The 57,671-nt window shown below is 39.8% G+C and carries 43 protein-coding genes (2 of these 43 cut by a window edge); 23 read left to right on the plus strand and 20 right to left on the minus strand.

Annotated elements, in window-relative coordinates; genetic code table 11:
* Together H4J41_RS09315 and H4J41_RS09320 are read left to right on the plus strand one after the other, a co-directional pair.
* Positions 1 to 432 carry the end of a PAS domain-containing methyl-accepting chemotaxis protein gene (locus H4J41_RS09315; RefSeq protein ID WP_182135902.1) on the plus strand. Its footprint begins 1,107 nt before the window's first position, so 432 of the gene's 1,539 nt are visible here — the last part of the coding sequence; its start codon lies off the left edge, out of view; it ends in the stop codon at positions 430 to 432.
* A gap of 15 nt (positions 433 to 447) precedes the next feature.
* Positions 448 to 1,998, plus strand: a complete 1,551-nt coding sequence (locus tag H4J41_RS09320) for a LytS/YhcK type 5TM receptor domain-containing protein (RefSeq protein ID WP_182135849.1) — start codon at positions 448 to 450, stop codon at positions 1,996 to 1,998.
* 620 nt (positions 1,999 to 2,618) lie between these two features.
* On the opposite strand, the gene H4J41_RS09325 is transcribed toward H4J41_RS09320, so the two are convergent.
* The gene (locus H4J41_RS09325; protein ID WP_182135850.1) at positions 2,619 to 3,080 is read right to left on the minus strand and encodes a nuclear transport factor 2 family protein; all 462 of its coding nucleotides are present in this window, start codon (positions 3,078 to 3,080) and stop codon (positions 2,619 to 2,621) included.
* A 288-nt stretch (positions 3,081 to 3,368) separates the two neighbouring features.
* Here H4J41_RS09325 and msrB point away from each other — a divergent pair, with 288 nt between their 5' ends.
* Positions 3,369 to 3,812 carry a peptide-methionine (R)-S-oxide reductase MsrB gene (msrB, locus tag H4J41_RS09330; RefSeq protein WP_182135851.1) on the plus strand — a complete coding sequence of 148 codons (444 nt, stop codon included), beginning with the start codon at positions 3,369 to 3,371 and terminating at the stop codon, positions 3,810 to 3,812.
* A 3-nt stretch (positions 3,813 to 3,815) separates the two neighbouring features.
* Positions 3,816 to 4,313 (plus strand): peptide-methionine (S)-S-oxide reductase MsrA, encoded by a 498-nt coding sequence (gene msrA / locus H4J41_RS09335; RefSeq protein WP_182135852.1) that lies wholly within the window; start codon positions 3,816 to 3,818, stop codon positions 4,311 to 4,313.
* Positions 4,314 to 4,626: 313 nt separating this feature from the next.
* Here the strand turns inward: msrA and yihA are convergent, their stop codons facing one another.
* Entirely contained in the window at positions 4,627 to 5,283 is a 657-nt protein-coding gene (gene yihA, locus H4J41_RS09340; RefSeq protein ID WP_220460980.1) for a ribosome biogenesis GTP-binding protein YihA/YsxC, read from the minus strand.
* A gap of 196 nt (positions 5,284 to 5,479) precedes the next feature.
* Between yihA and H4J41_RS09345 the strand changes: the two genes are divergently transcribed.
* On the plus strand, positions 5,480 to 6,712 hold the full coding sequence (locus H4J41_RS09345; protein ID WP_182135853.1) for a cytochrome c: 1,233 nt from the start codon (positions 5,480 to 5,482) through the stop codon (positions 6,710 to 6,712).
* A 244-nt stretch (positions 6,713 to 6,956) separates the two neighbouring features.
* Positions 6,957 to 7,577 carry a cytochrome c gene (locus tag H4J41_RS09350; protein WP_182135854.1) on the plus strand — a complete coding sequence of 207 codons (621 nt, stop codon included), beginning with the start codon at positions 6,957 to 6,959 and terminating at the stop codon, positions 7,575 to 7,577.
* Between the two features lie 172 nt (positions 7,578 to 7,749).
* Here the strand turns inward: H4J41_RS09350 and H4J41_RS09355 are convergent, their stop codons facing one another.
* Positions 7,750 to 8,256, minus strand: a complete 507-nt coding sequence (locus H4J41_RS09355) for an outer membrane beta-barrel protein (protein WP_182135855.1) — start codon at positions 8,254 to 8,256, stop codon at positions 7,750 to 7,752.
* 251 nt (positions 8,257 to 8,507) lie between these two features.
* Between H4J41_RS09355 and H4J41_RS09360 the strand changes: the two genes are divergently transcribed.
* Together H4J41_RS09360 and H4J41_RS09365 are read left to right on the plus strand one after the other, a co-directional pair.
* Entirely contained in the window at positions 8,508 to 9,086 is a 579-nt protein-coding gene (locus H4J41_RS09360) for a HutD family protein (protein ID WP_182135856.1), read from the plus strand.
* Positions 9,087 to 9,545: 459 nt separating this feature from the next.
* A complete protein-coding gene (locus H4J41_RS09365; protein ID WP_182135857.1) occupies positions 9,546 to 11,069 on the plus strand; it encodes a S10 family peptidase in 1,524 nt (507 codons plus the stop codon).
* A gap of 533 nt (positions 11,070 to 11,602) precedes the next feature.
* Here H4J41_RS09365 and H4J41_RS09370 read toward each other — a convergent pair.
* From H4J41_RS09370 to gorA, 4 genes are all read right to left on the minus strand, one after another.
* Entirely contained in the window at positions 11,603 to 14,452 is a 2,850-nt protein-coding gene (locus H4J41_RS09370) for a pitrilysin family protein (protein ID WP_220460981.1), read from the minus strand.
* Between the two features lie 402 nt (positions 14,453 to 14,854).
* Positions 14,855 to 17,599, minus strand: coding sequence for a DNA polymerase I (gene polA, locus H4J41_RS09375; protein ID WP_182135858.1), 2,745 nt, complete (start codon positions 17,597 to 17,599; stop codon positions 14,855 to 14,857).
* Positions 17,600 to 18,140: 541 nt separating this feature from the next.
* Positions 18,141 to 19,052 (minus strand): 1,4-dihydroxy-2-naphthoate octaprenyltransferase, encoded by a 912-nt coding sequence (gene menA, locus H4J41_RS09380; RefSeq protein ID WP_182135859.1) that lies wholly within the window; start codon positions 19,050 to 19,052, stop codon positions 18,141 to 18,143.
* Positions 19,053 to 19,248: 196 nt separating this feature from the next.
* Positions 19,249 to 20,601, minus strand: coding sequence for a glutathione-disulfide reductase (gene gorA / locus H4J41_RS09385; RefSeq protein WP_182135860.1), 1,353 nt, complete (start codon positions 20,599 to 20,601; stop codon positions 19,249 to 19,251).
* Positions 20,602 to 20,859: 258 nt separating this feature from the next.
* Between gorA and prlC the strand changes: the two genes are divergently transcribed.
* From prlC to H4J41_RS09400, 3 genes are read left to right on the plus strand one after another with little or no spacing between them, the layout of a single operon-like run.
* A complete protein-coding gene (prlC, locus tag H4J41_RS09390; RefSeq protein ID WP_182135861.1) occupies positions 20,860 to 22,902 on the plus strand; it encodes an oligopeptidase A in 2,043 nt (680 codons plus the stop codon).
* A gap of 5 nt (positions 22,903 to 22,907) precedes the next feature.
* Positions 22,908 to 23,621 (plus strand): DNA-3-methyladenine glycosylase I, encoded by a 714-nt coding sequence (locus H4J41_RS09395; RefSeq protein ID WP_182135862.1) that lies wholly within the window; start codon positions 22,908 to 22,910, stop codon positions 23,619 to 23,621.
* On the plus strand, positions 23,611 to 24,402 hold the full coding sequence (locus H4J41_RS09400; RefSeq protein WP_182135863.1) for a class I SAM-dependent methyltransferase: 792 nt from the start codon (positions 23,611 to 23,613) through the stop codon (positions 24,400 to 24,402). Before H4J41_RS09395 ends, H4J41_RS09400 begins: the two co-directional genes overlap by 11 nt.
* A gap of 150 nt (positions 24,403 to 24,552) precedes the next feature.
* Here H4J41_RS09400 and H4J41_RS09405 read toward each other — a convergent pair whose 3' ends face one another.
* Entirely contained in the window at positions 24,553 to 25,911 is a 1,359-nt protein-coding gene (locus H4J41_RS09405) for a dicarboxylate/amino acid:cation symporter (protein ID WP_182135864.1), read from the minus strand.
* A gap of 516 nt (positions 25,912 to 26,427) precedes the next feature.
* Between H4J41_RS09405 and H4J41_RS09410 the strand changes: the two genes are divergently transcribed.
* Positions 26,428 to 26,901 (plus strand): peroxiredoxin, encoded by a 474-nt coding sequence (locus H4J41_RS09410; protein WP_182135865.1) that lies wholly within the window; start codon positions 26,428 to 26,430, stop codon positions 26,899 to 26,901.
* Positions 26,902 to 27,262: 361 nt separating this feature from the next.
* Here the strand turns inward: H4J41_RS09410 and H4J41_RS09415 are convergent, their stop codons facing one another.
* A complete protein-coding gene (locus tag H4J41_RS09415; protein ID WP_182135866.1) occupies positions 27,263 to 28,786 on the minus strand; it encodes a hypothetical protein in 1,524 nt (507 codons plus the stop codon).
* A 284-nt stretch (positions 28,787 to 29,070) separates the two neighbouring features.
* On the opposite strand from H4J41_RS09415, the gene H4J41_RS09420 reads away from it, so the two are divergent.
* Positions 29,071 to 30,255: an NAD(P)/FAD-dependent oxidoreductase gene (locus H4J41_RS09420; protein ID WP_182135867.1), complete on the plus strand. Its 1,185-nt coding sequence runs from the start codon at positions 29,071 to 29,073 to the stop codon at positions 30,253 to 30,255.
* Positions 30,256 to 30,498: 243 nt separating this feature from the next.
* On the opposite strand, the gene H4J41_RS09425 is transcribed toward H4J41_RS09420, so the two are convergent.
* A complete protein-coding gene (locus H4J41_RS09425) occupies positions 30,499 to 31,314 on the minus strand; it encodes an ABC transporter substrate-binding protein (RefSeq protein ID WP_182135868.1) in 816 nt (271 codons plus the stop codon).
* A 410-nt stretch (positions 31,315 to 31,724) separates the two neighbouring features.
* On the opposite strand from H4J41_RS09425, the gene H4J41_RS09430 reads away from it, so the two are divergent.
* Positions 31,725 to 32,642 carry an ABC transporter ATP-binding protein gene (locus H4J41_RS09430; protein ID WP_259364532.1) on the plus strand — a complete coding sequence of 306 codons (918 nt, stop codon included), beginning with the start codon at positions 31,725 to 31,727 and terminating at the stop codon, positions 32,640 to 32,642.
* Positions 32,639 to 33,400 carry an ABC transporter permease gene (locus H4J41_RS09435; protein WP_182135870.1) on the plus strand — a complete coding sequence of 254 codons (762 nt, stop codon included), beginning with the start codon at positions 32,639 to 32,641 and terminating at the stop codon, positions 33,398 to 33,400. Before H4J41_RS09430 ends, H4J41_RS09435 begins: the two co-directional genes overlap by 4 nt.
* Positions 33,401 to 33,741: 341 nt before the next feature.
* On the opposite strand, the gene H4J41_RS09440 is transcribed toward H4J41_RS09435, so the two are convergent.
* The gene (locus H4J41_RS09440) at positions 33,742 to 34,167 is read right to left on the minus strand and encodes a hypothetical protein (RefSeq protein WP_220460982.1); all 426 of its coding nucleotides are present in this window, start codon (positions 34,165 to 34,167) and stop codon (positions 33,742 to 33,744) included.
* A 476-nt stretch (positions 34,168 to 34,643) separates the two neighbouring features.
* On the opposite strand from H4J41_RS09440, the gene H4J41_RS09445 reads away from it, so the two are divergent.
* The 5 genes from H4J41_RS09445 (at position 34,644) to H4J41_RS09465 (ending at position 42,428) form a co-directional block, all read left to right on the plus strand.
* Positions 34,644 to 36,398, plus strand: a complete 1,755-nt coding sequence (locus H4J41_RS09445) for a S9 family peptidase (protein WP_182135871.1) — start codon at positions 34,644 to 34,646, stop codon at positions 36,396 to 36,398.
* A gap of 147 nt (positions 36,399 to 36,545) precedes the next feature.
* The gene (locus tag H4J41_RS09450; protein ID WP_404842462.1) at positions 36,546 to 38,186 is read left to right on the plus strand and encodes an acetolactate synthase large subunit; all 1,641 of its coding nucleotides are present in this window, start codon (positions 36,546 to 36,548) and stop codon (positions 38,184 to 38,186) included.
* Between the two features lie 60 nt (positions 38,187 to 38,246).
* Positions 38,247 to 39,656 carry an aldehyde dehydrogenase family protein gene (locus H4J41_RS09455; RefSeq protein ID WP_182135873.1) on the plus strand — a complete coding sequence of 470 codons (1,410 nt, stop codon included), beginning with the start codon at positions 38,247 to 38,249 and terminating at the stop codon, positions 39,654 to 39,656.
* Positions 39,657 to 40,071: 415 nt separating this feature from the next.
* Positions 40,072 to 41,841: a DUF5666 domain-containing protein gene (locus H4J41_RS09460; protein ID WP_182135874.1), complete on the plus strand. Its 1,770-nt coding sequence runs from the start codon at positions 40,072 to 40,074 to the stop codon at positions 41,839 to 41,841.
* A gap of 80 nt (positions 41,842 to 41,921) precedes the next feature.
* Complete coding sequence (locus tag H4J41_RS09465; protein WP_182135875.1) at positions 41,922 to 42,428, plus strand: LuxR C-terminal-related transcriptional regulator; 507 nt, start codon at positions 41,922 to 41,924, stop codon at positions 42,426 to 42,428.
* Between the two features lie 302 nt (positions 42,429 to 42,730).
* Here the strand turns inward: H4J41_RS09465 and H4J41_RS09470 are convergent, their stop codons facing one another.
* From H4J41_RS09470 to H4J41_RS09500, 7 genes are all read right to left on the minus strand, one after another.
* Positions 42,731 to 44,089, minus strand: coding sequence for a sigma-54 dependent transcriptional regulator (locus H4J41_RS09470; protein WP_182135876.1), 1,359 nt, complete (start codon positions 44,087 to 44,089; stop codon positions 42,731 to 42,733).
* A gap of 11 nt (positions 44,090 to 44,100) precedes the next feature.
* Complete coding sequence (locus tag H4J41_RS09475) at positions 44,101 to 45,939, minus strand: ATP-binding protein (protein WP_182135877.1); 1,839 nt, start codon at positions 45,937 to 45,939, stop codon at positions 44,101 to 44,103.
* A gap of 182 nt (positions 45,940 to 46,121) precedes the next feature.
* Positions 46,122 to 47,519: a TRAP transporter large permease gene (locus tag H4J41_RS09480; protein ID WP_182135878.1), complete on the minus strand. Its 1,398-nt coding sequence runs from the start codon at positions 47,517 to 47,519 to the stop codon at positions 46,122 to 46,124.
* Positions 47,516 to 48,154 (minus strand): TRAP transporter small permease, encoded by a 639-nt coding sequence (locus H4J41_RS09485; RefSeq protein WP_182135879.1) that lies wholly within the window; start codon positions 48,152 to 48,154, stop codon positions 47,516 to 47,518. The genes H4J41_RS09480 and H4J41_RS09485 overlap by 4 nt, the downstream gene beginning before the upstream one ends.
* Positions 48,155 to 48,251: 97 nt before the next feature.
* On the minus strand, positions 48,252 to 49,238 hold the full coding sequence (locus tag H4J41_RS09490) for a TRAP transporter substrate-binding protein (protein ID WP_182135880.1): 987 nt from the start codon (positions 49,236 to 49,238) through the stop codon (positions 48,252 to 48,254).
* A gap of 221 nt (positions 49,239 to 49,459) precedes the next feature.
* A complete protein-coding gene (locus H4J41_RS09495; protein ID WP_182135881.1) occupies positions 49,460 to 50,512 on the minus strand; it encodes a porin in 1,053 nt (350 codons plus the stop codon).
* A gap of 604 nt (positions 50,513 to 51,116) precedes the next feature.
* A complete protein-coding gene (locus tag H4J41_RS09500; RefSeq protein ID WP_182135882.1) occupies positions 51,117 to 51,365 on the minus strand; it encodes a DUF3297 family protein in 249 nt (82 codons plus the stop codon).
* Positions 51,366 to 51,824: 459 nt separating this feature from the next.
* Between H4J41_RS09500 and H4J41_RS09505 the strand changes: the two genes are divergently transcribed.
* Positions 51,825 to 52,454, plus strand: coding sequence for a GNAT family N-acetyltransferase (locus tag H4J41_RS09505; RefSeq protein WP_182135883.1), 630 nt, complete (start codon positions 51,825 to 51,827; stop codon positions 52,452 to 52,454).
* A 294-nt stretch (positions 52,455 to 52,748) separates the two neighbouring features.
* Here H4J41_RS09505 and H4J41_RS09510 read toward each other — a convergent pair whose 3' ends face one another.
* Positions 52,749 to 54,695 (minus strand): DNA topoisomerase III, encoded by a 1,947-nt coding sequence (locus tag H4J41_RS09510; protein ID WP_182135884.1) that lies wholly within the window; start codon positions 54,693 to 54,695, stop codon positions 52,749 to 52,751.
* A gap of 278 nt (positions 54,696 to 54,973) precedes the next feature.
* Here H4J41_RS09510 and H4J41_RS17820 point away from each other — a divergent pair, with 278 nt between their 5' ends.
* Together H4J41_RS17820 and H4J41_RS09520 are read left to right on the plus strand one after the other, a co-directional pair.
* Complete coding sequence (locus tag H4J41_RS17820; protein ID WP_182135885.1) at positions 54,974 to 55,180, plus strand: cysteine-rich CWC family protein; 207 nt, start codon at positions 54,974 to 54,976, stop codon at positions 55,178 to 55,180.
* 605 nt (positions 55,181 to 55,785) lie between these two features.
* Complete coding sequence (locus H4J41_RS09520) at positions 55,786 to 56,901, plus strand: alpha/beta hydrolase (RefSeq protein ID WP_182135886.1); 1,116 nt, start codon at positions 55,786 to 55,788, stop codon at positions 56,899 to 56,901.
* A 150-nt stretch (positions 56,902 to 57,051) separates the two neighbouring features.
* On the opposite strand, the gene H4J41_RS09525 is transcribed toward H4J41_RS09520, so the two are convergent.
* Positions 57,052 to 57,671 carry the final stretch of a DEAD/DEAH box helicase gene (locus H4J41_RS09525; protein ID WP_182135887.1) on the minus strand. 637 nt of this gene lie beyond the right edge of the window, so only the last 620 of its 1,257 coding nucleotides appear in the window; the start codon falls outside the window, past its right edge; the stop codon is at positions 57,052 to 57,054.

Raw genomic sequence — 57,671 nt, forward strand, 5'->3', positions numbered from 1 at the left:
AGAGCGGGTGAACAGGGTCGAGGTTTTGCTGTTGTTGCCGATGAAGTAAGAACTCTTGCGAGTAGGACTCAGGGAGCAACCGTTCAGATCCAAAGCTCAGTAACGGAATTACAAAAAACGTTAGAAAATTGGAGTCAGGTGATGCTTGCTAGTAAAGCTAATGCCGAAGAATGCTCTGAAGATAGCACTAAAATAAAACAAGCCATGGAAAATATTATTGGCAATGTTAATGATGTTAGCGATATGACAGCTCAAATTGCAACGGCGGCTGAAGAGCAAAGTGTTGTTGCCAATCAAATAACACATAGTGTTCATACCATAGATGATCTTTCTAAGAAAAACACCATACTTGCTTCGCAAGTGAATAACTATGGAATAGCCGTAAATAAAAGTGCTGAAGATATAGGAAAATTAAGTACAACCTTTAAATAAGAAACCTTTACACTTATGATAATTGAACTCATCAAGGCTGCGGCTCTACTAATGTCACTTTGTTTATTACAAAGCTTTTCCGTTCGTTTTATAAAAAAAAATGGACTGATAAAACAAGTAGTGTCAGGGGGGGTTTTTGGAGGGATTTGCATTATAGGCATGATGCTGCCGATTGAAATTATCCCAGGAGTCATTTTCGACCCCCGTACGGTAGTCCTGAGTATGGCGGGCTTATTCGGTGGCCCCGTCGTTTCAGTTATTGCTGCTGCCCTTACAGGAGGGTATCGGTTATTTCTTGGTGGTGGGGGCGTTTATGTTGGTGTTGCAGTCGTTATCGCATCTACCTGCCTTGGTTTAGGCTATCGTTATTGTGTTCATAAAGGCTTGATGAAAGTTAACATCATACAGCTCCTGTTATTCGGCCTTTTGGTGCACGTTGTCGAAATACTATTTATTACTCAGCTACCAGCAGATGTTGTTGTGGGGTTAGTGTCATTGATTGCTTTTCCGCTCATTCTTGTTTTTACACCCGCTACAGCATTCCTAGGCATGCTTTTAAAAGACGTTGAAGACCGTATTAATACAGAGCAGGCATTGAGTAAAACACTCGATGATTTTGATAGGAATGTTATTTTTTCAAAAACAGATTTAACAGGAAAAATAACGCATGCTAGCAAAGCATTTTGTGACATAAGTGGTTTCGAATTGAATGAGTTGGTGGGACAGTCACATAGTATCGTAAGGCATCCAGATACGCCTTCATCAGTATTTGAAAACTTATGGAAAACAATACAGCAAAAAAAGAGTTTCCACATTACATTGAAAAATAAAAAGAAATGTGGGGGGCATTATTGGGTAGAGTCACAATTAGAACCTGAATTCGATTCTGATGGAAAGCATATTGGATATATAGGCACAAGATTCGATATTACAGATAGAAAAGAAATCGAACAACTCCACGAAGAAATAGAAGAAACGCAGCGTGAAGTTATTTTCAGGATGGGGGAAATTGGTGAAACTCGTAGCAAAGAGACAGGCAATCACGTAAGAAGGGTTGCTGAGTATTCAAAGTTGTTGGCTCTTCATTCTGGTTTAGGTGAAGATGAAGCAGAGCTTATCAAGCAGGCAAGTCCAATGCATGATATTGGAAAAGTAGGCATACCCGATGCGATCTTAAATAAGCCAGGTAAACTTGATGCTGAAGAATGGATAATCATGCAGACACATGCGCAGATCGGTCGTGATATGCTAATGGACTCATCAAGACCACTTCTAAAAACGGCAGCTATCGTAGCTTATGAACATCATGAGAAATATGATGGTAGTGGCTACCCGCAAGGTCTTAGTGGCGAAAATATACATATATACGGGCGTATAACGGCATTGGCCGATGTGTTTGATGCTCTTGGTAGCGAACGTTGCTATAAAAAAGCATGGGATGAAGAAAAAATATTCAACCTATTTAAAGATGAGAAAGGAAAGCACTTCGATCCCAAGTTAATTGATATATTTTTTGACAATTTAGATGAGTTTTTAGCTATTAGGGATAAATTTAATGATATCTAACGACTAAGTAGTTCCCAGCTGTGGCTAATGACACTAAACGGCCTGACAGTGTTTGCAATGCAAGCAATAATTAACGTCTTCCTGAAAACTAATTATGTAACCTCCGAACGATTGCAATGGTGGCATTTTTGCTAGTCAGGTTATTCGATTAATTGGTAATATTTATAGTCAAAGAATTCATATTTATATCTGCGGGGAACGTCCGTATCTAAGTGAACATAAACTTGCCTAATTTTCAGGACTAATTTAGGTCAGCAAAGTGGCCATAGTGAATATTGCATAAAACGTCTCAATCTCATTTTCTGTCGCAGATCTCATTATTTTCTGCGATCCACACAGCTAGAACTGTCTTTTTTTTGATCTAAATAAACTATTTTAGAGTAAAGGCTTTACTTTTGTAGAGTTGTTGCTCTATAATAACGTTGTTCTCGTTTGAACCTGTTGTATTAATTTTGAATTCTAGCTTCCCCAAGCTTACATACCGATGACCCCTTTGGTCATCGGTTTTTTTATGTCTAAAATTTAGCTTTTGTTCTCACCCTGAAAAATTAACAAAAAAAACCTAGCTCAACATCAGCTAGGAGTTAATTTCAAACAAAGTTAATTCCAAACAAAGTTAATTAATATTTTTTCGCTTCATCAGCACAATGCCAAGCGACAAATTTCCACGCTTTATCATCTTTAACTAACACATCACTACAACGGCCATGAGTAACCTTTTGCTCTCCTTTTTTAGCTGTAGTGCCATTAGAATAGTAATAATGTGCAACGGCGGTATCACCATGAACAACAATGGCTGTTGGGCTATATTCAGCAACATTGTTAGTTGAGCCATCTTCAAAACTGAATTTTTCCCATCGTTTTACTGCACTTCGGTCACGCGGCATTGGGGTACTATTCCCCCACACCATGGCGTCTTCGGTTACCCATTTATCTGTCCAATTATTATCGCGTTTCTCGATATCTTCATATGAAGCTAAAACTATATTCCATACTTGTGTTTGCTGTTCATTCCAACGTTCAGCATAGCTGCTAAAAGCGGTAACCGTGACGATTAGTGCTATGGTTAATTTGAAGTTCATTTTATCTTCCTTGTTAATATTTCGACAAGGCCTACTAAACAACGCACTTCTCAGTAAACTCGAATTTGCGATTCTCGCCCCTTAAATATAGCAGGTTTACATTAGTCGGCTGGTTTACCTTAGGTAAGCCTTGTTATATCGAATTTTTGCTCAATATAGTTTCAATACTATGGTGAATTAATCATGACATTTCCGGTCTATTGTTAAACAGTAATGAGCAAAGTCATATTTCATTAATTTATTGCTGCAATAAATCATTAATCGCCATCAAATCCCTAAGGAGATCTTATGTCACAATATACCAAATCAAGCGATGCTATTGCTGCGTTATCCGCTGAGCAATATCGTGTTACACAAGAAAGCGGTACTGAACGCCCTTGGACTGGCGAGTTATTGGAAAATACCTCACCAGGTATTTATGTTGATGTGGTTTCAGGTGAGCCTTTGTTTGCCTCAGCTGATAAGTTTGACGCTGGTTGTGGTTGGCCTAGTTTTACTAAACCCATTGAAAGTAAAAATGTCAGTGAACTTAGTGATGAAAATCATGGCATGGTGCGCACAGAAGTCCGCTCAGCACATGGTGATAGTCATTTAGGCCATGTATTTACTGACGGTCCGACAGCACAAGGTGGCTTACGATATTGCATTAACTCAGCTTCACTGAAATTTATTCACCGTGACGATATGACCGCTGAAGGTTATGAAGCCTATTTAACCCAAGTAGAAGGATAGAATATGACCATTGAACGAGCCGTATTAGCCGGCGGTTGCTTTTGGGGTATGCAAGATTTAATTCGCAAATTACCCGGCATCACAAAAACCTCTGCCGGTTATACCGGTGGCGATGTTAAAAATGCGACTTACCGAAACCACGGTACTCATGCAGAAGGCCTTGAGGTTTACTTTGACAATACTGTGATCGGGTATCGAAAAATTTTAGAATTATTTTTTCAAATACATGATCCTACTACAGAAAATAGGCAGGGCAATGATCTAGGCACTGGCTATCGTTCGGCAATTTATTACACTTGCGCAGCGCAAAAAGCCATGGCGGAAAAAACCATTGCTGATGTTGATGCCTCTGGCTTATGGCCAGGTAAAGTGGTTACTGAAGTTGAGCCTGTGAGTGATTTTTGGCAAGCCGAGGTAGAACATCAAGACTATTTACAGCGGATGCCTAATGGCTACACTTGCCATTTTCCAAGACCTGATTGGGTGCTACCTGAACAATAAGGCTAGGTAACTGGCCTAAAAGGCTTTGCATAAGAGTGGTTTATTTCAACTGATAGGCGAGCAATGATGTCGTGGCGTGGGAGCAATGATGTCGTGGCGTGGGAGCCATAAATGGCTAAGAGCGGCCTGTACATGGTCACTCTTTCAGAACCATGTGGTCACGACATTGCTGACAAGGAGGTCGGTACTTAGTTTTTGTCTGGAACAAAAAACTGACCCTACTTAAAGTACAACGTGACTTATTAGGTTGTCATGTCAATATAATCAGTTGAGTACTGTATTGCTCAACTGGCTATTTTTATTCTTCTGACTTTTATTCTTCTATTAAAGGCGCTTCACCTAATTCACTTAAGGCTTGCAGATTTTCATCTTGAAACCAATCGCAAATTACTTTGTCTGCTTGCTCTGAGCCAGTACGTTTTAATGACGAAAATGCCTGCACTTTAATATCAGCATTTAATGCTGCTAGCTCTTTTCTAACCGCAAGTACTTGCCCGCTGACTTTGCCTTGAGAAAGTTTGTCGCTTTTAGTTAATAAGGCTAAAACCGGTAATTCTCCGTCTACAGCCCATTGAATTAGGTCCATATCAAGGTCTTTTAATGGATGTCTGATATCCATCAGTATCACTAAACCTTTCAAACATTCGCGTTTTTCTAGGTATTCGCCTAAAGCTTTTTGCCACTTCTTCTTCATTTCCATAGGCACTTTAGCGAAACCATAGCCAGGTAAATCAACTAGGCGCTTGTTTTCGGCAATTTCAAAGATGTTAATCAACTGAGTTCTGCCCGGTGTTTTACTGGTACGTGCAAGGCCTCTTTGATTTGTTAGGGTATTTAACGCGCTTGACTTACCTGCGTTAGAGCGACCTGCAAATGCCACTTCAATACCACTATCGGCTGGTAAACGACGGATATCAGGTGCGCTAAGGGTAAAAGTCGCTTTGCTTAGATGAATGGCTGTAGATGACAAGATTAGATCCAACGATATAAATTAAAACCGCATTATATCGTTTTTTTATACTAAAGATGCAATAGTATTAGAATTTAGGTAATTTTTTTTATTAAACAAGCCGCGCAATAGCCTTAATGGTGTATGATATCCCCGATTTTTCTGGCTTATTGAATGTATTCAATAAAAAACACCAAAGCATGTTGAGAATTTTCCTATGAAACATATTTTAACTTCATTAATTATAACCTTACTAAGTATTAATATTGCTGTTGCCGCCACTGGTGACGCAGAGGCAGGTAAAGCTAAATCCGCTACTTGTGCTGGCTGTCATGGTGCAAATGGTATTGGCATTAGTGATACCTTTCCTAATTTAGCGGGACAACATGCTGATTATATTGTAGTACAACTGAAAGCATTCAAATCAGGTGAGCGTGAAAACTCATTAATGTATTCAATGGCGGCAGGTTTATCTGAGCAAGATATGGCTGATCTGGCGGCTTACTTTGAAGCATTACCGCGTAATGGCGCAAGCCAAGATGCTAGCGCTACTGAAGCAAGTACAAGCGCAGCGACAATTAAAGCACCTACTGCTTACGTACCTGACCCTGCAGCGGGTAAGAGCTTATTTGAATTAGGCGATCCTTCTCGCAATATTGCCTCATGTATTGGTTGTCATGGTAGCGAAGGTAACAGCAAGGTATTAATTTATCCGAACCTGGCCAATCAACATCCTGAATACATTGCAACACAGTTAATGAATTTTAAAAACAAAGATCGCATTAACTACGCCATGAACCAATTTGCCGGTAACATGACTAACAATGAGATTGCTGACATGGCAGCTTACTTTGCTGACACTGCTGCCGTTGCTAACGTGGTTTCACGTAGAGTAACGCCATCAGCTCCGGTAACTGCTGAAGTTATTGCCGGTAAAGCCAAAGCCGCAACTTGTACTGCATGTCACGGCGCCGAGGGTAACAGCCTTGTTGCTATCTACCCGAAACTTGCAGGACAACATGCAGATTACATTGTAAAACAGTTACAAGAGTTTAAATCGGGTGCGCGTGAAAATGCGGTGATGGGGCCTATGGCGTCAGCATTAAGTGAGCAAGACATGGTAGAGATTGCCAGCTATTTTGCCGCTCAAAAAATTATTGTTGCTGATTTGGAAGGCTCTAAGATTGGTAAGAAACTTTATCTAGGTGGCGATGCAAAACGTAAAATCACCGCTTGTGTTGCTTGTCACGGTGTTAACGGTAAGGGTTCCGGTAAGGCTGGCTTCCCAGTTATTGCTGGCCAAAACGAAGCGTACCTAAAAGCACAATTAATGCAATTCAAAAATGGTGAGCGTTATAACGATTACAACTCCATGATGCGCAGTGTTGCTTCTAAGCTTTCAGCTAGCGACATGGATGAGTTAGCGAAATACATGGCGTCAATGAAGTAACATTAGTCAAGATGGGCTAACGTCAGCTATTTAATCTCAATATAAGCAGCGTTTATCGCTGCTTTTTATTGCCGTGATTTTATACTGCCAGTGCAGCAAAAAAATTTACTGTACTGGTATTCGCTAGTTTTTTTAATGACATTATTTCACAGCCATTAAATTCGTGTAGAATGCCAAAACAACATTTTAGCAAATTTTATAAGTAAACCCTTTATTGTGTTTACGACAAGCAGAGACTAAATCAATGAAAAAATTTATCATTACTGTTTTATTAGGATTAAGTGCAGTCACTACTGCCAATGCAGCGCAAGGCGATGCCGAAGCAGGTAAAGGCAAAGCAGCCATGTGTGCTGCTTGTCACGGTGCTGACGGTAATAGTCTTGTGCCTATGTACCCTAAGTTAGCGGGGCAGAGTGCTAACTACTTAGTTAAGCAACTTACTGAATTTAAATTAGGCATGACCTCTGGTGGTAAATCAGGTCGTGTAAACGCCATCATGGGTGGTATGGCAATGGCACTTAGTGAGCAAGACATGGCTGATATCTCAGCATTTTATGCCAATCAAAAAGTCACTGATGGCAACGGTACCGCTAATGCGAAAGGTAAAAAACTTTATTTAGGTGGTAATGCCGAAATGGAAATTACCGCCTGTGCGGCCTGTCATGGTGTTGATGGTAAAGGCATGGCAAATGCTGGTTTTCCTGCTCTTGCTGGCCAAAATGCTGAATACTTAAAGATTCAGTTAGACGCATTTCGTAATGGCTCACGTTATAATGACATGAATGGCATGATGCGAGGTGTTGCTGCGAATTTAACTGATGAAGACATTACCGCACTGGCACAGTACGCATCATCATTAAAATAAGTCCTAAGCCATTTAATTAGCTTTTTAAAAGTTAATATTTATAAAAAGCAGCGTTAATCGCTGCTTTTTATATTAAGTCACGCTTTCGCATGTGATCGTGACATCGTTCTTTATGAACATAAAAGGGCAGCACTATGGCTGCCCTTTTAAATAATAAAGTTTATTTAAGCGCTTAAAAAGCGTATTTAAAACCAACAGTTATCACATCAGTGTCAGTGTCAGTGGTGTCATAATTTTCAAAAGACGCTTCAATGCTAACTTTTTCGTTCAGTTTTTTACCCACACCCACACCAAAACCAAATTCCCATTCATCATCGCTGACAGACGTGCCACGGAAACTGGCTTTCAGATCTAAGTTGGCATATGACGGCATCACATAAACATAAAAACCATTATCATAATTGTATTGGCCACGAACAGAAAGTACCGTGAAGCGTTCGACTTCTACTTTAACACTATGACTTTTATCATCAGATATACCGGTGCCAAGACGCAATTCAGGTATTAGTGAGAATTTACTACCCTCTTCGACAAATTCATAAGCAACAGCGCCATAAATAGCGCCTAAAGAAAGGTTTTCAAGTGATAAGTCTGCATAGCCTGCGCCAGCTGACCAGTTAGCCGAAGCCGTTAAAGGTAATACCAATAAAGAAAGTGCAATTAAAGATTTTTTAAACACAATAATATCCTTTTATTAATTTAAATAGTGAGTTTAAATAGTGAGTTAAGGGAGATAATAAAGCGCGCATGCTAACAATGCGCCTTTCGTTATGCAATTATTTTGTCCGGGTTAAATCAGAAAAATAAGTAACAACTTATGTATTTAGCCTGAGAGCTAAATAAACCTCATTTGCCAAAGACATTGGGTTCAGTTTCACGCTATGATCTAAACAATGAGCAGAATATGCCGGTTTAATCAGGATACATAAGATGATAGAAATTATTCAACCCAGACAATTTAAAACCGTACCATGGAAAAATGGTCAGGGAGAAACCATTGAAATGGCGATAAACCCAGGCGGCAGCTTAGACAAGTTCGACTGGCGATTAAGTATGGCAAGTGTGGTTGAAGATGGCGTTTTCTCTAATTTTACTGGCTATACCCGCAACCTCATTTTAGTTGACGGAGACGGCATCAACTTACAACACAATGATAATAAAATTGACCGTTTAACCCAGCTATTAGACCTGGCTACTTTTGATGGTGGCAATAAAACCGTTGGCAACTTACATACTAATGAAATAACCGACTTTAATGTTATCACCCAAACATCGGCCTTTAACAGCAAGGTAAGCTGCCAAAAAAGTGCGAAGAATTATTTACTTGAAACAAGCGCCCTGTGCTTTATTTATAGCTTATTCAAAGACGCCACACTGACCTTAAACCAGAGCCAAGAAGTCATCACTTTACCTGCTCAACACTTAGTAAAAATAACCGACTTACCCAACAACTTCGCCAGCCTAAGCGGTGAGCACCTTATTGTTGTTTATCTAACGAATTGCACCTGACTTTTTAGGCCGGTGTAATTGACACAGTTTACTCACTTAAGTAAAAATTTAAGTGGTCGCACTAACAGTTGACGGACTAAAGTCCGACCTACAAAAAAACAACCTAAAACCGCAGCACCATACATAGTCACTTTGTAAGCTCAATACAGACTGAATGCAAGCCCAATCTAGGTTCAATGTGGGTCCAATGTAGAGTGGACTTTAGTCCATTAAGTTAAATGAAATTTAACCGTCTTTAAAATGAATACCGACCTACAGGTGATAACTAAGCTTTTAAACTGACTTACTCATTCAAATACATAAACAAACCCTATTTTAGTACGCCGAGTTTTAATCAGTCGTTAAGGTTACTAATCGCTAGAAATACTCGTTCTAACTTTTAATTATGACTTTTTCTTAATGCTGACGTAGGCTCAAGAGACAAAATAAAAACTACGCCTTAACCCTAAGGACAATATTATGACCATTAAGTATTTTATAAGGTTAACTAGCCTACTATTACTCTTATCACCCTTGGCCAATGCAGAGTTTGAACGCAAAATTGCCATTGATGAAAGTAATACCAGCACTCATAGTACAAAAGTGAATGGCAAGAAATTTGATTACACCGCCACGACCGGTACTCAACCGGTTTGGGACGAAGAGGGTAAGCCTACTGCCAGCCTTTTTTATACCTATTATCAACGCGCAAATGTAAAAGACAAAGCCGCTCGGCCGTTACTTATCTCATTCAATGGTGGCCCAGGTTCTGCCTCTGTTTGGATGCATGTCGCTTATACCGGCCCTAAAGTACTTAATGTCAACAACGAAGGTTTTCCATTACAGCCATACGGCGTAAAAACCAATGACTTCTCCATTTTAAACAGCGCTGATATTGTCTTTGTTAACCCAGTCAATACCGGCTATTCACGAGTTTTACCGAATAAAGAAGGTAAAATGCCGTCAAAAGAAGAGCAAAAGAAAATGTTCTTTGGCGTAAATGCTGACATTAAATACTTGGCAGAGTGGATTAACACCTTTGTTACCCGCCATAACCGTTGGCAGTCACCCAAATACCTTATTGGCGAAAGTTATGGCACTACCCGTGTTGCAGGCTTAGCGTTAGAACTACAATCGCGCCAGTGGATGTACCTTAATGGCGTTATTTTAGTGTCACCCACGGATATTGGTATCAAACGTGACGGCCCGGTAAAAGCAGCCAATCGTTTACCTTATTTTGCTGCAACCGCTTGGTACCACAAAGCACTTGCTGACGATTTGCAAAATAAAGATCTATTAGACATTTTACCTGAAATTGAAAAATTCACCCTTGAGCAGTACTTGCCCGCGCTCGCCAAAGGTGGCTTTATTGCTCAAGATGAAAAGCAGCGCATCGCCGAACAAGTCGCTCTATATTCTGGTTTATCGGTACAAGAAGTCTTGCGTAATAACTTAGATATTGAAGCGTCTTATTTTTGGAAGGAAATACTGCGTAATCGCGAGCAAACCGTGGGTCGTTTAGATTCTCGCTATTTAGGTATCGATGAAAAAGTTACCGGTAGCAGCCCTGATTACAACGCTGAATTAACCTCTTGGTTGCACAGCTTTACGCCAGCAATAAATTATTATTTACGTGAAGAGCTCAATTATAAAACCGACCTTAAATATAATATGTTCGGTAATGTGCATCCTTGGGATAGAAGCAACAATAAAACCGGTGAAAACTTACGTTTAGCGATGGCGCAAAATCCGTACTTAAATGTGATGATACAGTCAGGTTACTATGATGGTGCCACCAACTATTTTGATGCTAAATATACCTTATCCCAAATTGACCCAAGTGGTAAAATGCAAGACAGATTATCATTTAAGGGTTATAAAAGTGGTCATATGATGTATTTACGTTATCAAGATTTAGAAGCGTCTAACCAAGATCTTCGTGAGTTTATGCAAGCCACCTTACCGAATAAAACTACACCAGCAAAATATCCCAGCAAACGCTAATGTAGCCAGTATTTTACTGCGTTAATCAAGGTTGTCAGTGCCTAGGCACTGGCAACCTTATTTCTAGCTATGCCTATCAACCCAACCTATCCTATCTCTAAACTTTTTACCTGCAAAAAACTACCAACACCAAGTACTGTTACTTTGAAAGCAAAGCTCAGCACCTTGAATTTCTTAAGTGCCCTACTCATTGCTTACTCTCTGTAAAAACATCTCACAGGGAGAGAAACAGGAGGAAAAGCACAGCAAAACCAAGCTAAAAACTTGTCATTAAACTTCCCTTAATCCCTTCTCATTCCCTTCTCATTCTTTCCTCCCTGTAAAAAAAATAACATAATTCACAGGGAGACAAGCAGGAGGTAAAGCACAGCAAAATAGATCTTAAAACTTCCTGTAACTTACTGACAGCTGACAGCTAAAAACTTATCTTTAAACTTCCTTTAATCCCTTCTCATTCTTTCCTCCCTGTAAAAAATAATTCACAGAAAGTAAAAAGGCCACCCATTGGCAGCCTTGAGTAGCATTACGTTCGTTTAAATTTCGTAATTAATCACTTGGTAACCTAAGGCCTCAAGCTGAGGTTTTAAGGTCTTAGCGTCGCCCACTACCACCATTAGCATTTCGCTTAAAACTAAATGCTTTTTCGCTAACGCGTTAATGTCTGCTTTAGTGATATTAGCCACAATGTCATTGCGCTCTTTGACAAAATCAGCCGTGAGATCATGCTCTAAAATTTGTGCTAAAAATCCGAGTTTACGACCTGGTGTTTCATATTTTAACGCATCTTTTTGGTTGATGGCGTTGCGCATGAAAGCTAACTCTTCATCGCTAATTCCTTGCTGCGCATAGTGGGTAATTTCTTTCACAAACTCAACAATTGACTTGTCTGTTACATCAGCCCGTACCTCTGCGCTCGCGGTAAAGGTGCCAGAGAATTTATCACCATAAAAATACGAACGCGCACCGTAGGTGTAGCCCTTATCTTCACGTAAATTTAGATTAATACGGCTATTAAATGCCCCGCCTAAGGCAAAGTTCATTAAGTAAGCTCGATAGTATTCACCGGTAATATCTTCAGTAAGTGAACGTTTACCCATACGAATAGCAGCCTGCGTGGCATTGTCTTTATTTACTAAATAAATAACGCCGCGCTTAGCATTTGAGTCGGGTAAGGTTAATAACAGCTCTTTGCCTTCGCCCGTCTGTGCTTTGAAGATACTCAACGACTGCAAAATATCGCGTTGGTTTAAATCTGACACCAATATTATTTCACTGCCATTTGGCTGAACTTGCGCTTGATAAAGTACTTTAATATCGGCTAGTTCAATATTAGCTAATGAGGCTTCTGAACCGGTACTAGAAGTTGCCGCAATATTATCGCCATGCAGTAACTGGCGATAAGCATTTGACGCTAAATATCCGGCATCTTTTTTACCATTAATAGCACCTTGAATGGCGTTACTTTTATTACGCTCAAATTCACTTGGCAAAAAAGCCGGCATGGTTAATTTTTCATAAACTAAGGCAAGCGTGGCGTCTATATGCTTAGTTAAGGTGTTTATATTGACTGATAAATAGTTATTACCCGCTGAGATACTAACCGAAGCACCCAATTTTTGCAGGGCTTTGCTCATGTCTTCAGCGCTACGTTTGGTGGTAGACTCATTTAACATGGCGGCTAAAAGTGCTGCTGTGCCAGCCTTTTCTTTACTTTCATAATAATGACCCGCAGGGATTTTGATCAACATGGAGGTAGTTGGTGTCTCGCTGCTTTGTGTTGCCAGTATTTTCATACCATTAGCAAAAGTTTCGCGCCACATTTTGGGTACTTCAACGGCTTTATTTGCCCCAGCAACCGGCATAAGGCTACGGTCAAAATTGTCTTGTGCTTTACGCACTTGTAAGTCGGTATCTGAAGTCATCGCACGTTCAGGGATAACCCGTGCTGATGGTGTGAAGTTATCTGGCGCAGCAACTAATAATTTTTGCCCTTTTGGTACTATGCTCATGATCACGCCATGTTTATTTTTGATATATTTTTCATAAACACGCATTACATCAGCTTTGGTGACCTTGGCATAACGGGCAATGTCTTGCTCAATATAATTTGGATTGCCTTTAAAGGTTTCATTCGCTGCCAACTGGCTGACCTTACCGGCTACACTTTGCAAACCAAAGACAAAGCTAGCTTCCATTTCGGCTTTTGCTTTGATTAAATCGTCATCTTCAACACCACGACTTTCAAATTCAAGCAAGCTAGCACGAATCACTTTTTCCATATCTGCCAAGGTGTTACCTGACGCTGGATGTGGAAGTGCTAACATATTAAAAGTACAGGCGAGCTCCGCACAAGGATGACTTGCCGAGGCTTGCACAGCCAACTGATTTTTAACTAAGTTTTTATAAAGTAATGAGGTTTTGCCCCCACCTAAAATACTCGAGAGTAAATCTAGTGCGGCTTCGTCTTTATGCCTAACACTCACCGTTGGATACGACATATACACTAAAGGTAAATGCACATTGTCTTCCATAGAAATATAGCGATCAGCCTCGAGTGTAAAGCTAGATTTTTCAGGCATTTTTACCGCTGGGCCACGAGGAATAGTGCCAAAATATTTGCTCACCATTGCCAAAGTGTCAGCAACATTAAGATCACCGCCTATGGTTAATGTGGCATTATTAGGGCCATACCAACGCAAGAAAAAGGCTTTTAAGTCATTCACATTAACGCGATTTAAATCGTCAATATAACCTATGGTTTGCCATGAATAAGGATGACCTACAGGATACATAGCTTCTGCAACACGTTCTCGCAACAGTCCATAAGGACGATTTTCATAACTTTGGCCACGTTCGTTTTTTACGGTTTCACGTTGTATTTCAAATTTCTCTTGTGTCACGGCATCCACTAAAAATCCCATGCGGTCAGCTTCAAGCCACAACATTTTTTCTAGTTGATTCGCTGGTACGGTTTGAAAGTAATTCGTGCGATCGCTGTTGGTGGTGCCATTCATGGTGCCGCCAGATTCAGTGACTATTTTAAAGTGCTCGTCGTCAGCAACATTTTCTGAGCCTTGAAACATCATATGTTCGAAAAAATGCGCAAAACCTGACTTACCAATTTCTTCGCGGCCAGAACCCACGTGATAGGTCATATCAACATGAACCAAAGGGTCTGAACTGTCTTGATGCAAAATCAAAGTTAACCCGTTATCTAAAACATATTTTTGATATGGGATCACCGTTTTTTTCGCTGCTGTACGCACTTGCTCAACAAAAGTGATGCCATCAACAATGCGATCAGGTGTTTGGGTTTGCAACTTATCAGTATTTTCACAGGCGACTAAACAAGTCAGTAACAGCGGTAACGTCCATTTCTTCAAAATATTTTCCTCGATTCAATCATGATATAAATTTAGTAGAGCGGCTATGATTTTATCGCCATTGTGCATAAGTACAATAGCTAAGTGATATTATTCCACTGTTGACCTTTAGCTTAATGTAAAGTTCACCTGTGCCTATGCCTGAGCTTGCTCGTCTAAGGTAATTTAGTCGCCATAGACCGAAGGCAGATAAACATCACAAGTACAGTTGCTTCATTCAACACATGCCTTAGAGCTTGAATGAGTGAATATTGAATAAGAGAAAAATGGTGTAAAAAAAGGCCTCTGAATAGAGGCCTGAATAACAACACACCATGAAGGGATCACTCGGCGTTATTTAATAAGAACGTGCAGCAAGGATATTAATTTCAACCAATCAATAGTAATACCCCTTTGATATCACTAATGCGCTTGTTCCCAGTTATCACCAATGCCGGCTTCGGCAATTAATGGCACACTCATGGTGATGGCATTATTCATAATTTCAACCAAGGTTGCTGTAGTTTTCTCAACGATATCTTGGTGAATTTCAAAAATTAATTCATCGTGTACTTGCATGGTCATTTTGATTCTAGGATCGTTTTGCGCTTGTATCCAAGCATCAACCGCCAACATGGCTTTTTTGATAATATCAGCCGCAGTACCTTGCATAGGTGCGTTAATCGCTGCACGTTCAGCGGCTTTTTTGCGCATGGCATTTTTTGCTTTAATGTCCGGTAAATACAGTCGACGACCAAATAAGGTTTCTACATAACCTGTTTCAGTGGCTTGTTGACGAGTATCTTCCATATACTGAGAAACATTAGGATAACGCTCAAAGTATTTATCAATATAGGCTTGTGCAGTATGGCGAGGCACATTAAGTTGTTTTGCTAAGCCAAATGCCGACATACCATAAATCAAACCAAAGTTAACCGCTTTCGCGCTGCGGCGTTGATCTATAGTGACTTCATCAAGCGGTACGGCAAATATCTCAGCTGCCGTTGCTTTATGCACGTCTTTGCCTTCAGAAAACGCTTTAACTAAGCCCGGGTCGTCTGATAAATGCGCCATAATGCGTAATTCAATTTGAGAATAATCTATCGCAACAATTTTATGCTCAGGCGGAGCAATAAAAGCCAAACGTATTTTACGTCCTTCTTCACTACGAATAGGAATGTTTTGCAGATTTGGATCGGTCGAAGATAAACGCCCTGTTGCGGTAACCGCTTGTTGATAAGAGGTATGAACACGGTTAGTGGTTGCCCCAACTAGTAAGGGTAACTTGTCGGTATAAGTTGACTTTAACTTACTTAAACCACGGTTTTCTAAAATCACTTTCGGTAATGGATAGTCTAAGGCTAATTCTTGTAACACTTCTTCTGCCGTTGAAGGCGCACCTTTAGGGGTCTTCTTAATAACCGGTATTTTTAGCTCTTCAAACAAAATTACCTGCAATTGCTTAGGCGAGCTTAAGTTAAAGCTTTTACCTGCGAGGTTATGCGCTTCAATCTCTAATTCAGCTAAACGTGTACCAATGGACTGGCTTTGTTGAGCCAACATATCGCAGTCAATTAATACCCCATGTTGCTCCATGCGAGCAAGTACAGGCAGTAATGGCATTTCAATATCGGTAAAAACAGATAACTGCGAGCTCACTTTGGCTAATTGTGGGTAAATGGCTTGATGCAAACGCATGGTAATATCAGCATCTTCAGCAGCATAATGACCAGCCTTTTCAATTTCAATTTGATTAAAGGTCAGCTGCTTTGCGCCCTTACCAGCGATATCTTCAAAATGTACGGTTTTATAGCCTAAATATTTTTCTGCTAGCGCGTCCATGTTATGGCGCGTTGCCACACTGTTCAAACAATAAGACTCAAGCATGGTGTCAAAAGCAATACCTTTCATGGCAATATTATAATGCGAGAGCACATTGGCATCGTATTTTAAATTTTGCCCCACTTTACAGCAGGTTTCACTCTCTAATAATGGCTTAAGTTGCTCAAGCACCCAGTCGAGTGCTAGCTGCTCTGGCGCATCAATATAATCATGCGTTAGTGGCACATAAGCCGCTTTACCGGCTTCAATACAAAATGATAAACCGACCAGTTTAGCTTTCATATAGTTAACGCTGGTGGTTTCAGTATCAAAAGCAAACAGCTCAGCAGCGCTTAATTTTTCAAGCCAAACATTAAAGCTGGCTTTATCAAGAATAATGTCATATTCAGTGTCAACGTCAGCAGGCAAGTCGGCAACCGCTTCGCTACTTGGTTTAACTGCAGTATCCGCTTTGCTATCGCCAGCGTCTAAATCAGTTAATAGACGTTTTAATTCAAATTTTTGGTAAAGCGTTCTTAATGTTTCAGTATCTGGTGCTTTAGGTTGCAGTTCAGCAACGCTTTGCTCAAGGTCAACGTCTAGCTTAATAGTGGCAAGTTCATAAGAAAGCGGCAGGTGTGCTAAAGCGCTACGTAAGTTTTCACCGACTTTGCCTTTAACGTCGTCGGCATGTGCCATAACTTCTTTTAAGCTAGGGTGTGCGGTTAACCATTTTACCGCTGTTTTAGGTCCACACTTTTCTACGCCAGGAATGTTATCCACTTTATCACCCATCAAAGCAAGGTAGTCGATGATTTGATCAGGGCGCACACCAAATTTTTCAATAACGCCTGCTTCATCCATTTCTACATTGGTCATGGTGTTAATTAAACGCACATGCGGGTTAACTAACTGAGCCATATCTTTATCACCGGTTGAGATCACGGTTTCAATGCCTAAAGCGGTGGCTTGATGCGATAAAGTGCCAATAACATCATCAGCCTCTACGCCATCAATAACTAACAGCGGTAAACCCATGGCAACAATAATTTCATGTATTGGCGCAATTTGCGTGCGTAAATCATCCGGCATGGGCGGGCGATTAGCTTTATATTCAGCATACATATCATTACGAAAGGTTTTCCCTTTGGCATCAAATATCGCCACGATGTTGCCATTGGGATAGTCTTTTTTTAGACTTCTGAACATGTTCAAAACGCCAGTAATAGCACCGGTAGGTTGGCCGTCTAAAGTGGATAAAGCTTGCAAATATGGCACGTGATAAGCACGAAATAAATAAGATGAACCATCGACTAAAATAAGCGGTGATTGGTCAGAAGTTGGCATGATAATTTTATAACTGGGAGAAAGATTGGCTAAGCATGCCATAATCGGCAAATTGTCTCTAGCTATTCATTATATTTAGGCGCATCAATTAGCAATAATTGTGGATAAGTATGTTGAAAACCACAATGAAAAACCTTAAAGCTCTGGCGAACTTTACGGCAACTATTATTTAACTACTTGTATTAGATGAAAAAAGGTAAGTCTGAAATCCTTTTCAAATATTTATTATTATTTTTTTATTATGTGGATAAATAAATCTCTCAGCTTAAATTTAGCTGTTTAATTAACGAACAACATAAATAAGCGAGCTAAGAGGTTACCAGAAAACAACCTCATTACCAGACAATTGTTAAACTATTTTTACCGTTTTATGACACCTTTAAATAACAAAAAAACATAAGCTATATTTGACAAGGGCTAGCTTAATTATATAAATTTAATTGTTGTAAAAATTTAAATAATCTTGGTCTTCACTATGACAAAACATGACAAAATATGACAAAATCGTACATCTATTTTTCCATTCACTGTCACCCCGTTATTACAAAAATATCATCACGCTCAAAGCGACACTAAAGCAATATAAAAAACCTACTTGAGCAACATTAGCTAATAATGAATTAAGTGCCGATCCTTGCAAGGTAAAGCCTTTTTTGATCACATAATAACTTGGCGCCACAAGTAAAATAGTAGTGAGCCAAAGTATAAACGATACCTGTATGGCAAATATTGCATGAATAATTAACGCAGCTGTAATGAGCATAGCGAGTAACATTCTGGCCTTGTGTTCACCTAAAATAACCGCCAAGGTATATTTTTTTACCGCTTGATCCGTAGCAATGTCTCTAATATTGTTCACCAGCATAATGGCGCTGCTATACAATCCTGCACTGGTGGCTAAGCCAAAGGCGAGTAATGAAAGGCTGCCCGTTTGCAAATAATAACTGCCAAGCACTGCCACCCAGCCAAAGAAAATTAACACGGTAACTTCACCCAAAGCATTTGACGCCAATGGAAAGGGTCCAGCACTGTAAGCAAACACGCCTAACAATGACAACACGCCAAGCGCCAATATCCACCAACCCCCTTCAACCACAAGATAAAGCCCTGAAAGCATGGCAACAGTGCATATTAGTGCTAAGCCAAGCTTTATCGCTGATAATGAGATTAAGCCCGCTTGCACCACTCTTACCGGCCCCACTCTTTGTTCGTTATCTACCCCAGATAAACTATCAAAAAGGTCATTCGCTAAATTAACCGCAATTTGCAGTGACATAGCACAGACTAAGGCCGAGAAAAATATAGCCATGTTAATGTCAACCTCACGGGTCGCCAATGCTGTGCCTAATAAAATAGGACCCATGGAGGCGAGTAAAGTGCGAGGCCGAATGGCTAGCCACCAATATTTGATCTGAGATTTGAGCTGAGACTTGAGTGGAGACTTTATTAACATTAGCTTGGCTGTTGAAGTATTAGGGTTATTGACCTTATCTTATATGTAGACAATGACTAGCCAATATTTAGACATAAAAGAAGCTAGATCAACTTAAACTTTGAAAAATAAAAAAACGCTGTACCCTATGATGAATACAGCGTTTACATTAACGCAAAAACACGCTTAATGTCCTAATTAGCTACAGCCTAATGAATTACATAGTGACAAATTCTTCTGCTGAGGTTGGGTGAATAGCCACAGTATTATCAAAGTCAGCCTTAGTTGCGCCCATTTTCATGGCAACCGCAAAGCCTTGTAATAATTCATCGCTACCAAAACCTATGCTATGAATACCCACTATTTTTTCTTCTTTACCTACACAGACTAATTTCATGCGAGTAGGGTCACGATAATCTTCAGTAATCGCTTGATATAAAGCGGTAAATTGAGAGCTGTAAACCTTAACTTGCGCTTCGCCATGCTCTTCTATCGCTTCTTTTTCTGATAAACCCACCGTACCAATAACCGGATGACTAAACACCACTGTAGCTATATTGGAATAGTCTAAATACGAATCTGGCTTATTATTAAACAAACGCTCACATAAGCGGCGTCCAGCAGCGACGGCAACCGGCGTTAACTGGGCTCGGCCAGTATTATCACCAACGGCATAAATACCATCAACATCCGTATTTTGATATTTATCTGTGGGAATAAAACCCCGTTCATCAAGCTCAATACCTGCTGAGGCAATATTAATATTATCGGTTGCTGGCTCACGACCAATCGCCCAAATTAAGCTGTCTACTGGGCCGACACTATGGCCATTTTCTAAATGAATGGTTAATTTGCCATCCTGATGTTTCTCAACCCGCGTTGGCACACTCATGGTGTGTAGTGTTGGACCATGCTTGGCCATTTGCTCTACTAACGTATCGCTTAGCATGTCATCAAAATTACGTAATGGCTTTTCTTTACGCACTAATAAATGAGCTTCGCTGCCTAGCGCATGCAACACACCGGCAAGCTCAACAGCAATATAACCCGCCCCCACCACGGCAACTTTTTCAGGTTGTTCGGTTAAAGCAAAAAAGCCATCTGAGTCAATACCATGCTCAGCCCCTTCAATATCTGGACGACTTGGGCGTCCACCTGTTGCAATGGTAATATGGTCAGCGGTATATAAAACCCCGTCAACGTCTAAGGTGTTTTTATCAACAAACTTAGCAAAGCCTTTGATCACGGTAACGTCATTACTGGCAAAACCACGCGCATAAGCCGCATGAATGCGTTCAATATAAGCTTCTCTGTTTTTTACTAACTTTGACCAGTCAAAGCTTTGTAATGGCGCTTTAAAACCGTAGTCATTCGCGTAGTGTAATGCATCGGCAATTTGTCCGGCATACCACATCGCCTTTTTTGGTACACAACCGACATTCACACAGGTGCCACCAATATGCTTAGCTTCAATAACGGCGGCTTTTTTGCCTAAACGTGCAGCTCGGTTTGCAGAAGCGATACCGCCACTGCCGGCGCCAATCGAAATGTAGTCAAAATGTTGTGTCATATTATTATTCCTATGTGATTATATTGCGCTTAAAGCATCAAGTGATTATATTGCACTTAAAGCATCAAAATTCAAGCATCGCAGCCAATGCCGGTCATTATTGCCTCTTTATGACAGCAAATGACATAATATTTAACGATTAAATTTCAAATTTTTCTCTCAATTGCCTCTCTAGTGTTAAATAGTGAAAGCTACACCTTGATTATCGACTGATCTGCCATTACATCTACAGCATCATCTAGCAAACATGCGAATTTTATGACCAATCCATTATTACAAAAGACATCACTGCCGCAATTTTCTAAAATCAAGCCAGAACATGTTAAACCTGCGGTTGAACAAGCCATCAAAGAGTGTAAAACAGTGATTGCGGATGTATTAGCAAACAATACCCAATTCACTTGGGACAATTTAGTTGCCCCTATTGATGAAGTAAATGATGTGTTAGGTAAATTATGGTCACCCATTTCGCATATGAATTCAGTGGTCAATAGCGATAAGCTGCGCGATGCTTATGAGTCATGTTTACCACTTTTATCTGCATACGGTACTTTTGTTGGCCAGCACGCCGGATTATTTGCGGCCTACCAGCAATTAAATGACAGTGCAGCGTTTACAGCACTTAACACAGCGCAACAAAAAGTCATCAGTAACACCTTAAAAGACTTCAAACTCTCAGGCATTGCACTGAACGAGCAAGATAAAAAGCGCTACGGTGAAATATCGACCCGCTTATCAGAACTTAGCTCAACTTTTGGTAATAATATTCTCGACGCCACGCAAGCCTTTAGCGTTAATATTACTGATGAAGCAGACTTAGCCGGTTTACCTGAAAGCGCAAAAGAAGCGGCACAAGCTTTAGCACAAGCACAAGAAAAAACCGGTTGGTTATTTACCTTAGACATTCCAAGCTACTTACCCGTGATGATCTATTGCGACAATCAAGCGCTACGCGAAAAAATGTATCGCGCCTATGTTACCCGCGCCTCTGAAATAGGGCCAAACGGCGGCGAATATGACAACAGCCCTATTATGGCGGAATTACTTTCTTTGCGTCATGAAATTTCCAACTTACTAGGATTTAACAGCTTTGCCGATAAATCATTGGCAACAAAAATGGCCAATAACAGCCATGAAGTATTAGGCTTTTTAGAAGACCTAGCGGTTAAGTCAAAAGCGCAAGGTGAACAAGACTTAGTCGAAGTGACCGCCTTTGCGAAACAAAATTTTGCCCAAAGTGATTTACAAGCATGGGATTTACCCTATTACAGTGAAAAACTAAAACAAGAGCGTTACGCCATTTCTGACGAAGAACTACGACCTTATTTCCCTGAAAGCAAAGTGGTTGCCGGCTTATTTGAAGTGGTGCATCGCTTGTTTGGTTTAAATATCAGCGAACGTAAAGGGGTAGATACTTGGCATAAAGATGTCAAATTTTTCGATGTCTTTGACAGTAAACAGCAACGTCGAGGCAGCTTCTATTTAGACTTATACGCCCGTTCGAAAAAACGTGGCGGCGCTTGGATGGACGATTGTGTCGGCCGTCGTGAATTAGCTAATGGCGACATTCAATACCCAGTTGCTTACCTGACCTGTAATTTTAATGGCCCAGTTGGGAATAAACCGGCATTATTTACCCATGACGAAGTCGTGACCTTATTCCATGAATTTGGCCATGGTATTCATCACATGCTAACGCAAATTAACGCCGCGGGTGTTTCGGGTATCGACGGTGTGCCGTGGGACGCGGTTGAACTACCTAGCCAGTTTTTAGAAAACTGGTGCTGGCAGCCAGAAGCACTTGCCTTTATTTCAGGTCACTACCAAACTGATGAAGCTTTACCGCAAGACATGCTCGACAAAATGTTAGCGGCCAAGAACTTTCAATCCGCAATGCAAATGATCCGCCAACTTGAATTCAGCTTGTTTGATTTTAAAATGCATGCAGAATATTGCCCAGAAAAAGGTGATCAAATTCAGCAAGTGCTAGATAAAGTACGCCAAGACTACGCGGTTATTAAAGCGCCTGAGTTCAACCGTTTTCAACACAGCTTTGGCCATATTTTTGGTGGCGGTTATGCCGCTGGCTATTATAGCTACAAATGGGCCGAGGTATTATCAAGTGACGCTTTTTCTCGCTTTGAAGACGAAGGTATTTTCAACCAAAGCGTGGGTCATGACTTTTTAACCAATATACTGGAAATGGGCGGTTCAAAAGAGCCAAGCGAACTCTTTCAAGCCTTCCGTGGTCGACAGCCCAATATAGATGCCTTACTACGTCATAGTGGCATCACAGGTTAATCACAATGGCATTAGAAAAATTTGACGATATTTATCAACGCGCCGCTGCTCGCAAAGGCGGTGCGGCTAGACTTAATATATTATTAGGCCCAGGTAACCGAGATCATTTATTACCCACAATAACTGACGACAGATTTTTATCTGAGTTCAGTAAAAAGGTTTTTCAATCGGGTTTTGTTTGGCGCGTAGTGGAAAATAAATGGCCCAATTTCGAAGAAAGCTTTTTCAATTTTACTATTGAAAAAGTCTTAATGATGCCGGAAGAAATGATGGAGCGAAAAGCCAGCGATCCTAAAATAATCCGTAACTTTAATAAAGTTAAAACCATTAAAGCTAATGCGCTGATGATCTTTGACCAGCAGCAACAAGGCCATAGCTTTGCTGAATTTATTGCCCAGTGGCCCAGTGCTGACATTATTGGCTTATGGGCTTATTTGAAAAAACAGGGTCAACGCCTAGGCGGAAATACTGGGCCTTATGCGCTGCGCGCGTTAGGTAAAGACACCTTTATTCTGAGCCGAGATGTTGAAGCTTACTTTCGCGCTCACGACATTATTACTGGTGGTATTCAAACAAAATCTAGCTTAAACGCCATTCAAACAAGCTTTAATGACTGGCAAACACAGTGTGACTTGTCACTCGGCCAACTCAGTCGTTTAATTGCTTACGCGACGGGTGATAATCATGTTCATTTAGAAGAGGTTATCGATGCTGAATAACATTGCTGTTGCCTATGTAGATTCTGTCGATGTCGACAAGGCAAAAAAAATCGCCAAAAAATGGCAACTTGATTATATCGGTGATATTGCCGCAATAAAAAATCATCCTCACTTACTGTTTGCCTTACAAGTTAATATGCAACGCTTAGAACTGAGTAAACTTGATGAGCCAAAAATTGGCGCTATTTGCGTTGATTTTGTTGATGGCGCAACCGCCCATCGGCGAAAATTTGGTGGTGGCCGAGGTCAAGATATTGCTAAAGCGGTGGGCTTAAAACATGGTTTTACCCCCAAGGTACTAGATGCCACCGCCGGCTTAGGCCGTGATGCCTTTGTCTTAGCGACCTTAGGTTGTTACGTAACCATGATGGAACGTATGCCGATTGTAGCCGCCTTACTCGAAGACGGTTTAGAGCGTGCAAAACTCAGCACTGAAATTAATGATATTACCGAGCGCATGAGTTTAATTAGCTCGTCATTGATTGCAGATATTCCGTTAGCCCAACAACCGGATGTAATTTACCTTGATCCTATGTATCCGCACCGTGAGAAGTCAGCTGCAGTTAAAAAAGAAATGCGCGTATTTCAATCGCTAGTGGGTGAAGACCTGGATGCAGACAACTTACTAGCACCCGCCATTGCCTTAGCCAAATATCGTGTGGTGGTTAAACGCCCAAGCTATGCACCACCGCTAGCCGGTAAAGCACCGTCAACCAGTATTAATATGAAAAAAAATCGCTTTGATGTTTATGTAAATCAAGCGATCCCGAAAAATAATTAACGAACTATAATTAACGAACTATAATTAACGAAATATGGGCATGCTCTGTACTTTGCATGCCTTATTTTTAATCCTGTCATGTTTTGCCCTTGCTCCCTAGAACGACCAAACTTCACACTGCCATCACTGCAATTAACGCTCTGAATTGAGTTATCCAACAGGGCTATCGAGCTTTGAGATACTTTCGTCTGGCGCCGCGTTGGTCGTCACGTATTGTACGGTTGTGCAGGTAACCACATCGCCAAGCACATTGACTGAGGTTCGGCACATGTCTAATATCCGATCAACCCCAAGAATCAGTGCAATACCGGCAGCGGGTATACCCACACCTTCGAGTACCATGCTTAAAATGATAATCCCTGCTCCTGGCGTTGCGGGTGAGCCAATCGATGCCGCCACCGACATAGTGACAATAAATATATAACTGGTTAAGGTTAAATCGACATGAAAAACCTGCGCAAGAAATACTGTCGCTACGCCTTGATAAAGTGCCGTTCCTGTCATATTAATGGTTGCCCCCAATGGCACTAAGAATCGGGAGATTTCAGGTTTTACTTTTAACTTATCTTCAACAACTTGCAAGGTTAATGGCATTACCGCAGCCGAGCTACTGGTGGAAAACGCCAGTAAAAGTAACTCTCGCACGTTCACAAAAAACTCGCCAAAACGCTGTGCCAAGGTTATTTTGGCGACAATAAAATAAGCAATCGCAATAATCAATAGGCCTAATAATACCGTGGCCATGTAAATAGCCATGCCGGTTAGCACATTCAAACCAAGGTTGGCGACTAAGCGGGTAATTAAGCCAAAAACAGCTAAAGGTGCTAAGAGCATGGCCCATGACACAATACGTAAACTTACCTCTTGTAAAGCACCTAAAAGGTCAAATAATGGTTTAGACTGCTGCGCAGGAATAGACAGTAAAGCCGCGCCTAAAACGGCGGCAAACAATATAACTTGCAACATTTCACCAGACGCCATAGATGCCAGTGGATTTTTAGGTATCAGGGCTGAAACTTTACTAGGGAACTCTGCGGCGGCAGGAAATCCTTTAGCCACGTTATTAACCATAGGTGCCACGTTAGCATCAATTAATGAGGTGGCATCAACAAAATTCCCTGGTTGTATATTAAGCGCTAGCACAATCCCCACTGCGGCGGCAAATGCCGTTGATACCATGATAAATAATAAAGCGATCATGCCATTTTTTTTCATCGCTGCCGGATTATTATTAGCCGCCAGCCCTCTCACAATTGAAGCAACCACCAAGGGCACAACAATCATTTGAATAATCGCTAAAAACACTTGTCCGGGTAAGGCAAGCCAAGCCGTTATAATTTTAACGGTTCCAGCTGAAAGCAAGCCTAAATCAGGCCCCATTAACACGCCAAAAATAACCCCTAGTGCTAAGGCAATGATAACTTTCAGCCATAATTTACCTTCAACCAACTTATCAAATTGGTCAGCTAAGTTTTTTAATGGATTAAAAAATAATTTTGATTGTGTCATTTTTATTCCTGATTATTAATGCTGGTTTTACCCTTACACTACCAGCTCACCCTTGATTAATGGCGTAACCAAAGATTGAGAATTTTCCTGATATAAGCATAATAACTATTAGTGTAATTACCATGACAACGAGCGCTAAAATCAGGAAAGATTAAGATCATTTTGATTAATATCAAGCTTTCACAAGTCCTCACTGTTAGGAAACGAGTGATAACGCTTAAGCAGCAATATTTCAGAGCGCTTAAAACACAGCCATTAAATGATATAATAATTATTCATGCATTTACGTGCGCAGTACCTCGCATTATTCTAAACTAAAAGCAGGTTTATTTAGCTAGTGCGCGCATGGTAAAGTCTTTACGTATACTTAAGAAAAAGAAATGGATATAAGCTTGCTCATATTATCGATAAGCCTAGATTTCTTTGTAGAAACTATACTCGAGCCGCACAATTAAAATTATCTATGTAAATCCGTAAAACGGCTTTTATCTCAATAACCACAACAATGGAAATATTATGATCACATTAAATGCAACTATGCCTGATGGGCAACTTCAAGAATTAAAAGATGGTGAGATGATCACCCACAAAACGTCAGAACTTTTCGCTAACAAAAAAGTGGTGATGTTTGCTGTACCTGGCGCCTTTACCCCAACCTGTTCGGTAACGCATTTACCTGGCTATGTGGTTGCTGCTGACGAGTTAAAAGCAAAAGGCGTTGACGCTATTATTTGCGTCGCGGTTAATGACGCTTTCGTAATGTCAGCTTGGGGTAAAGCACAAAATGCTGAAAACCTGATGATGTTGGCTGATGGCGATGGTAGCTATACCAAAGCACTGGGTCTTGAAATGGACACAGCAGCGTTTGGTGGCTTACGCTCGCAACGCTATTCTATGGTGATCGACAATGGTGTTGTAACAAACTTAAACGTTGAAAAGCCTCAAGAATTTGAAATCAGTAATGCTGAAACTATTCTTAAACAGCTGTAAAAGCAATTTAATCTGCTATTAAAGCAAAAAGGGAGCAATGGCTCCCTTTTTATTGCCCACTGTTTTTTTACCGGTTACAGCAAGACAAATAACCCTCGAAGTAAATAACCTCAAGGCTAGGTAAGCAAGCCAGCGAATATTAGAGAGCAACAAGCGCTTTTTTATCGTATCGCGCTAGTGCCTTATCTCACCTATAACGCTGTTTTTTTAAAACATAAATTAGATTTTTTCGTTGATATCAAAGTAAAATCAACAAAAAAAAAGCCTACCTATTAATTGAGGTAAGCCTTTTGTATTTGCCCAGCTATTGTAAAGTTTTTTGTCAAGCTAGGAGCTTATACTCAATCAACTTAGTCGTTAGTTACTCGTCGTCAGTTTGCTTTATCATTTCGATGCGATAACCGGTTGGCGCATTAATATCAGTTTCAGCGATTAAAAATAGCTCATCTGACTCTGCATCCAGTATCAGTTGAAAACTCGATAAAATAATCTCACTACTATCTACCTCTGCTATTGCAAACACCTGATACGTATTGTTTTGTAGGTAAATTGATTCAGGCTGAGTATACACAGCGCTGCGGTTATACAGGGCGGTTTCTATGGTTTCATTACTACGAACAAAATAGAATTTTACCAGATTAAAATCGTCACTATCGACTAAATCAATCATGGTGATTTTATGATCGTAGATACTTTCACGCGTACTATTAGGGACCACAAGCGAATTAATGGTCACTTCAATTTCATCAACAATACCATCACCATCCTCATCTACGTCACCATCGCCGTCATGATCAACATTTTCTTCATTTAAATAAAAGAAAACGGTTTTATTGCTGTTTTCAGCCAAGCTTAGTAAGTGGTTACTTAAAAGGCGTTCTGAGCTACCTGGAATCAATAAATCTAGGCTGTAATCCCCCTTGTTCTGCACTATTGTCGAACTGAAGTTACCCTGCGCAAGTGCTGTTATTTCAGCTTCATCGTCAACACCATTAATATAAATATCCAAGCTACCGGTATAATTTGGGATTAGTTCATGTGCTTTAATCGCGTTATAGGCTCTAAACTGTGCTTCAGAATCTGTGTCTAAATGCTCGGTTATTGATGAGTTGGACATTCTATCCAAGGCATAAGGGGAAACACCTGAACCGGTATTTTCGCGCACAATCATCACATACTGTGCCGCATAGGCATAATCTATCTCGTCTGAAGTAAACAAAACCTCTTGAGTACCCGACTTAGTGATATAGAAAATATATTCGTCTTGGTCAAATTTTTGATTATCTGATAACTGCTTATAGTTATATTGACCCACTAATATGGCTTCATTAAAGCTTTCATCCGACCCTGACATGTAAAAATCAACACCGACTGACTCTGGGTGTAAATTTAACACTCGTAAGTTAAATAAGTCCTCCTCATCATCCTCGTCATCGTCAAGTACCTCGATACTGTAGCTTTCAACTTGTGGCGACGTAATATCATCAGTTAGCACTAATAGTTGAATAGTATCTGTGGTTACTGCAATTTGTCCTTGCGCAACTATCTCTAAATCGTCTCGGTCGCTGCTGTCTTCATCTTGCCAAGCCATTTCATAAAAATAGTTGTTGGTCTCTATTTCAAATTTACTTAAGGCTTCAGTGTAGGCAACGCCATTAAAGCTTACTTCATAATTATCGGCGTCGTCGTCATCGTCTGATTCGAGGTCTTGATCAAGGGTTAAAATAATATCAGGAGCATTTTTCGAACTATTGTAAAATTTAACATAACCGACATTATCACTATCATCACTGCCGCCACAGCCAGCAAGTACTAATAATGCTGATGAAAATAACACTAGCTTTGCAGACGAAATAGTTGAAAATAGGTTGGATTTTAAGCGCATATATTGTTCCAATAAAGTTAATGGCTATCACTGCGCAGAGGTCGCTGCCAGAGAGTTTATGCTTACAGCTGAAACAGCTAAAAAGCACTTTGTAGAGCTGTATTTTAGGATTAAGTTCGAGAATTCACAGTATCTTTGCACTTCTTTACTTATCTATACCTTTCTTTACAAAACTCACTTACCGCGTTAGCTTTGGATTAAAAAACTTTGCGCTTTATCTTATCGCCCTGCTTCGTCATCTCACGTATAATGCTGGCATTTAAAGCATAAATTAGGGTATTTCGTTGATATTTTCTGATGTAGTTATTATTGGTGCCGGCGCCGCAGGTTTAATGGCAGCAGCAACTGCGGGCTATCGAGGCCGCAGTGTTACTGTGGTTGATATGGGTAAAAAACCGGGCAGAAAAATTTTAATTTCTGGTGGTGGTCGCTGTAATTTCACTAATGAAAATGCCAGTCCAGAAAATTACTTATGCCAAAACCCTCATTTTGCAAAATCTGCCCTTAGCCGTTATAGCGCGCAAGACTTTATTGAGCTTGTTGACCGCCATGGCCTTAATTATCATCATAAAACCATAGGGCAGTTATTTTGTGACAACAGTGCTCAAGACATCGTTGATATTTTGATGACCGAATGTGAATGGGCCGGTGTCAATATTGCCATGCGCAGCGAAGTGATCTCAGTCAACCAAAATGCGACCGGTTATGAAGTCATTACCGCCGATGAAAGCTACCAATGTGAGTCATTAATTATTGCCTCGGGTGGCTTAACCATGCCGAAATTAGGTGCCAGCCCAATTGGCTATAAAGTTGCCGAACAATTTGGCCTGAAGGTATTACCGACAATCGCCGCATTAGTGCCCTTTACCTTGCACGATCACGACAAACAAAAGTTTGATGGGTTATCAGGTATCAGCATAGCGACTGAAGTTTCCAGTGAAGATGGCACAAAATTCAAAGAAAATATTTTATTCACCCACCGTGGTTTATCTGGCCCCGCTATCTTACAAATTTCGTCATTCTGGCGTGCAGGACAAGCGGTAACCATTAACTTACTGCCAGCATCACCTGTCGATGAGTTAATCAATGAATGGCGTGAAACCAGTGGGCAAAAATCATTAAAAAATATGCTCTCAACTGTGCTACCCAAGCGCTTTATTGAAGCTTTAGTGAAACAAAAAGATATTCCTGATAAAGCCATCAACCAAATCAGTAATGACGAAGTTACTTACCTAGGCCAATATCTACATCACTGGAAAATAAAGCCCAATGGCACGGAAGGCTACCGCACGGCTGAAGTGACTTTAGGTGGCGTAGACACTGACGAAATATCATCAAAAACCTTCGAAGCGAAGAAAGCCAAAGGCTTATATTTTATTGGTGAAGCAATAGATGTAACCGGTTGGTTAGGCGGCTATAATTTCCAGTTTGCCTGGAGCAGCGGCGTAGCTTGTGGGCAAGCGGTTTAATAGTTGCTTATGTTTATGATTTGCTAATAGGGTTTTCGCGTATTTAGCTTAATATCACTAGTTCAATAGACATTAAGTTTTCTATTGAACTAATTACTTCAGATCGCCTTAGGTAATCTAAAACAATCGCTTTTCAAAGTCGTACTCGAGCAAAACAGCTTTAAGCCCGCGTGATTTTTAGTGACCGTAGGTAAGATTAACTTGTTTTTCCAGCAAAACGACCCTGGCAGAAAAATCATCTCATTAGTAATCAGCTTGAGATAACTTATAATGCTCTTTAATACTTAATCTTTGCTTGGCAATACTGTCAAAGGCTGTTTGATAAGTTTCTATGACGTTATCTGGTGTATTGATATTAAATGCCAAGTAATTTGCCTTTTTGTTAACCACCCACACCTGTTCATATTCATTAACATCAAACTTAAGTTGTGTCGCTAAATGGGCAAAACCATGAGTAGCCACAACGATCATGTCAACACGGTCTGCTTGCATCATTAGAAAGGCTTGTTTTAATTGAGACGTTGTTGCCATATTCGGCGAGGGAAAACCCACTTGCTGCAGTGATATTTCTGAAATATCACCTTGCACTGTTGCAACGGTATTGTCAAAAACTTGCCCTAAACTGGAAAAGTTAAAGTTTTTTGATTTTTTTGCTATCAAAACATAAGTAGAGGAGAAAAAAGGCCCTACCCATTTAAATAAACCTTCACGCGCTTGAGTTTTAGACACAGTCAATAAAGCGGTATTATTTTTATCCAAGGTAAATCTATAGCCACGTACCCAAGGTACTAAAAATATTTTTTGTTCTGGTAGCTTTAGATGTTTCCATATCGCCTTTAATGTATCGACTGAAATCCCTTTAAGCTTATCATTTTCTATATAATTAGCCGGTGGGTAATTTTCGGTGTAAAAAGTAATATTTTCAATAGATGATGGATATTGAAATGCCTTTAGCTGAGGCAGCAATAAAAAAAACAACCCCATTGATTTTAAAATAAATTTTTTCATTAAAAGATGAATATCAAGCTCTTGGTGAATCATGATAACAAAATTTCGCATATTAATTAAGCTGATCGATACCTATATTACCTTTACTAAAGCACTGCTATATTCTTATATATTAAATTCATCGTCCTATGATTAACTAGCCAGGTTACTGAATTTTTATTGCACAAATACTATATTTTTTTAGCACTTTTTTTCTTATCTGTTGGGAAGAGTTATTTTTAATCGCGTACTTCAAAGGTAAAACTTTTGTTGTCATCAAGCATACTATCGCTGAGCTATGGTCTCTAATTTAGTCTTTGCTGGCATGCTCCTGCTTGATAAAGAGCGACCATTTTTTGCTACGAGTGAGTAGCCTGCAGAAAAATTTAGCCGGTTAGTTTAATGATTTTCCTAGCCATCAATAGGGCATCTCGTATACCTTAGTAGCATTCAAATTTTGACGGAAAATAATCTTGCAGCCAATGATTCAAATCACCGATGTTAATAAGGTTTATGCTAGTGGTTTTCAAGCACTTAATAATATTAACTTATCAATAAAACCTGCTGAAATTTTTGCCTTGTTAGGCCCTAATGGTGCCGGTAAAACCACACTCATTAGTGCTATTTGCGGCATTGTTGATGCAACCTCTGGACAAATCACTGTTGACGGTAAAGATATTGTTAGCGATTACCGACACACCCGTAAACTTATTGGTTTAGTGCCACAAGAGTTGACCACAGATGCCTTTGAAACAGTGTGGACTACTGTGTCATTTAGTCGTGGTTTATTTGGCAAAAAACCCGATCCCGCTTTTATCGAAAAAACACTTAAATCATTGTCACTTTGGAATAAAAAAGATAGCCGTCTCATCGAGTTGTCTGGCGGTATGAAACGCCGAGTGATGATTGCTAAAGCACTGTCTCATGAACCGGCTATTTTATTTTTAGATGAACCCACGGCAGGCGTTGATGTAGAACTGCGCAAAGACATGTGGCAATTGGTACGACAATTACGTGACGATGGCGTCACTATTATTTTAACCACACATTATATTGAAGAAGCGGAAGAGATAGCAGACCGTATTGGCGTGATTAAAAATGGTCAACTTATTTTGGTTGAAGATAAAATAACGTTAATGAATCAATTAGGTACCAAGCAGTTGATCCTAGATTTAAAAGAACCCTTAACTGAAATACCCGCCAATATCGCTGATTTTAATTTACAGCTTAAAAATGATGGACTGCAGTTAATTTATAGTTATGACACCACCGAAGAGCACACGGGAATTTCTGTTTTACTGCAGCATTTGTCAGTTGCCGGTATTGCCTTTAAAGATATCAAAACCGACCAAAGCTCACTAGAAGACATATTTGTCTCATTAGTAAGGGAAACAACATGAATCGTTACGCTGTTGCGGCTATTTATAAATTTGAAATGGCTCGTACTAAACGCACTATTTTTCAAAGTATTATTTCTCCAGTAATTTCTACCTCACTTTATTTCGTGGTTTTTGGCTCGGCGATTGGCTCTCGTATCACTGAAATAGGTGGCGTTAGCTACGGTGCTTTTATTGTACCGGGATTAATAATGCTATCGCTATTAACCCAAAGTATTTCTAACGCGTCATTCGGTATTTATTTTCCAAAATTTACCGGCACTATTTATGAATTACTTTCTGCACCAGTATCTTCTTTTGAAGTGTTACTCGGATATGTTGGTGCGGCAGCGACTAAGTCAACGTTATTAGCCTTGATTATTTTAGCCACCGCGCATTTTTTCGTTCCACTTGAAATAGCCCATCCCTTTTGGATGTTATTCTTTTTAGTGATGACCGCCATTACCTTTAGTTTGTTTGGTTTTATTATTGGTATCTGGGCCGACAATTTTGAGAAGCTACAAGTGATCCCTCTGATTATTATTACCCCACTAGTTTTCTTAGGAGGCACCTTTTATTCTGTCAGTATGTTGCCGCCCTTTTGGCAAACAGTAACGCAGTTTAACCCGGTATTTTATTTAATCAGTGGCTTTCGATGGAGTTTTTATGAAGTGGCTGATGTAAGTTTAATCACAAGTCTTTGTGTGATGGGCGGCTTTTTAGCCTTGTGTTTATTAGCGGTTACTTGGATATTTAAAAGTGGTTATCAGATAAGAAAATAATAAGGTTAAGCTAAAACATTACACAGCATTTTTTACTGTTTAAACATGCTGTGTTTTTCTGAAAATTTATATTTTTTATGCCTGTTAATTTCGGTATTTAAAGCTAATGATTCAACCGCTTGATGGTCAAGTTATTAATGATAGTGACTCATAATTAGGCAAAATACTGCCTGAGCCTGCCAACCAAATTACTCAAGATAAACTATGGTGAATAAGTGTCTCTATGGCACTTATTTGGCTATCACTCGACTCTCATTCAACACTCATTCAATCTCGTCCCACAACATGGTTTTTGAAACAACCAACGCACCCTACTTTCCACAAGTGATAAGTACCAATGTTTACTCTGATAAAACCGGCTCAGTCGGCTTAGCCAGCAAGGTAAAAGTATAGACATAGCCATAAATAGCGGTAATTACTATACTAGGGGCAACAGTTAACCATAAGTTGGGGGTTTGATTAACGAAGTTAACCCCGATAGCAATACTCGATTGGATCGCTATCGGCAACAGTGGTACCAACAAGGTGCCGGGTATCGCGTTGTTACTTAGGTATTTGGCCGAGCTGTTTAAGGCGTTTCTGAAGCTTCTAAAAATAGCGATATTTTGTTTGGTTTTAGCATGTACCGTGCAAATAATAGGCACAATAAAGATTAAAGATAGATAACTTTGGCCAAATTTTGATACCAGCTTTTCCAGTATAAAAGTAAATAAAAGCGTAATAGTGGCACTTAATGTACCTTGTACTAACGCCGATCTTAAGACCAATGCTTGATCATCACTGGCAATACTATTAGCCCAATATGACCAGGCGAAATAGAAAAAAATGAGATAAGGGCAGAAAGAATCAGTCTTACTCTAGATGACATATAAAGTTGCCTTACCTATGTTTTCGTTGTGTTTAGTTACATGAGTTGTGCATTAATGGGTGAAACGTATTGACGCGATAAAGCCGCACTCGCAATAGATATTTAAGCTCAGCACGCTGTTGCCATTTCCCTGATTTTAATAACACTGCCAGCCATTTATGTTTTGTTGTCATTTTAGGGCTTGGTGTTGCTCATAATCGCTCATTACATCATCATTATCTATAAAATTTTGCAGTAACATAGGGTTAATTAACTTACTGCCTATCCTGATACTGTTTAAAATATTGCAATACTTAATTCCGCAATGCAGAATAACATCATAAGATTCAAAAATTTCACGTCTTTCTAAAGACAATAAATACCTTAAGGCTGTAGATGAAATACTATCCCAGAGTGCTGATATTAGCTGTGGCACTGATCCTGTCTGGCGGCTTTCTAGCTAATCAAATACAAACTAATGGCGGTACGGTAAAAGTGAGTCATGTTCGCTTTGCCGGCAACGACGGCATTATTACCCACGCACGGCTTTACGTACCTAATAGCGTTTCAAACGCAAACCCAGCACCTGGCATTGTTGCTACACACGGTTATATCAACTCAAATGAAACCCAAGCAGTTTTTGCCCTCGAGTTTGCGCGACGTGGTTACGTTGTACTAGCGCCGGATCAAACCGGCCATGGTTATTCAGATCCCGCCGCTTTCGCTAATGGCTTTGGCGGTATAGATACACTGGCTTATATCAAGACATTGCCGTTCGTTGATCAAAATAATATTGGCCTTGAAGGTCACTCTATGGGCGGTTGGGCATCACTTGTGGCCGCCGGTGTCTATCCAAACGATTACCAATCATTGGTGATACTGGGTTCATCACCCGGTACTTATGGTGCGCCTGAAGGAACTCCAGATTGGCCGCGTAATATCGCGGTTATTTTTTCCAAATACGATGAGTTTTCATCGCTGATGTGGGGCGTTGATATACCAACAGACATCATAAAAACTGATAAAATTAAAACTCTGTTTGATACCCCTGAAGACGTCATTGCGGGCAAACTTTATGGCAATATTGCAGACGGTAGCGCACGCATTTTTCATCAACCAGCGGTTACTCATCCTGGCGTTCACTTTTCATCGGTAGCAATAGGACATGCTATCGACTGGTTTGATCAAACTTTAGCCGGTGCACATCCCATTCCATCCACCGACCAAATTTGGCTATGGAAAGAAATCGGCACATTACTGGCTTTAATCGGTATGGTCATACTCATCGCGCCTGCCCTAAGCAGGCTAGTTCAAACCTCAACATTCAATTCACTTAAAGCATCAACACCTAAATTGTTCAGTTTAACCGGACGAAGTTGGTGGCTAGGCGCACTGATATTTACCACCTTGCCGGCACTAACACTGTTCCCGTTTAAAGGCATCAGCGAAACGCTAGGATGGCAAGCATCAGCTTTGTTCGCTCAAAACATCAGCACTCAAATTATAGTATGGGCACTGCTGACTGGGCTTATTTCAATGTCACTGTTTCTACTTTGGCATTTTTTGTTGAACCGTAAAACCAGAGCTAGTTTTGCAAGCTATGGCTTAACTTGGCACGGCCGAGTGCAATTATCCTCTATTGCGCACTCATTTTTATTGGCATTTTCTGTTGTTGGCGTACTTTATACATCGCTTGTATTAACCGACTATTTATTTGATGTCGACTATCGTATTTGGGTCTTTGCCATCAAACTGTTAAGCCCGTTGCAAATGGGTATTGCTCTGTTATATCTGCTTCCGTTCAGCCTGTTTTTTATCATTGTGGCTACCGTGTTACATGGCCAACTGCGGCGCGATAACTGGAGCTTTAGTCAGGAGCTAGGGGTGAACTGGCTGTTATTGAACCTTGGTTATCTGCTGTTGTTGATCGCACAATATACGCCGCTGCTAATGGGTAAGACACTGTTAATAGCCAGTGAGCCATTGTGGTCGATTATCGCATTGCAGTTTGTGCCATTAATGACCATAGCGTCAGTCGTTTTTACGATCGCCTACCGTGTTACCGGTCGGGTTTATACCGGCGGCTTTATTAACGCCATGATCATCACTTGGGTGATTGTGGCGAGTCAAGCAACACATTACGCATTTTGATTAATGTTTCACCCGCTAAAATTATTCTGTTATTAATACGCCTGCAGATACTTTTCAGTATTGTTAATGATAATGTGGCTAAGTAAAAATTTTTAACATCATTGTCTGCAGACTGATAAAGGAAAAATTATGAGTGATAATAACAAGATAAAAGCATCTGATTTATTTGTGCAAGCACTGGAAGCTGAAGGGGTAGACCATATATTTGCGGTACCAGGAGAAGAAAACTTGGAGATGGTCGAATCCTTACGAAAATCATCCATTAAATTAGTCTTAACTCGCCATGAACAGGGTGCTGGGTTTATGGCGGCTACTTATGGTCGCCTTACTGGCAAAGCCGGTGTTTGCATGGCTACACTGGGGCCTGGAGCAACAAATTTAGCAACGCCTGCCGCTTATGCTCACTTAGGGGGTATGCCCTTAATTATGATCACGGGACAAAAGCCGATTAAAAAATCAAAGCAAGGCCAGTTCCAGATTATCGACATAGTTGGCTTGTTTGATCCTATTTGTAAAATGTCTAAACAAATTGTCCACGGTGATACTATTCCTTCATTAGTGCGCGAAGCTTTCCGCCTTTGTGAAGAAGAACGCCCAGGCGCGGTGCTTTTAGAGTTACCCGAAGATATTGCCGCTGAAGAATGTACCCCGGGAGTAATGCACCCCCATAAACGGCTTTACGCTAGCCCTAATGATTTGGCCCTAGAAGAAGCAGTAGCCTTAATAAAAAGCGCTAAAATGCCCTTAATACTAATTGGCGCTGGCGCAAATAGGCAAAATGTTCGAGAGGCAATGTGTAGCTTTGTTCACTCAACACGTATTCCGTTCTTTGTTACGCAAATGGGTAAAGGCGTAGTTGATGAACGCTCAAGTCTATTTTTAGGTACTGCAGCGTTATCAGCAGGCGATTATTTACATTGTGCCATTGAACGTGCAGATTTAATTATTAATATTGGCCATGATGTTATTGAAAAGCCGCCATTTTTTATGGAAGAAGGCGCTAAGAAAGTGATTCATGTTAATTATAAATCTGCCCAAGTTGATCAAGTTTATTTTCCACAATTAGAAATTATTGGCGATTTAGCCGCTTCTGTTAATGCCTTAAAAAATAAGTTAGTCGGAGAGGTTGAGTTCGATAGAAGCTATTTTGATAAAATAAAACTCGCCATTGAGCAGCATATTGAAGTGGGAGCAGATGACGAGCGTTTTCCTATTATTCCACAACGCTTTGTAGCTGATATTCGCAAGGTGATGGGCGAAAAAGATATTATCGCTTTAGATAATGGTATGTATAAACTCTGGTTTGCCCGTAACTATAAAGCTTATCAACCCAATACCGTATTACTTGATAATGCCCTTGCCACCATGGGAGCAGGCCTGCCGTCAGGTATGATGGCTGCAATGCTAAATCCTGACCGACGCGTGATGGCAATATGTGGTGATGGCGGTTTTATGATGAATTCACAAGAATTAGAAACCGCTATTCGTTTAGGCTTGAACTTAGTGGTCACCGTGTTAAATGACAATGCTTACGGCATGATCCGTTGGAAGCAAACCAGTTCTGGTTTTGCTGATTGGGGTTTAGAGTTTAACAATCCTGACTTTATTAAATACGCAGAAAGTTATGGCGCAACCGGTCATAGAATCACTTCTGCTGACAATATTATTGCTACTTATGAAAAAGCATTTTCAGCTGGCGGAGTTCACCTGGTAGAACTGCCCGTTGATTACTCTGAAAATCAAAAAGTATTAGTGGATGAATTGGCAGCAAAGGTTTGTTTACTATAGAGCTATTATTTTTTATATGGCTTGTTAACAAGCGACTTTTAACTTATTAAAGAGCATATTATGACCGAATTAGACAAAAGCAAAAGCGCTGAAACGTTCGATATTGTTAACCCTTATGATCAAACTTACTTAGGGTCTTTACCCTTAGTCACCTGGGATGATATTGACAAAGATTTAGCCACTGCTCAGCAACTATTTAAAGACCGCCAGCAATGGCTTCCTGCCTTTGAGCGGATCAATATTCTCAAAAAAACAGCGATATTGATTTCACAAAGAGCAGATGAATTAGCGCTTTTAATCGCCAGTGAAGGCGGAAAGCCGCTAGTTGATGCCCGTGTAGAAGTTACTAGAGCTATTGACGGCGTAGAGCTTTGTGCGAAAGAAATATCAGCATTAACCGGTAAACAAATCCCAATGGATTTAACCCCAGCTGGTGCGGGCAGAATCGCCTTTACGACCAAAGAGCCTATTGGTGTTGTGGTTGCTGTTTCAGCGTTTAATCATCCATTAAATTTAATTGTCCATCAAGTCGCGCCAGCGATAGCTGCCGGTTGTCCTGTGCTAGTTAAACCTGCACGAGATACGCCATTATCTTGTAAAGCATTTGTTGATATCTTACATCAAGCCGGATTACCGGCACAGTGGTGCCGTTTTATTATGTGCGAAACGTCTATCTCTGAAAAAATGATCACCGACCCTCGTGTCGCCTTTTTCAGTTTTATTGGTTCAGCCAAAATAGGCTGGATGTTGCGCTCTAAATTGGCGCCCGGTACACGTTGTGCATTAGAGCATGGCGGAGTTGCCCCAGTTATTATTGAAGAAAGTGCCGATATTGCAGCGATGATCCCAAGTTTACTAAAAGGCGGATTTTATCATTCAGGACAAGTGTGTGTGTCTGTACAACGTATTTTTGCGCCTAGGGAGCAAGCCAGCGCTATCGCACAAATGTTGGCTGACGGCGCAGAAAAAATTATTGTCGGTAACGCAATTGATGAAGCGACCGAATGCGGGCCACTTATTCGTCCTAAAGAAGTTGATCGTGTTGAGGCCTGGGTTGATGAAGCCGTATCGGCAGGCGCAACCCTAGTCACCGGCGGTAAACGTCTGGGTGAAAGCACTTATGCGCCCACCGTGCTACTTGCCCCCCCCGTTGATGCCAAAGTATCTACCATGGAAATTTTTGGCCCTGTGGTTTGTGTCTATGGCTATGACGATATTGACCAAGCCATTGTTCAAGCTAATTCGTTGGAATATGCCTTTCAAGCCTCGGTGTTTACCAAAAACCTTGATATAGCCATGAAAGCGGTACAGGCATTGGACGCTACAGCAGTAATGGTCAATGACCATACGGCTTTTCGTGTTGATTGGATGCCTTTCGCTGGACGTAAACAATCGGGTTATAATACCGGTGGTATCGCTTATACCATGCACGATATGTCTCAGGATAAAATGGCAGTTATTAAGCTCTAACGTTAATAATCTGCGCTATAACTATCCATTAAAAAAAGAGTCTCTAATTATTAGCGACTCTTTTTTTTACACTAGGTAACTTAAAAATTATTGCACCGTGATATTGCACCGCGATAATTCGTTCAACATCTGCGCAGCGTTATTATGCCAACAGATAAAGTGTGACTAAACATAACTTGAAAATAAATCTACCTGTGCTGAAGCGTTAATACAATCACGTAATTATTTCACGTAATTATGTCACGTAATCAACTTTCCACTTTGATAGAGAAATAGTCACTACATATCTTTTTAGTTATTAATTATCAGGCTACAGCGCTTAAAAATAGGCCTATAGGTCATTCAACCTATGTGAATAAAACTTAGTGTTTGGTATCTTGGCATCAATTAGATTAACCAACAGGTAGCAGCACTAATGTCTTACAACAAAAAAAAGATTTACTCACTGAATATAATTACCGCAACACTTCTTTTGGGTTGTGGCGGCTCAGGTGGCTCTGAAACGACTATCACTCCAGCGCCGATCGCTTCACCAAGCCAACCAGCACCTATTGCAAGTTCATCTAGCTTAGTCTCCTCTACCGGTGTTATTACTGGTTTTGGCAGTGTTTATGTTGATGGCATACGCTATCTTACTGACAATGCTGACATCAATATCAATGGCAATAGTGGTGCTGATGTTTCGTTGTTGAAAGTAGGTATGCATGTGACTATTGCTTCAAGCGACGATAATAGTGAGACTCCCGAAGCCTCAAGAGTGACTTATGAGTCTGAAGTAGAAGGCGTGGTGAGCTCGATAGATAGAGATAACCAAACCATTATTGTCGCCGGCACGTTAATCTCCTATAACAACCTGACTCACTTTATTGATATTACTGAAGCTAACTTGTCTGTGGCTCAGCGAATAGAAGTTAATGGCTATTTAAGACAGGATAATTCTTATCTTGCCACTATGATCAAGCTTGACGCTGATACCAGTAATGACCAGGCCGAATATACCCGAGGATTAATTGAACAGCTCAATACTACGAATAGAACCTTTCGCTTAAATCAATTGATTATTGACTACAATACCGCCTCAATTGAAGGGGAACTGAGTAATGGGGCTTTAGTCAAAGTTGAAGGTGTTCTAGCCAACGAAACGATTATCGCATCTCATATTGAAACCGAGATGTTTGACGACAATAGCGACTCTTCAGCAGAAGAGTTCTCTCGTTATGAAGTGGAAGGCATAGTATCGGCGTTCGATGCCACGAACAACACCATCACTGTCAATGGCTATAGCTTTACGCTTGCTGATACAGTTCAATACCAAGGTGGCACAGCAGATGCCTTAATAGCGGGTGTATTTGTTGAACTCGAATTATCGACTAGCAAAGCAGTCGTACGTATTGAATTTGAAGCAGACAAATATCGTTCTGATGGCAAAGTTAAAGGCAATATTGAGCAAATTGATCGAGATAATCAATTAATTACCCTGTATGGCCAAGCTTATAAGTTAAGTATTAATACCCGCTTTGAAGATGATGACGATCAATATGTTAATTTACAAAGTCTCCAAGTTAATGATGCGGTTGAAATAGTGTTTGCGCTGATTGATGGCGTTAAAGTCATACAGCGAATTGAGCGAGAAAACAGCAGCGAATTTAACGATGAGTGGGAAATTGAAGGGGTTGTCAGTGCATTCGACGCGTCATCAATCACGGTTAATGGTGTAAGGATTTTGTTGAATAGTAGCAGCCTGTATCTTAATCAAGATATTGTCGTTGCCATGGATGATTTCATCAATGCGCTCGTACTAGGTATCTCTGTCGAAGTAGAAGGTTACTACGATAGTAATAATCAATTAGTGATTAACAAACTTGAACTAGAGTCACCTTTACAAGGCGATGACCCATCAGACGATTCATCAGACGACCAAAACGATTCATCCAACGATGATACTGGTCAAGGTTACGTAGAAATCGAAGGTCGGGTATCGCAATTACTCTCCGCAACTAGCTTTACACTTAATGGCTATGAAATACGTTTAGATAATAGCGCTCGCTTAGAACTCAATGATCAAAACGTTAATTTAGTTGACTTTATGAATGCAATATCCGTTAATACCACGGTAGAGATTGAGGGTGTATGGGTTGAAAACACCTACATTAGCGTATTAGAAGCTGAAATTGAATCGAATTGAATCGAATTGAATCGATGATTAAATTCAAAGGAGTGTAGCAACAAAGCGAGGTTTATCCTCGCTTTTTTTATGGGATTAAAATGCATAAAGATAAAATAATATCACTGGCCCTTTCACTTATCATTGGCTTTAAACTGGTAGATATTTATGTCGATTTTAAAAGTGAAGTTAGCTACATTCATTTAGCACAAGAGCTCACTCTGGTTATTATTTCGTTATCACTTTTTATCTTTCTCATGAAAGATATTTTTACCCGCAGCAAGCAAACTAACTATTTACTGCGACAATTAGATTCCAGCCAACACCAGCAAAAAATACTCAATGAACAATTAGAAAGAAGTAAGCACAGTTTTTTTGATGCCATTAACGCGCAATTCGCTATTTGGGAACTCACAGCGGCAGAACATGATATTGCGCTTTTTCTCTTAAAAGGCTTAACGATTGCTGAAATTGCTTCGCTAATGCAAAAATCAGAAAAAACAGTGCGTAACCAGGCTTCGTCGATTTATAAAAAAGCCCAAGTAAGCGGCCGGCATGAACTGGCAGCAATTTTCTTTGAATTTTGGGAAGTAGATTCCAAGCATTAATCTTAATGCCCTGAGTGATAACTAGTGCTAATACTTAGTGTTAATGTCGATGACTAATACTCGTGCCGATAGCGAGTAAATAAAAAGGCCACTATCGGTGGTGATATAAGCATTATAATCTCAAAAGTGCTTGGCGTATTTCAAACAGCATTTCATCTTATTCGCTTAATAGGGTGCTTAGTTAGGTATGTTGCCTCAAACAAAAAATACTATTTAGAACAGCAACATAAGCTATTTATTAGATTATCAATATGTAAGCCGCTGAAAGTAGGTCAAATTATATTTTATCTCTGGGTTTATCATCAGTTTAATTCTTTTTTATGTAAACCGTATTTTTTCATTTTATCGTAAAGGGTCTTTCTTGGTAATGAGAGTAACGCCATGGTGTCTTTAATACTGCCCTCGTTACTGAGTAAAGCTTCATGAATAAGTGAACGCTCAAAAAACTCTACCCGCTTAGTAAGACCGGCATTAACGTTAATGGTTGAAGTATGGTTATCTTCCTTCTCAAACGTTGCCTCTTCTCCCATCAAAATGTAACGTTCTGCTAGGTTACGTAATTCTCTGACATTTCCCGGCCAATCATGCGTCAGTAACTTGGTAATATGTGCTTGAGATAAAGGTATTAGCTCTCGGTGAAAACGTGCCGAAGCAACTCTGGAAAAGTGTAGAAACAGTAATGGAATATCTTCTATTCTTTCCCGCAATGGTGGAATGTTGACATCAAGCAAGTTTAAGCGATAGTAGAGGTCATGTCGAAAGCCGCCTTGATCGCACAATGCTAATAAGTCGACTTTTGTCGCCGCAATAACACGAATATCGAGGTTAATAGGGGTGTTAGAGCCTAAGCGTACAACTTCTCTATCCTCTAACACGCGCAGTAACTTTATTTGTAGCGCCATGGGAGTGCTTTCAATTTCATCAAGAAAAATAGTGCCTCCATTGGCATATTCAAATTTGCCAATACGTTTTTTATCTGCCCCCGTAAATGCTCCTAACTCCGCGCCAAAAAGCTCACTTTCAATAAGGCTCTCAGGTATTGCACCACAATTAAGCGCCACAAAATTGTTATTTTTACGAGTACTATGATCATGTAAATAGCGCGCAACCAATTCTTTTCCTGTGCCCGTTTCGCCGTTAATCATAATATCGGCAGGCGCATCAATAATCTTGTCGAGCACGTTACGCATTTTTACTATCGCAGGCGTGTTACCCAGTATTCTAGGACCCGGTGAAGACTGTGTTTCGAGCTGCTTGCGTAATTGCCTGTTTTCTAAAACAAGAGTACGCTTATCTAGCGCGCGCTTAACTGCGTCTAATAAATGCTCGTTTTCAAATGGTTTTTCAATGAAGTCATAAGCACCTTTTTGAATCGCTTCAACGGCCATAGAAATGTCACCAAACCCTGTCAATAAAATCACCGGTAAATCGCGATCAATTTGCTTAATATTTTCCATCAATTGATGGCCATCCATATCTGGCATATTTATGTCGCTGATGATCACTCCAGGCCAGTTTTTGTCTAAGTTGACGATTAAGCTATCAGCATTGGAAAATGTACGAACATTATAGTTTTGTAATTCAAGCAATTGTTCAATGGCGTCACGAATGTGCTCTTCATCATCAATAATAAAAACTTTGCCTAAGTTATCTATATCCATTGCTAACTGTCCTATTTAAACGGGTGTAGTGGTAAAGAAATGGTGAAAATAGCACCGCCTTCACAGTGATTTGTTGCAATTAATTGCCCCTGCATTGATTCAATTATACGTTGTGAAATAGATAAGCCGATACCAAGGCCAAAGCTTTCTTTCGTGGTAAAAAAAGGCTCAAATATTTTATCTATATTGGTATCTAAAATACCCGGACCGTTATCCCTAAACAATATTTGCACATTACTATCTATTGGTTTTATTTGTATATAGATTTGTTTTTTATCAATATCTTTCATTGCTTGAATAGCATTACTGAGAATATTTACAAACACTTGCTCTAAACGTATACCGTCTCCCATAATATAAAAAACTTGCTCAGGAACCTTAAAAAATATTTGCACTCTTTCGTTCTGTGCTTGATGTTTAATTATGGCTAAAGTTTCGTTGATTGACTTTTGAACATACACAGGGATATGTATTCCCGTACTTTTTTTAGTGAAGTTTTTAAATTGACTGACAATACTGGCTAAACGGTCAATAAGCCCAATAATATGTTTTAAATTACCGGTCACCTTGTTGGTCATGCCTCTTTCTTGATAAGTTAGTGCATTTTGCGAATAACTTTTCAGTGCCGTCAGCGGTTGATTAATTTCATGGTTAATACTCGCTGACATATTGCCAATCACCGCCAACTTTGCTGATTGAATTAACTCTTCTTGTATATTCTCAAGTTGTCTTTGAGTGTGCTCACGTTGTTCAATTTCCGCCAAAAGTTTGTGATTAATGGCGGTCAAATCTTCTGTGCGCTCTTTAACTCTTTGCTCTAATAACAACCTTGCTTGGTATAATTGCTGGCTATTTTTCATACGTTCTTTAATAAATAATACCAATATCACCAAAAGCAAGTAACCGCCAATGCTGACAATAGTTAAAAAAGAGTCTTCACTATTTATTGGTTTTAACGAGCTCCATATATGTACTTGCCAATTTGCATCTGCCATTCTTGCTTGTTGAGCAAAAATAATTTCCTGAGTTGAGCTATCATTAATTTGATATAAACTAGCGTCTAATGTCGGAGGGAAAAAAGGACTGGAAATTTTAGTTAAGTCAAGTTGCTGAATATCTCGACTAGCATAACGCTTTAGGTCTAAAGGTGTTGAATCAGTCTTTTCTCTTAAAAAATTAATTTTCTTTAATCGCCACTCTTTGCGGTCAGAAATAAATATAACATTATCCGGAGCAACAATAAGGAAGTTATAAAGATCACCGTTTATCAGTTGTTCATGTTGGTTTTCGATCGCGGCAATACTTATCTTTACAACAACAACACCAATAACTTGTTCTTGATAAGTCACAGGGTGAGCAAAATAATAACCTCTTTTATCGCTACTGAGCCCCACAGCGTAATAATGAGATGATACGCCAGTCATCGCCTGTAAAAAGTAAGGTCTTACCTTTAAATTACTGCCAACAAAAGAATTCTTTTTTCGCCAATTACTGGCAGACAGTGTTAGGCCATTTTCATTAATTAAATAAATGTCTGAGGCTTGGGTGACTCCACTGACTTCCTCAAGTAATAAATTGAGCTTATCGCGTTTTATCAAATCGTTAGGGTGCGCTAATACCTCCTGTAATAAAGGATGTGTCGACAAAACCTCTGGAAATTTTTCAAATCGACCTAAGGTATTTTCAATATAATTGATGAGGTTATTTAGTTGTTGAGTAGATTGTTGATGCATGCTGTTGTAGGCAGCGCGTAACCCACTTAATTGTACCAACTTAATAGTAAGTACTAAGCCAACAACAAGCACAATTAATATTAGAAAGTTTTTTTCGCGTTGACTCTTTTTTGTCATTGACAACCTACAGCATAATTCAAGTTATCTACTCTACTGATTAGATTTAATCTAAAAACCACCAGAGTGATTGCTACCAACCCGCCTTATAAAAAGACAGGGTGAATAGCAATTATATCCACTGACTATAGGTCGTAAATGTTGACTAAATGGCTAGTTATTTAATCGCATATTATCTCATATTAGTAACCATTGATCTTATCGATATATTCTGGAAATGCTAGTGAAATTTGAGGGACATAAGTGATCAAGATTAAAAATCCCAGTAATAAAGTTAACCATGGTAAACAGGCTTTGATAACCCAACCCATACTTTTTCCCGTGATACCTGCAGTCACAAATAAATTGAGACCAACCGGAGGCGTCAGCATGCCTATCTCCATATTAACCACCATAATAATACCAAAGTGGATAGGGTCGATGCCTAATTGTGTCGCAATAGGAAATAAAATCGGCGCCATGATTAAAATGATAGCTGAAGGTTCCATAAAGTTACCGGCAATTAATAACAAGATATTGACTATGATCAAGAAAGCCCATGCCGACAATCCCCAAGCAATTATTGTCTCGGTAATAATATGTGGAATACGTTCGGTCGTCAGTACATGAGCAAATAACATTGCATTAGCAATGATAAATAACAACATAATGCTGACTTTTGCCCCATCTAAAACTACCCGTCTGACTTCTTTATTGGTGACACTTTGTGGTAAAGCTAAACTCATTAAACCTATGTTACGTGCAATGGCTCGAATAACTGACTCTTTTGTATTGCGCCACTTAACACCTTTGAGTGGCCCAATATCACGATAGCCAAACACCGCAACAAGATAAGCATAAACAGCGGCAACAGCAGCCGCTTCTGTTGGGCTAGCAACACCACCATAAATAACACCTAGCACGATAAAAATCAGTGCCAAACCACCCATAGCAATAGCACCAGAACGTAATAGCGTTTTAATACCCGGAAATGGTTGCGATGGTAATTTCTTTTTACAAGCAATAATGTATATGGCTATCATTAAGATAGAGCCCATCATTAGGCCAGGTACCAATCCAGCCATAAACATTCTTGAGGCAGACACTTCTGTCGCTGCAGCATATACCAGCATAACAATTGAAGGGGGAATTAATATCCCTAATGTCCCGGCATTGGTGATCACGCCCGCAGCAAAATTTTCAGGGTAACCGGCTCTCACCATACCAATGATACAAATTGAACCTATCGCGGCAACCGTGGCAGGTGACGAACCAGAAATAGCAGCAAATAGCATACATGCCAATACAGAGGCCATTGCTAAGCCACCACGGATATGGCCTACACTGGCGATTGCAAAGTCGATAATGCGTTTGGCAACGCCTCCGGTAGAAAGAAATGCCGAAGACAAAATGAAAAATGGAATAGCTAATAACGTGTAGTGTTCAGAGGTGGCTTCGTACATTTTTAAGGCAACGGAGGCAATGGAGTCATCTGAGAAGAATAAAATGGTGATTATACTTGAAAAGCCCAAAGCAATAGCTATTGGCATACCAATTAAAATGGCTAAAAATAGCGTCAGAAATAGCGCGGCGATGGTCATTTTTCTTGCTCCTGCTTGCCAGTGTCTACACTGGGTTCTTCTTGAATTAAGTGCATGCTTTCTTTTGACTCGTCAGCAAGTTTAAAACCATCTGCTGTGCCATTAATTATGTTGATTAATAATTGAAAAAAACGAAAAAATAACAATGCAAAGCCGAGCAATAAAATAGATTGTCCTATCCAAAGCGGCATCAAAGGGTCTTCCACATCAATTTTTAAATAGTTCCACGCGGTGTCGGGGTCAAGGGAATTAATAATAAATTCTGGTAAATGAATATCGTCCATAGGAAGTCCGATACTGTACATTTTATTTAAATAAATACTGCTGCCATATAGAAACATGCTGCAGTAACAAAGACAGATCAAGACGGCAAAAATTGAAGTAGCCTTTCTCGCTTTTGGTGGTAGTGATCTGACAAAGGAGTCAACACCGATGTGCGCACCTACTTTGACACCGTATGACATACCAAATAATACAAACCAAGCTCCACAAGTGAGGGTCGCTTCTGCCATCCACATAAAGCCGGTATTAAAAATAAATCTAGCAATAACTTCTGCAAATACTAGCAGTGTCATACTAATTAGCAGAAAGCTGATAATACCTTCTTCTAAAGAGTTAGATATTTTTGAAAACATAAAAATTTTTACCTATAAGAGTGTTAATACTTAGTCTAAATTGACCCATGATATTGGGCTTGAACTGCCCAATATCATTACAGAAATGTACAACAGATTAGTTAGACGCTATTGCAGCATCAATCAAATCTTTTCCTATTTCGCTTTCAAATTGCTTCCAAACAGGCTGCATCGCATTAACCCATTCTTGGCGCTCTTCTTTAGATAAATAAATAATAGTTGAGCGGTTTGAATCAATAATTTTTTGTTTGTCTTGTTCTGCTTTTTCAATAGCAATACTATTGCCATACTTGATTGCTTCGTCTATCGATACTTTCAATTCATCACGAATATCGTCAGGTAGTGAGGTCCAGAACTCTTTTGAAGTTACGACCAAGTAATCCAACACACCATGATCACTTTCAGTGATAAAATCTTGAACTTCAAAGAATTTTTTAGAATATATGTTAGACCAAGTGTTTTCTTGACCATCAATAGCTTTAGTTTGAAGCAAAGTAAATACTTCCGAAAATGGCTTTTTAACCGGTACAGCTTCAACAGCCTCAAATTGTGCAGCAAGTACATCAGAAGTCATAATTCGGAATTTTTTGCCTATAACGTCGCTAGGTACGCTAAGTGGACTACTTGAAGATAACTGTTTCATGCCATTATGCAGATATCCTAATCCATGTAAGCCTTTACGACTCATCGAATTAAGTAGTTTTTCACCTGCTGCACTTTGTTGAAAACGATCTACCGCTTGAATATCACTAAACAAAAATGGTAAATCAAAAATTTGCAATTTTTTAGTATATTTATCAAATTTTGACAGCGATGGTGCTGCTAGTTGCACATCACCTAACTGCATTGCTTCCAGTACTTTATTATCGCCAAATAGTTGTGAGTTTGGGAAAACATCAACTTCTACTTTACCCGCGAGCCGGCTTTCAACTAATTCTTTAAATTTAAGTGCCATTTGGCCTTTTGGGGTATTTTCTGCCACAACATGTGAAAATTTAATTTTGATAGCTTCGGCACTGGCATTAAATGCAAATGCACATAAAAGTGCGGTAGTGGTACCTATGATACTTTTTTTAAACGACATAATATGTTCCTATTATAATTTGTTTATTTCAATTTATTACGATTTATCTATCCAGCTTTATTCGGTAATAATCAGCTCGATTTTTCGAAATTAGTCTATTCCAGTGTTAGAGGTTTATTAGACTTATCAGCGTAAACTACCTCTAAAACACTCAACATAGCAATTGATGTAATTGTCGTCGAGTAGACGACAATTACATCAGAGCCTTAGATAGTGACTAACTAGAAGTCAAAACGTGCTGCAAGTTGAAATTCTGATAAATCTTGGCCTGAAGTTGGCTTTCTTGATTCATCATTGTCGAGTTGTTCAAAAGAAGCCCACAACTTAAATGTTTTTGAAAACTGACGAACATATTCGACCTTAATCGACGTAACGTCACCTTTAACATCACAAGCATTTACCGCATAACGGGTGTGAAATTGGTTTTTACCTGATTTCCACTTACCATATAAACCTGCCGTTGAACGTTCTTCACCTGTACATGATGTTACACCACCTACATCATTGCCACTTGCAGTAGATTTTAATTTCACATTACCTGATGAGTTACCACCATAGAGGTCAAAATCGGCTTCAGCAAGATGATAAAAAGCAGAAATAGTGAAATTATCTGAAACATTGTACCAACCACGCACACCATAAAGACTACCTGTGTTATCACCTCGTTGATCTGAAGCGATAGCGGTTTGTAATTTTAAAGGGCCAGACTGATATTCTACCGCTACTTGATATTGGTCAAATGAATCCCCGTCTTGCCCTTCAGTTTGAATGGCTGCACCATATTTCCAATTACCTGAGCTTCTCTGCCATTGTAAAAAGTCATCATCACGAATAGAGCCTTGGCGTAGAGAATCTAAGCCATCAGAAAAATAGGAACCACGAACAAACTTATGCCATAGAAGGGTTTGTGAGCCATAAGTAACGGTGCCAAAACCACCTTTTAAACCCACCAATGCTTGGCGTAAACCGGGTTGGTTATTTTGTTTGAAGTTGACACCATCTTCACCACGAATACCATATTCAACTACAGCTAAACCGGTTAACCCGTTACCAAGGTCAACGGAAGCTTTAGTGCCAACTCGGCTAAGAAAATCTCGACCATTAGCAGCATCATCTGCGGTGCCTGCGTCGACATAATCCATACCAAGACGTAATGAGCCGTAGAAAGATGTTTTAATATCGCCTTCTGCTGCTACTGCAACGTTAGTGGCACCAAGCAATATACCGGTTACACAAACTTTTTTTGCTAAATTGATTGTTCTCTTGTTTATCATTCAATATTCCCATTGTTTTATTATTTTATTTTTTACAACGAAGTAGCGTAATAAAGTGCACAGCCTTACTTTGTTGTATCAGGAGTGTTGCAAGCTTTAATCCAGTTTTTAATTTTGCATAAATATATTTTATTATTAATTAAAAACAATGAGTTAAATTAATACTAGCGTCGAGAATGAGAAAGGATTTGTTAGCGGTGGCGGATAATGACCCCGTAGACATAACAGCCTTTGGCGGATTTCCACCCATAGACTGCAATTGTTTATTTTTAGAAAAATAATCGCTGATGAGCGTCTAAGTAAATACTCACGTTAGCTTTGACAGGCGAGCAATCTTACTCTGTTAAAAAATTTATCCATAACTAGAAACAGTTAAATTAAAGCCATTACACTGATTAAGTGATCTACTTTTTCATGATGAATAATGGGTAAATACGAGGTAGTTAATCAGTAATACTCACAACCAATAGCGGGTATTCAGCTTAAAACAGCCGGCTGAGCTTTGAGTTGCTTTTTCTCCGTTTTAACAATATTGATAATAAAAAGCCCCGTACAATATCTCTTGGACGAGGCTCTTAGGTTACCGACTTTTCATTAATAGTGATTAACGATAAAACGCTTCAACAGTGCCTTTTACCTTCATCAAAAGTGGCTGTCCACGACGATCTAATGCTTTGTGTGTGGCGACTTTTACCCAGCCTTCACTAATGCAATATTCTTCGACATCTGAACGGTCTTTGCCGTTGAGCGTAATACCAATGTCATGCTCAAAAATTTCTGCCACATGATGTGGGCTACGGGGATTGATCGAAAGACGATCGGGTAAAGCGGGTAGCGATTTAGTGTCATTCATGTTGGTGACCTGTAGTAAATAAAAAGTGCGCTATTGTAGGCAATATAAGCATTCCCCTCAATAGTGCTTGGTGTATTTAAAAGCTATTTTAACTGTATTGCTTGATATTAGATGCTGGGTTAGACATTTACCTTTCGCAAGCAAGGACTATCTAAGACAGCAATATAAAATTTTCATTAGAATCTTAATATGGCAACAACTAACAATCGCTTAAATTATATTCTTAAGACGCATTTATCAAGAAAAATTATCATCCATAGTTTTTAAACATTAGCCTCTCGTTGCCTAGCGCTTAAAAAATCAAACGCTGGTATGACAGGCATACTAGTGGTATAAACGGGCCAGAGCATGAAAATCTGCAGTAATCGCAAAATTTTTGCCTTAAATTTACTGTGCCAACCACTTAAGGCAGTCGCTTGTTATCCGGTGCTATATCACCGTTAAGCTAAGCACTGAAATATGATGAACTTAACCATAGAATTTAATAAACCAGAAATAAAAAGTGCCTTTGACTGGCAATTAGCACAAGAAATTAATGTTAAAAATGACGAAAACCAAGTTATTGCTAAAGCAGAAATTGAAATAATTACTTTAAATAAGCACCGTGGTGCTGACGAAAGCTATGAATTATTAAGCCAGCACGATGCTACCGACTGGGAAGTCCCCTTAAATTTATTTTTTAAAAAACAACATGTCGCGGCAGATTTAGTCGAAAAGTTACAGGCAAAAATTGATACTAAAGCCAAAGATCATATCTTAATTGAAGCTATTAGTGTCTTACCCGCATATCGCCAGCAGGGTGTTGCGAAATTTTTACTAAAAGAAATTGCCCAACACTACAGCAAAGTACAGTCAATTTCGGCACTGTGTATGCCAATGAGTTTATTTGTTGATGCACAAGACTGCGAAACACCTGAAAATACCGCCTATTATCAGGCCATGAACTTAACCGCAGACGAGTTAAGCACTGAAGCATTAAGCGCGTTCTTTGAACAGTCTGGTTTTAGTTATTTAGCTATAGATGACAGCGCGTTAGAAGCACCCTTACCTTTTAAAGTCTTTATCGCTAGCCCACAAACCCTCTTGTAATACTAGCGATTAACATACTCGTGAACATGCCTAGTTCACGAGTATCACCTGCAGCGTTTGAAAATTTCTATCTGCCTTTTGTATCTGTCTATCCCTGTGCCTTTTAATGCTCATTAATGGTCTTTTTGCTCGATAAAAAAATAGCTAGGGACATTATTCAACAGTCATTGTTAAGGCATAATATTAGGTAAAGGCCAATGCTTGTCGCATCAACTTAACAGCTTAATCCTAACTTATCTTATCACCTGCACCCTTCACCAAAGGTATAACTATGTTGAGCAATAAAAATGGGCTTTATTTAACCGCGGCTTTTTTCCACGTGTTGTGCTTTTTGGCTTTTGACTTAGGCTTAAAAGCCACTTTGGGTAATTGGGCAAATGACTGCTGCTCTGACTGCTTAACCATCTGCGCTATAGTTGATGTTAAAGGAGTGATTAAATCTTCATAACGGCTTTTTTTCTCACTAATATTAGTCAGTGTGGCTTCCCAGTGAGCGGTCATATCAGGCATGGTAGCCGCAACAGGCAAGGCATTGATCAGTGACGTGCCAATCACAGTGGCATTGATATTCTTGCCTTGGCGCTGCAAATAATCACGTTTAAATAATAAGTCGATAATACCAGCACGCGTTGCTTCGGTACCCAAACCGTCGTTTTCTCGTAAAAGTTTTTTTATCTCATTATCACTGACAAACCTAGCAATGCCGGTCATGGCACTCAGTAAACTGGCATCAGTAAACGGCTTAGGTGCTTGTGTCATACGGCTGATGAGTTCGCCATGACGACAGAGTATTTGCTCGCCTTTCACTAATTTTGGCAATAGTTGATTATTAAGCTTTTCGTCATTGTCTTGCGCTGCATTGTCAGGCTTATTTTTTGCACGCTGAAATAACACCTTCCAACCCTGGGCAATCGGGGTTTTCGCATTCGCTAAGAATTTACCCCCGGCAATTAGCAGCTCAACCCGACACTGGTTATATTGATATGGCGGATAAAACTGTGCTAAATATTGCCGAACAATCAGAAAATAAACTTGCTTTTCAAATGGGTTCAACGACAACTTATTCGCTGATTTCTCGGTCGGAATAATGGCATGATGAGCGGTTACTTTGGCATTATTCCAAGTTTTACTTTTTAACGAGCTATTAGCACCTTGCGCAAACTTAGCATAGTCTTCATCTGCGCTGGCTAACATGGCAATAATGCCTTTAGCCTGAGCGTGATGTTCAGTGGGTAAATAGCGACAATCAGAACGAGGGTAAGTCACCAGTTTATGCTTTTCATACAATGCCTGACAAACATCTAATACCAACTTGGCATTCAATGAATATATTTTTGCCGCGTCAATTTGCAGTGCGGATAAACTATAAGGCAATGCGGCTGCTTGCTTTTTCTGCTGCTCAATCACTGAGCTCACTTCAGCGGTTTTATGGTCAATACGACGGACAACGTTTTCAGCTAAAGCACGATTAAGCACACGGCCTTCTTCATCCATATGCGGTTGGCAGGCCTCGCTGGGTTGCCACTTTGCAATGAATTGCGCTTGGTTACTGGTTTCTAAGTGTGCGTGCACATCATAAAAGTCTTTCGCGACAAAATGGTCAATCTCTTGTTGGCGTCGCACAACTAAACCTAAAATCGGCGTTTGTACCCTGCCGACAGATAACACGCTATTAAAACCGACTTTTTGCCCCTGTAAGGTATAAGCTCGCGTTAAGTTAATACCGTATAGCCAATCTGCTCTTGAGCGCGCTAAAGCAGAAATTGATAAGGGCATAAACAATTGGTTACTTTGTAAGTTAGCCAGCGATCTTTGCACTGCGGGTAGATTTAAGTCGCTAATTAACAAACGCTTAGTATTTTGCTTCTTCTTTGCTGATACCTTGAAAAAATCAATAACCTCATCAACTAACAGTTGACCTTCTCTGTCAGGATCACCGGCATGAATAATTTCGTCTGCTTGCTTAACCAGTTTTCGTAACAGGGTAAGCTGTGACCGGGTTTGTGCTTTAGGTTTTAGTTGCCATTGCTCCGGTACAATCGGTAAATGGGCCATTTGCCACTTTTTAAATGCGGGGTCGTAATCTTCAGGATTTGCTTGTTCAAGAATATGACCAATACACCAACTTACTACGTCACCATTGGCCAATGCGATATAGCCTTGATGATTCTTTTGAGGTTTTGGCAATGCGGCGGCAATTGCCCGACCTAAGCTTGGTTTTTCGGCGATATATAATTTCAAGATGAAGGCTTACCTATAGAGCAAAGGCTGCTGATGTTTTAGATAGCCTAGCATTTAAAACTGTTTATTTATACAGCTAAGCAAAAGTTGCTGATTAATAACTTTCTGTAGCACCGCTGACCAGCAGTCTCTGCTCTTGCCAGTGCTTAGCCAGGTAATTTTACCTAAGACACAACAATTAGCGACAACAGCGCCTAAAGTTACCGCTAAATATTTTACTGTTAGTGAAGTTATGCTATTTTTAAGCTTAATAATTTTAATCTAGAGCAATAGTGCTAATGCCTGCCATTGATACCAGCCAATGCCCTTTATGCCAACAAAATAATTTATGTGCGGTCAATGGTAATGAACCTTGTTGGTGCGTAAGTCGTGATGTTAAACGCGCATTATTGACACAAGTGCCACCAGCCTTATCTGGAAAATCATGTATCTGTAAAAACTGCATTGATAAATTCAACTTTAACAAGGTGATCAACAAGTCTTAAAAACATACCTAGGTATTTTTAAATCATTTAACTTAAATGCTCACCTAATTACTTGCTTAAATAAATGAATAAAAAGGAATTTTCGTGTCACATAAGCAAACAAAACAAGAGACTAACTTTAGCACCATAACAACACTATGAGGTGATGAGCTAACTTGGCGCTGGGAAGACAAACAATCAGCTTTACTCGCAGAATTTTCATGGGAAAAAAGAGCGCATATTAACTATTTTACGGCAGTTATTCAGTGAAGAATGGCATAAAAAGAATATTAAAAAAGCCCCTCAAGCGCTTAAAGATGAATTGGGTAAATTAATAAACCCAAATAAACCCGAATAAAAACCAATTGATTTTTACTCAGCCAGCCTTTCAAGAAACACCCGCCCTAGCTGTTATTTGGTGGCCTTGGAGTCATGGCTCAAGCTATTCTATCCACATTAAAATATTAAACAGTCATTATGACGATGCCGCGCTAAAGCAGGGAAAAGTGAGCTTAATAAGCAAGAATTTTCAAGGTATAACATCAGCATAATGACCTAAGTCGCTTGTGAGCATGAATATATTAGCTACAATTATTCTAGTTTAATTAAATTTACAGGATGTTTATATGCTCACGTTAACGCTACATTATGCCACTAACAGAAATCACTTAGGTCAACGTTGGACTCCCGACAGTTATGGACAAGATTTTAGTGCTGACCGACCTAATAACTTACGTTTTGGTCGAGTCACGGTTGAAGTTGGTGCTAATAAAGTAACCGACTACCTGAGTGATAAGGTCCATAACCGCTCAGGTGATGGTGAAAGTCTATCAGGCTATATTGAAAAAAAATTACGGAAAAAAAGTCTTATCGCTGCTTTTGTAGAACCAAAAAACCTCACCACACCTCTGGCTTCCACTGTGGCTTTTAATGAGATCAAGAAACAAATGGATCTGAAACGTGATCTGGTGGTTTTTATTCATGGTTTTAATGTTGACTGGTTTGAAGCGGTCGCCTCTGCCATGGCATTAGAATTAATGTTAAACCGCATATCGCAAGATAATGATAAATTAAAGGATACCAGCGTGTTTCTTTTTACTTGGCCTTCAAACGGCGCTATGGTGAAAAATAAAGCTTATTTATCTGATCGTAACGATGCTAGAGACTCAAGCTTAGCAGTAGCGCGAGGCTTTCTTAAATTACGTGACTTTCTGATGACGCTCAGACCTAAACATAATGATCCGACGATAAATGAATGTGGTCAACAACTACACTTACTGTGCCACTCAATGGGTAATTTTGTTTTACAAAACGCCCTAGTTTCATTAGATAAGCTCAATAACCAAAAACGCCGTCCACAATTATTTCAACATATCTTTATGTGTGCACCTGATGTTGATGATGATATTTTTGAAGATAAAAAGCATATGGTTAATTTGCATCAATTAGCCAAGCATGTAACGGTTTATTACAATAATGGTGATTTAGCTATGTATATTTCTGATTTCACCAAAGGCAATACCGATAGGTTAGGCCATAATGGCACAGCACGACCCTTGCAATTGCACCATAAAATCAGTCAAGTCAACTGCTCTGATATTGTTCGTGGTGTCACAGAACATAGTTATTATTTATGGGCCACGGTTAATGAAGACATTAGACAAAGTATTGATGATCTTGCTTACGATGACAGTGCACGTAAAAGAAAATGTAAATCAGCACAAGTTTGGCGCTTAACTTAGTCTGCCTTAACTTTACCTCAATTTAATTTACCTAAGTTCAGTTTAGTGCAAGAGCCAGCAGAAGTTAAACCTCTGCTTGCTCTAACCCGCTACTAGCAAGGCTATTAAGATTATAATGTCATCATAAGTAGGATGAACTAATTTATTGCTTTAGCGTTTACGTGACTTATGCGGCTTATTCAACTTAGCTTTACTGTTATCGCCAAAGGCCTTTTGTCGACCATGCTTTTTTTGCTGCCCTAAGGTGTTTTTACGGGCTGGTGGGTCGGTTTTAGTTAAATCTGGCTCATAGCCTGGTAGCCATTGTTGCATTAAGCGGGTGTCTAACACTTTTTCTACCGCTTCTAGCAACCAAGTTTCTGATGGGCTCATTAAAGAAATAGCTAAGCCTTCATTACCTGCGCGTCCGGTGCGACCAATACGATGAATGTAATCTTCAGCAATATAGGGGAGTTCATAATTGATCACATAACGTAAGTCGCTAATATCAATACCACGCGCGGCAACGTCGGTCGCGACTAAGGCGCGAGTTTTACCTGCTTTAAATTCTGCTAAGGCTTTATCACGCGCACCTTGGGATTTGTCACCATGAATAGATTGGGTTTTAATGCCATCTTTCGACATTTCTTTTGCTAGTTCATCCGCGCCCAGTTTTGTGCGAGTAAAAATAAGCACTTGTTGCCAGTTTTTAGAACCAATTAAAAATGAAGTAAGCTCACGTTTTCGGTCACTATCAACGGTATAAACAATTTGCTCTACTTTTGTTGCTG

It is taken from the genome of Colwellia sp. MB3u-45 (assembly GCF_014077005.1).
Lineage (GTDB): Bacteria > Pseudomonadota > Gammaproteobacteria > Enterobacterales > Alteromonadaceae > Cognaticolwellia.

Coding starts and splice junctions, on each gene's coding strand:
- H4J41_RS09320 (WP_182135849.1), top strand. CDS start 448: ATGATAATTGAACTCATCAAGGCTGCGGCTCTACTAATGTCACTTTGT.
- H4J41_RS09325 (WP_182135850.1), bottom strand. CDS start 3,080: ATGAACTTCAAATTAACCATAGCACTAATCGTCACGGTTACCGCTTTT.
- msrB (WP_182135851.1), top strand. CDS start 3,369: ATGTCACAATATACCAAATCAAGCGATGCTATTGCTGCGTTATCCGCT.
- msrA (WP_182135852.1), top strand. CDS start 3,816: ATGACCATTGAACGAGCCGTATTAGCCGGCGGTTGCTTTTGGGGTATG.
- H4J41_RS09345 (WP_182135853.1), top strand. CDS start 5,480: ATGAAACATATTTTAACTTCATTAATTATAACCTTACTAAGTATTAAT.
- H4J41_RS09350 (WP_182135854.1), top strand. CDS start 6,957: ATGAAAAAATTTATCATTACTGTTTTATTAGGATTAAGTGCAGTCACT.
- H4J41_RS09360 (WP_182135856.1), top strand. CDS start 8,508: ATGATAGAAATTATTCAACCCAGACAATTTAAAACCGTACCATGGAAA.
- H4J41_RS09365 (WP_182135857.1), top strand. CDS start 9,546: ATGACCATTAAGTATTTTATAAGGTTAACTAGCCTACTATTACTCTTA.
- polA (WP_182135858.1), bottom strand. CDS start 17,599: ATGCCAACTTCTGACCAATCACCGCTTATTTTAGTCGATGGTTCATCT.
- menA (WP_182135859.1), bottom strand. CDS start 19,052: ATGTTAATAAAGTCTCCACTCAAGTCTCAGCTCAAATCTCAGATCAAA.
- gorA (WP_182135860.1), bottom strand. CDS start 20,601: ATGACACAACATTTTGACTACATTTCGATTGGCGCCGGCAGTGGCGGT.
- prlC (WP_182135861.1), top strand. CDS start 20,860: ATGACCAATCCATTATTACAAAAGACATCACTGCCGCAATTTTCTAAA.
- H4J41_RS09395 (WP_182135862.1), top strand. CDS start 22,908: ATGGCATTAGAAAAATTTGACGATATTTATCAACGCGCCGCTGCTCGC.
- H4J41_RS09400 (WP_182135863.1), top strand. CDS start 23,611: ATGCTGAATAACATTGCTGTTGCCTATGTAGATTCTGTCGATGTCGAC.
- H4J41_RS09405 (WP_182135864.1), bottom strand. CDS start 25,911: ATGACACAATCAAAATTATTTTTTAATCCATTAAAAAACTTAGCTGAC.
- H4J41_RS09410 (WP_182135865.1), top strand. CDS start 26,428: ATGATCACATTAAATGCAACTATGCCTGATGGGCAACTTCAAGAATTA.
- H4J41_RS09415 (WP_182135866.1), bottom strand. CDS start 28,786: ATGCGCTTAAAATCCAACCTATTTTCAACTATTTCGTCTGCAAAGCTA.
- H4J41_RS09425 (WP_182135868.1), bottom strand. CDS start 31,314: ATGCGAAATTTTGTTATCATGATTCACCAAGAGCTTGATATTCATCTT.
- H4J41_RS09430 (WP_259364532.1), top strand. CDS start 31,725: ATGATTCAAATCACCGATGTTAATAAGGTTTATGCTAGTGGTTTTCAA.
- H4J41_RS09435 (WP_182135870.1), top strand. CDS start 32,639: ATGAATCGTTACGCTGTTGCGGCTATTTATAAATTTGAAATGGCTCGT.
- H4J41_RS09445 (WP_182135871.1), top strand. CDS start 34,644: ATGAAATACTATCCCAGAGTGCTGATATTAGCTGTGGCACTGATCCTG.
- H4J41_RS09455 (WP_182135873.1), top strand. CDS start 38,247: ATGACCGAATTAGACAAAAGCAAAAGCGCTGAAACGTTCGATATTGTT.
- H4J41_RS09460 (WP_182135874.1), top strand. CDS start 40,072: ATGTCTTACAACAAAAAAAAGATTTACTCACTGAATATAATTACCGCA.
- H4J41_RS09465 (WP_182135875.1), top strand. CDS start 41,922: ATGCATAAAGATAAAATAATATCACTGGCCCTTTCACTTATCATTGGC.
- H4J41_RS09470 (WP_182135876.1), bottom strand. CDS start 44,089: ATGGATATAGATAACTTAGGCAAAGTTTTTATTATTGATGATGAAGAG.
- H4J41_RS09475 (WP_182135877.1), bottom strand. CDS start 45,939: ATGACAAAAAAGAGTCAACGCGAAAAAAACTTTCTAATATTAATTGTG.
- H4J41_RS09480 (WP_182135878.1), bottom strand. CDS start 47,519: ATGACCATCGCCGCGCTATTTCTGACGCTATTTTTAGCCATTTTAATT.
- H4J41_RS09485 (WP_182135879.1), bottom strand. CDS start 48,154: ATGTTTTCAAAAATATCTAACTCTTTAGAAGAAGGTATTATCAGCTTT.
- H4J41_RS09490 (WP_182135880.1), bottom strand. CDS start 49,238: ATGTCGTTTAAAAAAAGTATCATAGGTACCACTACCGCACTTTTATGT.
- H4J41_RS09495 (WP_182135881.1), bottom strand. CDS start 50,512: ATGATAAACAAGAGAACAATCAATTTAGCAAAAAAAGTTTGTGTAACC.
- H4J41_RS09500 (WP_182135882.1), bottom strand. CDS start 51,365: ATGAATGACACTAAATCGCTACCCGCTTTACCCGATCGTCTTTCGATC.
- H4J41_RS09505 (WP_182135883.1), top strand. CDS start 51,825: ATGATGAACTTAACCATAGAATTTAATAAACCAGAAATAAAAAGTGCC.
- H4J41_RS17820 (WP_182135885.1), top strand. CDS start 54,974: ATGCCTGCCATTGATACCAGCCAATGCCCTTTATGCCAACAAAATAAT.
- H4J41_RS09520 (WP_182135886.1), top strand. CDS start 55,786: ATGCTCACGTTAACGCTACATTATGCCACTAACAGAAATCACTTAGGT.